This is a genomic window from Campylobacter sp. (assembly GCF_052169515.1).
Taxonomy (GTDB): Bacteria; Campylobacterota; Campylobacteria; order Campylobacterales; family Campylobacteraceae; genus Campylobacter_A.
Window position 1 is genome coordinate 1 of record NZ_JBQNCH010000006.1, and the last position, 57,671, is coordinate 57,671.

The following is a 57,671-nucleotide window of genomic DNA, read 5'->3' on the forward strand; positions in this document are numbered from 1 at the left end:
TTGATGAGAGTGAGCAAAGAGTGGCTATCGTAGTGCCATTTGGCTACCGCCTAAACCCACAACCAGAAAAACTACGCAGGCAAACATCTGAGCTTGTGACTTGGATATATTAAAAATTTATGAGCCAAATTTGAAAGCAATTTTGGCTCAATTTTCAAAAAATCAATAAATTTTAAATAAATACCTACTTTTATAAACCCAAATCAAGTAAAAATGGGATAAAATCAAGGCTAAACCTAAATTAACGAGGTCTTTATCGTGTTTGATAGCCCAAAATCTAGCTTGCAAATAATAAAAAGATTTTACGCAAAGAATGTTTTGCTTTTGTTGTCATTTTTGTTTTTGATGTTATTTGTAATTTGTGCCGGCACAAATGATGTAAAGTACGATCTTCACTCATTAAATTCAAATATAAAATCATCAATCTCAAATAGCTTTTTTTTAGTAAAAAATGATCTATTTTTAAAATCAAAAATGGTTGAAGCCGGTCTTAGCGACCTGTTGTTTGATAAAAACGCTACAAAAAATGATTTTTATACAGCATTTTATATTTTTGATAAAAACACAAAATTACTCTATTCAAAGAAATTTACCGGAGCTCGTGACATAAGAGAGAATGATCTATCGTGGCTAAGGTTAAATGAAGTCAGGCCAGGAGAATTTAGAGTATCAGACCGCGTTTATAAGGATAGCTATTTTAAGGATCTTTATGCATCTTATGGATTAAAAAACGGCGGCACTATTTTGGTTCAGATCGATCTAAAATTTTTGCAAAGCCGTGTTAATGTAGATTATGATGCACAACGTGGAGCTTATGCTTACTTGGTGGATAAATATGGAAATTTATCAAGAGATGAGTTTTATAAGGAATTTGATCAGTCGGTATTTTTACCTTACATAAGTCTTGGCGATGAGTTTAAAGAAGATGAGATAGTTTTTTCTTTAAAGCATATAAATTTTTATCTCGTAAGCTACATGCCAGAGTATAAAATTTTTGTCATTACAGCTTCAATAAAACATTTTCATATTTTTGTGCAGTTTGTTCTAATTTGCCTATCGATCATCTGCTTTATATTGTCTATAATTTTATGGGTTATGGACATAATTTTTGTAAGAAGTAAAATTTTACCAGCCTTAAAAGAGGTAAAAACCGCTTTGGATGGCGGTGAAAATGAGATAAGACGGAGCCTAAACGTCGCTGAGTTTGAAGAGATAAAAAGCGGAATAAATAAGCTGCGACTAGATAGTATCAAGGCGGCTGATAAATTAGAAGAATATCAGAGTAGGTTTGGCTACGTTTTTGAACAAAGCTTTTTAAAGATAGTAGTCTATGATGCTTATAGTGGCGATATTATTGATGTTAGTAATGCCTTTTTGGCTTCCGTTGGTTATACAAAAGAAGAGATCACAAATCTAAATTTAAATGATTTAATAGATGATGATTTTGCGTCATTTATGCAAATGAAACAAGAGACTCAAAATAGCGATACAAGCTTCAAGATCAAACTAAAAACAAAAGAAGGCGATATCAAAGAAGGATTTTTACAAGAGTCACAGGTCAAGCTAAGAGACGCTAGGCTAAATTTTATGCTTATATACGAGCTTGATGAGGGAAGATTTACAAAAAAAGATAATGAAGCGATGAACGATTATACGCTTTTATCACCAAATGTAATAGCTGAGGCATTAAGTGATGATCCATTTACCATCGTAAGAAGCTCACAAAATATCGATAGCGTCTTTAAAGTCGCACAAGATGAAAAACTTATAAATTTAAGGAATTTATTAAGTCCTGAAAATTTATATGAATTTGAAGCAAACATCTTTACTGAATCTAAGAAATTTTTTGAAAATGGTGGTCAAAAAAGTGAAATCGATCTAGTCGCCAATATGCAGACACATGAAAATAAAAGTACACCATTTAGAATAAAAGTAAAATTTATAGATAGAACTGATGATGGAGCGAAAAAGATCATCTATTTCTTTAATAACTTAAGCGATATAGCAAAACTGCAAAAGAAATACGATACTGAGCTAAAACAGTTTCAAAGCATACTTTGGGCGAGTGAAGCACTTGTATTTTCATGGGATAAAAAAAGTGATACGCTCTATATCCCAAGTGATATTGCTAAGTCACTCGGATATGCTTTAAATGGCGATATGAGTATAAATTTTGAACGTGCAAAAACTATATTTGTAGATGAATTTTCAAGTTTTAAAGAATTTTTTGATTTTATAAAAAAAGATGAAGTATATGATGGGGAAGTGCGTTTTTATCGTGCAGATAGAGAGATTATTTATTTAAGGATTAGAGCAAAAGCGATAGCTTTTGATGATGGTGAAGCAAGCATTATAAAAGGCACAATACAAGATCTTAGCGTACAAAATAGCTTTTTCTCTTATCAAGATCTTTTAGCAAAAATATTTTCATATTCAAAAGAGCAAATGGTTATACTTGATGATGAGTTTAGGATTGTAGATGCAAATGATGCCTTTTTTGATACATTTAATGCAACAAAAGAGAATGTCTATTTAGAAGAAATTTGTTCAAAAGATATAATAAATTTTAAGACTGGATTAAAAGATCTTAAGAGTGAAATTTTAAATAAGCTTGAAAAAATTGGTTTCTGGCAAGGCCTTGTTTATGATATCCAAAGTAAAAATAGACTCGAAGCCATAAGCGTAAGCAGGCTTTTAAATTCATTTGGTGATCAAAAGGGATATATCTTGTTGGCCTCAAGTGTAAATGATGATCGTTGCAATAAAGAATATCTCGAATTTATCGCATATCACGATACTTTAACTGGGTTGCCAAATAGATTTTTGCTTTTTAATAAGCTGGAGAACCTCTTAAAACAGGCAAAAGAAAACGTAAAAATAGCTGCTTTTTATATTGATTTTGATGATTTTAAAGCGGTAAATGATGAGTTTGGACATCAAGTAGGCGACAAGGTGCTTATAGAAATTTCAAAAAAAATAGATGAAATTTTTCCAAAACAAGGAATATTTGCGAGGATAGGCGGAGACGAATTTATAGGCGCTATGCCTTATGAAAATCTAGGAGAAATTTACGAAACCGCTGAAAACATTTTAAGAGTAGCACAGAGTAAAATTCCTATTGATGAGGGTGAAATAAAACTTAGCGTGAGCATTGGAATTAGCTTAAGTAGTGATGCGCTTAGTGTTGATGATTTACTAGAAAGAGCTGATTGGGCTATGTATCAAGCAAAACTAAACGGAAAAAATAAATATTATATGTTTAGCTCGAAAAAAGATACATACTTTAAAAATGAGTATAAAGATGGCTCAAATATCATTAAAGCTATTGAGGCTGGTGAAATGTTCTTACTATATCAGCCTGAAGTCGATGTAAAAAGTGGGGAGATTAGCAGTTTTGAAGTATTTATTAGATGGCAAAATGGTGAAAATATATTAAAGCCATCTGATTTCTTGCCACTTGCAAAAGTATCAAAAGCAGCTGTTGCTATCGCGTTATTTACACTAAAAGGCGCTTTAGAGGCTAGAGATACATGGTTAAAAGAGGGAATAAATGCAAAGGTTAGAGTAAATTTAAGCATTAAAAAACTAATGACTCCTGACTTTTTTGAGAAATTTAAAAAGCTTTTAGAAGATGAAAAACTAGATGCTAATGGGCTAATCATAGACATCATTGACTCTGCGAGTGGCGTAAATTTAGATGATGTGATTAGATATATTGATGCTTATAGGGAGCTAGGCGTAAGCTTTTGCCTTGATGATTTTGCAACTTACTCAGGTTCGATAGAAGCACTAGGTATGTTAAAAACAAATAGGTTTAATATAGATAAAAGATTTTGTAATCAAGTATTTGAATCGGTAGAAGCTCTTAAAACCATGCGTATGATAAGGCACATATCAGATACATTTAATTTTAATGTAATGATAAAAAATTTAGAAGATATAAATATGCTTGAAATTTTTCTTGGCTTTGGCTTTAGTAGATTTCAGGGGCGTCTTTTTGCGCCAGAGCTTAGTTTAGAAGATGCGATCAAGTTTAAATTCTCTTTATCATCTCCTCTAAATGTAAGAAATTTTCAAAATGATGAAAACTACAATATGCTTTGCAAAATAGTGACTATAAAAGAGCTTATGAATCGCTTGATAGGACAACTTAAATATGATGAAAAAATAAGCGAAAAATTAAAAGAGGAAATACTAAATCAAGTAGATAGCATAAAAACAATCAACGAAAAATTAGCTGAGGTCTTAAGTATCATCCTTGCAAAAACAGAAAAAGTGGATATTGTGAATTTGGCTAAAGATGCGATTGTATTGTGCGATAATGATCTAAATTTAAGTGGAGCGAACAAAAATAATGAATGAAAATGTTTTAAATGTTTATGAGCATGAAATTCCAAACGGAAGCAAACTCTACTTTGCTAGCAGCGCAAAGCTAAAGAGGCAAATCGAACAAAAAGCTAGTGAAATTTTAGAAAAAGAAGGCTTTAGTGAGATCGTTACACCATTTTTTTCATATCATCAACATTTAAGTGTAGATGCTACAAACCTTTTACGTTTTAGCGACAGTCTAAATCACGAGATAAGTCTAAGGGCTGATAGTACAGTCGATACTGTAAGAATTGTGCTTAGAAGACTAAAGGCAAGCGAGTCAAAAAGGTGGTTTTATGTCCAACCAGTCTTTCGCTATCCAAGCCAAGAAATTTATCAAATTGGAGCTGAGCTAATTGGCGAAAATGATGTTTTAAAAAGTATTAATATCGTTGCAAAGCTTATTGATGAGCTAAAAATGGATACATTTTTACAAGTGAGTAATATGCAAATTCCAAGGGTGATTTGTGAAATTTTGAGTGTACCTATTGAGATTTTTGAAAATGGACAAATGGAGAAAATTTTATCTCAAAATGTTCCATGGCTAAGCGCTCTTGCTCTTTTAAAATCAGTCAGTGAGCTGGATGAGATAATAAAAATATCTCCAAGCAAACTAAAAGAACCGCTTGAAAATTTGAGAAATTTAGCTAGCGCTTTAGAATATAAAAATTTAAGAATAGTTCCGCTATATTACTCAAAAATGAGATATTACGATAGTTTATTTTTTAGATTTTTAAGAAATAACAGCATAATAGCAAGTGGCGGCAGCTACGAAATAGACGGAAAAATAAATAGTGGTTTTGCTGTTTATACAGATGCATTGATAGAAGAAAAAATTAATTTAAGGAAGTAAGAATGAGAAAGGCTGATTTAGTAGTTGGAGTTCAATGGGGTGATGAGGGTAAAGGCAAAATAGTTGATATGCTAGGACTAAACTATGATATGATTTGTCGCTCTCAAGGCGGCCACAATGCTGGTCATACTATCTGGGTCGATGGCGTTAGATATGCCTTACACCTTGTTCCAAGTGGAATTTTGCATAAAAATATTATAAATATTATCGGCAATGGTGTTGTTGTTTGCCCAGAAGTGTTAATTACTGAAATGGCGCAGTTTGAAAATTTAGAAGGTAGGCTTTATATTAGTGATAAGGCTCACTTAAATTTAAGCTATCACAGTCAAATCGATCAAGCAAAAGAGAGACTAAAAGGTGAAAAAGCTATCGGTACGACTGGCAAAGGCATCGGACCAACTTATGCAGATAAAATAAGTAGAAGTGGTCACAGGGTAGGCGAGCTACTTGAGCCAGAGCGTTTGTGCGAGGCTTTAATGCATGACTTTGAAACAAACAAATGTGTATTTGATGCGCTTGGTGTAAAAATTCCACTAGAAAGTGAGCTGCTTGAAGAGCTAAAAAGATATAAAGAGGTGCTAGCTCCGTTTGTCGCAAACACTACAAATATCATTTGGAAAGCTCTCGATGATAACAAAAAGGTACTTCTTGAAGGCGCTCAGGGCACGCTCCTAGATATCGATCATGGTACATATCCTTATGTCACCAGCTCAAATACTATAAGCGCAGGTGCTTGTACAGGACTTGGACTAAATCCAAAAGAAATCGGTGAAGTAATAGGTGTTATAAAAGCTTACACAACTCGTGTAGGTTTTGGCCCTTTCCCGACAGAAGATAAAGGCGTAAATGGTGATAAGATGTGCGATATCGGTAAGGAATTTGGCACAACAACAGGTCGCCGTAGACGTTGTGGTTGGTTTGATGCTGTGAGTGTAAAATACGCATCAAGGCTTGACGGTGTCGATACTTATGCACTTATGAAGCTTGACGTTCTTGATGGATTTGAGGTGGTAAAAATTTGCAAAGCTTATCAGTATAATGGCGAGACGATTGACTATATGCCAACAGATCTTGAAAACGCAACTCCTATTTACGAGGAGCTTGCAGGCTGGGATAGTGTAAAAGGTATAAGCAAATATGAAGATTTGCCAGCAAACGCAAGAGCTTATATTGAGAGAATAGAAGCGCTAACTGGCGTAAAGATCGGCTATATCTCAACAAGCCCTGAAAGAAGCGATACAATCATTAGATGAAAAGCAAATTTACCTCTATCGTTCGAGTAAAAAAGCAAGAAATGGACAAAGTAGAGGCCAAGCTCGCCATTACCAGGCTTAATGTGAGAAATTTTGAAGAAAATTTATCACGTTTAAGAGCTAGACTCGGCGAGTTTGTATTGCCAAAAAGTGGCAATATAGGTGAGCTAAAAGAAAATTTAGAGCTTATAAATATAACAAGGCAAGAGCTAAATGCTTGCAAAGAGAGCCTTGAAATGGCTAACAAAGAAGTTTTACACTACGAGCATAAATATAAAAATGCAAATTTAGAGTACGAAAAGATGAAATATCTAGAAAAAGAAGAGTTCAAAAAAGAGATAAAACGCATACAAAAGGCTGAAGCACTTGCACTTGACGAGTTTGCTGTGATGAAATTTGTTACTAAAAGTGAGCAGTGATGAGAGGGTTTTTATTATTTTTCGCGATCCTAAATTTTGCATTTTGCTACGAAGTGCCTGTTGATTGCACTCAAATTTTTGAAGCTAGAAAAGAAGAAATTTCAAAAGAACTTGAGATTATAGATGAGCAGCGTCAGGCACTCGAGGCTTTTCGTGCAAGCTCGGCAGCAGCTTATGAAGAAAATAATAAAAAGCTTGCCAAAAAAGAGGCCGATCTAAATGCAACAATGAAATTAATCGATCAAAAACGTAAAGAGATCGATGAAGTGGTCGCTAAAAATGAGAAAATTTTAAAAGAGCTTCGCACAATGACGACTGATAAAGTCAATGAGTCATATTCTAAGATGAAGGATGGAGCGGCGGCTGATGTGCTTTCACAAATGGCTAGATCAAACGCAGCTACTATACTTTACGCTCTTGATGCTAAAAAGATATCAACTATTATGGCAAAAATGGACCCAAAAGTAGCTTCTGAGATCACTGCGTTACTACAAAAAGGACCACCATTTGTTGATGAAAAAGGTGAAATGCCAGCCCCAGCTGGAAGCATAAATATGCAGTAGTTTTTAAGTTTAACTTTGTTTTGATAAAAATAAAATACTACCACACATATTTCTCTTGCTCCAAAATTTATGATCAAAAAGTCTATCCTAAAGGAAAATGTCACTATTGCAAGAAAAATTTATAGTTGTTTGAAATTTCAAACAACTAGTTTTTGTTAAAAATTTCCTCTCAACAAGGCATTTTTAAGACTTCAACCACTTCACCTTTTGCGATAAATTCTGTTTCTTTTGGGATGATAAGCAATGCAGCCTCGTTTGTTAGGTTGTTTACGATTGCTGAGCTACCAAGCTTTTTGCCGTCTAAATTTACAAAAATTTTGCCCTCACGATTTTCTAAATTTACAGCTGTAAATTCTAAAAATGGTGAGCGTTTTTTATAGTCTTCGTCCATTATCGCCGTGATCTTTGGCTCTTCTTGACCAAACCACGCATTTATTAGCACCCTCACGTAAAGCACACACATAACCATTGCTGAGTACGGAAATCCAGGTAGCGCAAAGATGTATTTATCGCCTGACTTTGCCACTCTGATGTGACGGCCCGGTTTTATCGCAGCACCCTCGATGATAAGGCTAAAATTTTCATTTAAAGCGCCTTTTACAAAGTCGTAATCACCCATGCTTATGCCACCAGTCGTCACTAATATATCAGCTGATTTTAGTGCGTTTATGATCGCTTTTTCGACAAGCTCAGCCTTATCTCTTACGATCTCGCAAAGGATCGGCTCTGCACCCATTTTGCGTATTTGCATAGCGATGCCTATGTGGTTTGAGCTGTGAATTTGTGCCGGATTTTCTAGAGGTTCGCCAAGGTCTTTTATCTCGCTACCAGTTGCAAGTATCGCCACTCTTGGACGGATAAAGGCGCTTATGTGAAAGTGGCCAAGCTCTGCTAGCAGCGCGATTTCAGCGTAGCTTAGACGAGTGCCTTTTTTGATCAAAATTTCACCTTTTTTATAGCTTTCTCCTACTTCGCGCACGGCAAAGCCCTTTGGCACGCTCTTTTTGATGAGTATTTTCGAGCCGCTAACCTCGACATTTTCTACCGGCACAAGAGTATCAGTGCCTTCGCTCATTAGTGAGCCAGTGAAAGTTTTTACACATTTACTACCCTCTATAACTAGTCCTTTGTCGCTTCCAGCAGGCAGGTCTGTAATGAGCTCAAGCTCGCTTAGGCCATCTTTAAAGGCAAAAGCGTATCCGTCCATCGCTGAAACTGGCTTTGCTGGGTAATTTTCAGCGGCTGTCACGTCGTAGGCGATATTTCTATCAAGTGCATCTGTGATGGCTACTTTTTCGACCTTTTCCCACGCATTTATTGTATCTTTTAAAATTTTTAGGCTATCTGCGTAACTCATAAAATCTTTCATTTTTATCCCTTTTATGAAATTTTTGCATATTTTATCTACTTTGCTCTTAAAAAAATTAATCTTTGTTTTATTTAATGATTATTAAAATGTCGTTTAAGAAATCAGTTTGATTTTACCCTATACACAGGAATATTCATGAATAAAACAGTGCTTTACATCATTGCAGGTGCAAGCTTAGGCATTCTTGGCCCAGTGCTTGTTTATTTTGGCAACCCAGCAAATATGGGCGTTTGTGCGGCTTGCTTTTTAAGAGATAGCGTAGGCGCTTTTGGATTTCATCAAGCCAAAGTGGTACAGTATCTAAGGCCTGAAATTTTAGGGCTTATCATCGGAGGCTTTTTAGCAAGTATGCTTTGGAGTAGAAATTTCACTCCAGTATCTGGCAGTGCAGCATTTTCTAGGTTTTTCTTAGGTGTGTTTGCGATGATTGGCTGCCTTATCTTTTTGGGTTGCCCATGGAGAGCGTTTTTGCGCCTTGGAGGCGGAGATATGACCGCTATTGCTGGGCTTGTTGGCTTATTTGCTGGCGTTTTTGTTGGACGATTTTTCAAGAAAAATGGTTACGTTATACCTGAAAATGATGCCACTACAAAACCAGTTGCCTTTTTACCATTAATTATTGCTGTTTTGCTTTTAGCAGCCCTTGTTTTTGGTTTAAAGCTTGGCGATAATGGTGCATTATTTAGCTCAGAAAAAGGCCCAGGCTCACAGCATGCAAATATCCTTATCTCGCTTATTTGTGCTATTGTTATTGGTATTTTTATACAAAGAAGCAAATTTTGTTCGGTTGGTGCGATCAGTAAAGTTTTTGAGCGTGATTTTTCGATGTTTTACGGCATCGTATCGGTTGTTGTTTTTGCTAGCATTACAAATTTAGTGTTAAATCAATACAAATTTGGCTTTGAAGGTCAGCCTATCGCTCACAATGACATTCTTTGGAATTTTCTTAGTATGACGCTCGCCGGTCTTTGCTTTAGCTTAAGTTATGGCTGCCCAGGCAAACATTTGGTGCAAATGGGAGCCGGAAATTTAAGCTCAGCTGTATTTGTTTTAGGTATGGGAGCAGGTGCTGCGATAAGCCATAACTTCATACTTGCAAGCTCAGGAGCTGGCATCACTCCTTATGCTCCATATGCCGTAGCGATCGGCTTTATCTATGCTGTTTATGTTGGAGTTTTTACTAAAAAAGCATAATATAAATTTGGCTGCTTTTGCAGTCAAATTTACTCACTTCTTATATCTATAATCTTATCAAAAAGTTTAAAAAGCTCGCGTTGATGGGTTATCATTGCAATGCTAGGATCGATCTTTAAAATTTTAGTATCCTATAGCAAATGCTATGAATAATTTGTATCTAATATTTACTATTATTTTAGTAAATACTATGATTTAGTGAAATTTTAAAGCTCACATAAACATTTAATAAAAGAATTACAAAATTTAGTTTTCATTTTAAGTTGAACTAAAATTTTTAACAATAAATGGACAAAATCTAATAAGCATTAACACAACGTAAATTTTTAATCTATTTTGATATAGAATATTAATTTTAATTTTATCTAAAGGAACACTATGAAATTTAGCATACTGGCTTCTTCACTGATCTTTAGCTCGCTGTGGGCTTTAGATACGAACAACAGTGATTATTCGGTCATTCTACCAACTATCGAGGTGGAAGGTATCTCGGAGCAAAATACCCTAAAAGGTTATATCACATATGATAGTGCGGATATCAATAGAAATGGACTCAGCAACAAAGAGACGCCACAAACTATCGAAAATATCGATATACAAAAGAACAGAAACTATGGCACAAACGATCTTTCAAGTATTCTAGAGGGAAATGCTGGTATTGATGCAAGCTATGATATGAGAGGCGAAAGCATCAAGATAAGAGGCTTTAGTGTTGATGGCGGCGATATATATAGAGATGGTGTTAGAGACTCTGGCCAGATAAGACGCAGTACGGCAAATGTCGAGAGAGTTGAAATTTTAAAAGGACCAGCCTCGATCTTGTATGGAAGAAGTGACGGCGGTGCGGTTGTAAATTTGGTTAGTAAAAAGGCAAATTTTATGCCTGTTTATAAGCTCTCAGGAAGAGTTGGTAGCTGGAGTAGATATGGCGGTGGTATAGATGTAAACCATGTAGTAAATAATCAACTAGCCGCAAGACTAACGACTGATATGGAGCGTGGAAAATCATGGAGAGAGGGCGTAAAATATAAAAATTTTATGGTAAGTCCAAGCGTTGTCGTGACAAATGATGGCGGAACGGTTAGTTTTGAGGCGCAATATACATATGATAATGCTTGGCGTGTACCTGATAGAATGCCGACAAAAAGTGTCTATGACAAACTTGGTATCGACTATACAAAGGGATTTTCTCACGATGGAGACTTTGTTGAAGATAAGCTTCATTTCTTCCGTACCGAGCTAAATGCGCAACTAGTCAAGGATATAAATTTAAAATGGGTTTTTGGATACAGAAAAGCTAGTCAAAATTTTGATCATTATTTTAGTGGTACCATCATGCCTGGAAATAGACTAAAGCAAAACTATGCTAAACAACAAACCGATAATGACACGCTCTCAAATGCTATAACACTTACAAAAGAGCTTGAATTTACAAGATTTAAGCATAATCTTACTTTTGGCTACGATAATAGCGTCGAAACTCGTCATCCAAGGCTTTGGTACGATAAAGCCAAAAGTGTGACCATAAACCCATACGCATCAAGATCGAGTTGGGGTAGTGTGGGCTACATGCCGCTTACGACCGACAACAAGCACAAAGCTATAAATAATGGAGTATTTTTAGAAGATCTAATAAGCTTAGATGACAAATATAGGCTACTTCTTGGCAGTAGGTTTGACTTTTATAAGTTTAAAACAAGAAATATTGCAGATATGACAAATAGCTACAAAGGGCACTCTTTTAGTCCAAGAGTAGGCTTACTGTGGGACTTTTTGCCAGAGCATACCGCATACGCTTCATACTCAAAGAGCTTTGCACCATATGGTGGTCGTGGTAATATAGGCATAAGCACAGACGATACGTCAATGCTTGATCTAAAACCACAAAATAACGAGCAATACGAAATCGGCTTAAAAAGCACATGGGCTGATAATAAATTTAGCTCAAACCTAGCTATATTTCAGATCGAGCATAATAATATAAGATATAGACCAGATCCTACAAATAATCCATTCACTTGGGCACAGCGCGGTAAAGAGCGAAGTCGTGGTATAGAGCTAAATATCTTGGGTCAAATTTATGAAAATTTATATCTAAGAAGCTCTCTTGGATACATGAGGGCCATTATCGTAAATGACAAGTCAAATCCATTAAATGAAAAACTTAGTCTAAACAATACAACTAACTGGCAGGGCAATGTTTTTTTAAGATATGCTAAAAACGATAAATGGTATGTCGAAAGTGGCGTAACAGGATACTCTAAAAGATATAGTTATCAAGTAAATAAAACAAGCGTAACCGATCAACACTTGCCCGGCTTTGCAAGGCTTGATGCAAGTGCTGGATATAACTTTAATGAACACGCTCAAATAACACTGGCAATAAATAATATCTTAAATAAAAAATACTGGCGTTCAGACTCAAGACCTGGTGATGAGAGATCGTTCATGATAAATATGCACTATACTTTCTAGCTAAATTTACACCGCCATCTTTGGCGGTGTAATCTTTTATTGTGGGAAATTTAGCCACCAAAAGATGGCCAAAATGGAGTTTATCTTAAAATTTGAATCTTTGCTTTTGCGCGTAGTTTATCGAAATAATCATTCATTAACTTCTCTTGCTCGCCTTGATAAAGCTCGTTTATGACATTAGCTTTAACATCCGCAAAGCTTGGGATATATGAACCGATTTTCTCTTTTACATAAAACATATCAAAATTATCAGGGCCTTGTAAAATTTGAGTGAATGCTCCGTTGTTTGTGTTGGAGATAATGGCTGCTAGCCTTGGGTCTATGCTCTGATAGTCTAGGCTAAGCTCTTGTGTTTGCACGCCACTTAGCAGTGAAGGGCTTGTCCTTTGAGCTTCAAGCTCTTCAGGACTATTTGCTCTATATAGGACCACTTTTGCTGTACTAAAGACCTTAAATTTGTCAGGATTAGCGTCAAAATACATCTTTGCTTTTTGCTCATTTATGTTTTTGCCAGCTTCTGCTGAGATGCTTTTATAAAGCTTTTCTTGAAGCATCTTATGCTCTAAGCTATTTTTAAATTCTAAAAAGTCCATGCCCTGAGCTTGAATAGAATTTCTAAACTGCGAGTTTGTCATGCCATTTTGTTTTGCGATCGCTTCGACTCTGTCATTTAATTCAAATGGTGTTACGCTTAAGTTTAAATTTTTTATCTGAGCATCTTCGAGTCTATCTCTGATAAGCAAATTTAAAGCGTCTTGCTCGCTTGATTTTAGCTGTTCTTTTAAGCTATAAACCTCATAAAGCGTGATGGGCTCGTTCTCTACAATGGCTGCGATACCATTTACCATCTGAGCTGAATATAAATTTAAAGCACTTAGCATACCAGCAGCCAAAAAGAGCATTTTTTTCATAATAAAACCTTTATTTAAGTATTTAGTAAATATAATTTTGGGCAATTATAACATAAAAATAAGGCACAAAATGATAGTTACTAGATTTGCTCCTTCGCCTACTGGATACCTACATATAGGTGGACTTAGGACAGCTCTTTATAATTATTTATACGCAAGAGCTAATAACGGAAAATTTTTACTTCGCATCGAAGATACTGACCTAAAACGAAATTCAGAAGAAGCCACACAGGCCATAAAGGAGGCTTTTGCTTGGTGTAAGCTAGATCATGATGGCGAAGTAACTTATCAGTCAAAGAGATTTGATCTTTACAAGGAGTATGTAAAAAAGCTTCTTGAAGAAGGAAAAGCTTATAAATGCTACATGAGCAAGGACGAGCTTGAAGAGCTTAGAGCTAGCCAAGAAGCTAGAAAAGAGCGTCCAAAATATGATAATAGATATAGAGATTTTACAGGTACACCTCCAGCTGGTATCGAGCCAGTTATCCGTATAAAAGCCCCGCTTAGCGGCGAGATCGTGATAAATGACGGCATAAAAGGCGAGGTTAAATTTAGAGTTGAAGATATATTAGACGACTTCATCATCGCAAGAAGCGACGGCACACCGACTTACAACTTCACAGTCGTTATCGACGATGCCTTAATGGGTGTTACAGATGTAATTAGAGGCGACGATCACCTATCAAACACTCCAAAACAGATCGTTCTTTACGAGGCGCTTGGCTTTAAAACACCAAAATTTTATCACGTAGCGATGATAAACGGCGAGGACGGCAAAAAGCTTAGCAAGAGGCACGGCGCAACCGATGTCATGGAATATAAAAAGATGGGTTATCTGCCTGAAGCGCTTTTAAATTTTCTCGTGCGTCTTGGCTGGAGTCATGGCGATGATGAAATTTTTAGTATTGATGATATGCTTAAATACTTTAATCCAAACGATATCAACAAAAGCTCAAGCACCTATAACGCTCAAAAGCTTGATTGGCTAAATTCTCACTATATCAAGACTTTGCCTTATGAGAGACTAGCTCATGATATGCTTGAGTTTGGCGTGGATTTTAAGGCCTTGACAAAGGGCGAGTTGCTACTAAATTCGCTCCGTGAGAGGTCAAAGACATTAATTGAGATGGCAAACAGCGCAAATGCGATCATTAATGCCCCAAAAAGTTACGATGAAAAGGCATATGATAAATTTATAAATGAAAATAGCAAAGAAATTTTGGCTAAATTTGCTAAGATTTTAGACAGCGACCTCGATGCAAAAGGCTATGAGGAGCTAACTAATAAATTTCTAGAGCAAAACAGCTTAAAACTAAAGGACCTAGCTCAGGCCTTAAGGATAGCACTAACTGGCTCGAGCGTGAGCCCAAGTATCTTCGAGGTTCTTGAGGTGGTAGGTAGCAATGAGATAAAAAATAGAATACAAAATTTATTAAAGGAAGAGAAATGACACACGTTACTAAAGAAGAAGCACTAAATTATCACATAGGCGGTAAGATCGAGATCAAGGTAAAAACACCTTGCGAAACATCAAAAGATCTTTCTATGGCTTACACACCTGGCGTTGCTGAACCTTGCAAAGAGATAAATGCAGACACAGAATTAGCTTATAAGTATACAAATAAAGCAAATCTAGTAGCTGTTATCACCGACGGTACAGCTGTTCTTGGATTAGGTGATATCGGTGCGATCGCTGGTAAGCCAGTTATGGAAGGCAAGGCGGTACTATTTAAGAAATTTGCAAATGTTGATGCGTTTGACATCGAACTAGATGAGCACGATCCTGATAAGATTGTTGAGATTTGCAAGGCTCTTGCTCCAACATTTGGCGGTATAAATTTAGAAGATATCCGTGCTCCAAAGTGCTTTGAGATCGAGAGAAAACTTCAAGAAGCAGTTGATATCCCGGTCATGCATGATGATCAGCACGGCACAGCAATGATAACAAGCGCTGGTATGATAAACGCAATGGAAATTTCGGGCAAAGACATATCTAAAATCAAAATCGTAGTTAGTGGTGCTGGTGCGGCTGGTATCGCTTGTGCGAAGATGTATAAAGCGCTTGGTGCAAAACATATCGTGATGATAGATAGCAAAGGCGTAATTCACTCAAAAAGAACAGATCTTACACCTGAAAAGGTAGAGTTTGCACTAGATACAGAGGACAGAACCCTGGCTGATGCGATGAAAGGTGCTGATATGTTTTTGGGTCTTAGCAAGCCAGGAGTACTTACAAAAGAGATGGTTGCATCTATGAATAAAGAGCCTATAATTTTTGCTCTTGCAAATCCAGTGCCTGAAATTTATCCAGAGGACGTTGAGGCTGTAAGAAGCGACGTGATGATGGGTACAGGTAGAAGCGACTATCCTAACCAAGTAAATAACGTGTTAGGTTTTCCATTCATCTTTAGAGGCGCACTTGACGTTAGAGCTAAAAAGATCACTGAAAATATGAAAATGGCAGCTGCTAGAGCACTTGCTCAGCTTGCAAAAGAGCCAGTGCCAGCTGACGTTTTAAAAGCAAGTGGTGTTAGTGAGCTAAAATTTGGCAAAGAGTATATCATTCCAAAACCATTTGATAAACGTGTGCTTACAGCTGTCGCTCCAGCAGTTGCAAAGGCTGCGGTTGAGGACGGAGTAGCAAGAGTAAAAGACTTTGATGTTGAGGCCTATAGAGCCAAACTTGCAAAAGGATTTTAATAAATTTAGCCCGACTTTGGGCTAAATCTCTTTTAAATTTGGCATTTTCTTTAAGGCCAAAGCCTTGCAAAAATAATAAATTTAAGGATAAAAAATGCAAAATGTTAAGCTCATCTCGCATCCATTAATCGAGCACAAACTAACCATTTTACGCGACAAAAATACTCAGCCTTTTCAGTTTCGCATGCTAGTTGATGAGATTAGTTATCTCATGATATTTGAAGCGACTAGAAATTTAAAGGTAAAAGAGGTAAAAGTACAAACTCCAGTTGCTACCGCAAATGCCAAAAAACTCACAACAAAAGTGATGATATGTCCAATCTTAAGAGCTGCTCTTGGTATGCTTGATAGTGTTTTTACCATCATTCCGGATGCAAGTGTTGGATTTTTAGGATTTCAGAGAAATGAAGAGACAGCGCAGGCCGAGTTTTTCTACGCAAAGCTTCCAAAAGATGCAAAAGAGCGAATGGCAATCATCATCGACCCTATGTTTGCAACTGGTGGTACAGCTATAGACGCGGTTAAATTTTTACGTGAAAAAGGCATTAAAGAGATCAAATTTATATCTATCATCGCTGCACCTGAAGGACTTAAAAGATTTAGTGAAATTTATCCAGATGTTGAGGTCTACACAGCTTCAATCGATGAGAAACTAAACGAGAAAAACTATATCGTTCCGGGTCTTGGTGATGCTGGAGATAGAGTTTTTAACACACTTTAAGGGTTAAATTTGAACAAAAGACTTTTGCCGACCTTGGTTGGTTTTATACTGGCTGTTATAGTCGGTACTTTCTTTTTTTCTAATGAAAATAGCGATGCAAACAAAAACGCCCAAATTTTACTTGAACAGCTTAATAAGGAAGGGCAAAAAAGCCTAAAATTAGAGGCTGGTGGCTCATACACTTCAAAAGAAGAAGTCGCACTTTATATCTATAAATTTAACAAGCTACCAAAGAATTTCATAACAAAAAAAGAAGCACTAGCTCTTGGCTGGGACGCAAAAAGTGGAAATTTATGGCAGATAAGTGACGGCAAAAGTATCGGCGGGGATAGATTTTCAAATAGAGAAAAGAGGCTTCCAGAAGCTGATGGTAGAAAGTGGTTTGAGTGTGATGTGAATTATAATGGCGGCAGACGTGGCGCTGAGCGGATAGTATACTCAAACGACGGTCTTATCTACTACACGCCTGATCATTATGAACATTTTTACCTGCTTTATGAGAAGAGGATGCAATGAAAAGCGTAACTTTAGACGCTAAAAGAATGTGCGAAAAAGATAAGATGCACGACTATCTCGCTAATAAATTTGATCTGCCAGAACACTATGGTAGAAATTTAGACGCACTTTTCGACTGTCTTTGTGAGATAAATGAGCCAACGCTTATAAAGCTAAAAAACGAAGATGCTCTAGAAGCTAGCATAAAAGATGGTTTAATGGAGCTATTTTTAGATGTTTGCGAGGAAAATGAGCTGGTAAAATTTGAGCTTGTAAAAGATAAAAAATGATATTTGGAAAGATTGATTATCTAAATTTACTCCCATTTCATGTATTTTTAAAAGCAGCTCCATTAAAAACTCAGATAAAAAAGGCGATCGAGTTTAAAAAAGGCGTGCCAAGTAAGCTAAATAGAGCCCTAAATGCCAGAAAGATCGACGCTGCAGTGATCTCAAGCATAGCTAGCAAAAAGGCAAATTTAAAGAAGCTAAATTTTGGGATAGTCGCCAAAAAAGATGTAAAAAGCGTACTTGTGCGTAAAGGCTCAGCTATGAAATTTGACCCAGCCTCAGCTAGCTCAAACGCCCTAGCAAATATACTTCATTTAAAAGGTGAGGTGATCATAGGCGATAGAGCACTTAAAGCCTATCTAAGGGAGGGCAAAGAGTGCTTTTATGACCTTGGTCAAATTTGGCATGAAAAGACGAATTTGCCATTTGTTTTTGGTAGATTTTCATACGTAAAAAATGGCTCGTTTTACAAAAGGTTGGTCTCAAAATTTCTACAAAAAAATGTAAAAATTCCAAACTATATCTTGGCTGAGTATGCTAAAAGCCGCGGTATAAGTGAGCAAGATATCAAGTGGTATTTAAAATTTATAAGCTATAAAATAGGACCAAAAGAGCAAAAATCACTTCGCAAATTTTTTAAAGAGTATAGACTTTTAAGACAGCCAAAACTCCCAGTTTAATTAGTATCGAAACTAAAACATATCTACGTTTTATCTTAAAAGCTTTGCCACACAATACAGATTTAATTTACCATTAAACTATATTGATATTACAGTAGATGTAAAATACGGCGAAAACACTACAAAAGCTATCTTATATAAACAAAGTTTAAAGACTAAAATTTAGTCTTTAAACTAATGAGAGATCACTGGAGAGAACTCCTCCCAACGAAGCTTGGTCTTAAATGTTGGCATTTTGCTTTGGAAAGGCTCTTTTTTAAGTGCAGCCATGGCAACACTATCGCCTTGTGGTTTAGCCGGTGCTTCTACACCTAAGATCGATCTTTCAAGTTCGATAAAGTCTTTTAAAATGGTCGCATACGAGCTAAAGAAATTTATATCTTTATGAGCCATGATAAGCGAGATGAACTCATCTATAAATAAATTTAAAGTCTCGCGAAATAGCTTATCGCTGATGTTTTTTGCGCCATTAAATTCGTCATTTAAAAAGGTTGCCATTGCTAAAAATATAAAGCCAACGTAGTCTTCGCTATCTTTGCAAAGCTCCTTATCGCGTCTATATGGGCTAAGTTTTAGGCACTCGATCACCCTAAGTCTAGCCGCTCCGTCATCTCTGCCTTCTTCATAAAATGAGGCATTTAAAGGAATGTTTGAAAAGCCAAAAATGACGTCATTTTGCTCATTTGCAAGCTCTTCAAAGCTAAATTTATCTAAATTTGCAAATGCCACCTCACTTTGCTCGCTCAAAGGGTTTTGTGCTAGGTAGCCAAGCTGCTCTTTCCATCTCGCAAATTTCTCATCATTTGTATGAAAGAAGACAGGATACGCCAAAAATTCGTAAAAATATGCTCTTGCTTTTATTATGTTCTTATCCATTTAATAAATCCTCTTTCATTGCGTTTAGTTGGGCTTGCACCATGATCTTTGCTTTGCAGTCGGCACAGCAGTAAAGTGATTTTATTTTCGCTCTATCATTGCCAAATCTTGGCTGCATGATCGATGCGATCTTCTCGACCGCTTTTTTGGTTGCAAACTCTTTTCCGCACTCTACGCAGGCAAATAGTTCGTCATGCGCTAGCTCACTGTATACGAAAAACTCAGGCTTAAGTGAAATTTTGCCAACCTCAAGCGAGATAGTGTTTTTCTCAGCACAGCTTAGCTCGCAGTAGCCACAGGCGGTGCAAATACTTGGGTTAAATAAAATTGAGTTTGTCTTTTTGTCAGCTACCAAGGCACTTACGTTGCATGATCCTACACAGCTTAAGCAAAGCGTACAGGTATCAGCATTTATTTTAACTTCGCCATATCTGATCATCTCGTCGCCAGTTTTTACCACTCCAAGATCATCGTTGCCTACGATAAATTCAAGTCTTTTGGCAAAAATTTCTCTCTTTGGTAGAGCGTATTCTGTTATAGAGTGCTGAGAGCCATCTATAAATTTAGCCTTTTTCAATGCACTTTCAAGCTCGGCTTTATCTTTTGCATGGTAAATCGCTGGCTCTTTAAATTTAAGCTCATAAATTTGATTTAGGATGCTAATGGCATCTTTTTCGCCTTTGCCAAGGCTTTTGCTATATAAAATCACACTTGCACCACTTTCTTGAAGAAGTGTCAAAAAGTGCGTTTGGCTTAGAAAATGTGCAGCTGAAATGGCAAAAGGTAGAACATTTTCTGGTAGGCTAACGCTAAGATCTTCTAAATTTATCTCTTCTGGCACAATGAGTGCAATCTTGCCTTTATAAAGCTTTGCCACAGCAGCAAATGAGCTTTGTGGCATTAGAGTATAATCAAGTGCGCCGCTAGGGCAGACGCTTATGCAGTTTCCACAGTTTGTGCAGTCTATCTGTGAAAATACAAGATGCTTTGTTTCATCTTCTTTTAATATCGCAACTGTTGGACAAACTTCGGCACAGCGACCACAAATTTCAGTCCTGCGCTCGTGATACTGGCAAATAGATGAGTCGTATTGAGTGAAACTTTTATATCTAAATTTTGGTGATTTTGCATTTAAAATTTCAAGTACTTTTTCATCTTTTAGTCCTGCTATCTCATAGCAGCCACTTTGTTTTAGCATATAGTCCCTTGCGTTTTCAACCAAGAAAAAGTCGCAATCAACTTCAAATTCGTCATTTGCTCTAAGCACCAAAACGCTTAGCTCACCAGCCGCGCCGTATAAAAATTTTACTTCAAAGTGCGTTAGCTCAATGACCTTATAACCATTTTCTTTTAGTAAATTTGCTAGCTCTTCGCGGCCTGAGTTGCTAACTATCACGACATTTTTGCCAACCTCTTTTTCGAAGTCTACGTCTTTTGCCATATCAAAGGCGCTCGCTCTTGCTTCGTATAGTAAAAGCGTGTTTTTGGCTTTTTCTAAGATATTTGCAGTTGTATTTTTTAGGTAAAAATTTATCTCAGGTGCGATGACATTTGCTTTTAGCTTTGGCGAGTTAGAGACGAGATAGTCGCCATTTTCGTTGTTGATCTCTATTTGTTCATTTAGCATCAAAGCATCGTCAAAATCGTTATAAAAGCCAAATTCTTTCATTGTTTCTCCTATTATCAAAAACGGACTTATTCTAATATTAATGGGATTAATAGACTCTGAATTTTATATGTTCTTTTTTGCTCTAAGTTTTAATTTATAATATTTTTTATGTTAGAATCATGTCTTGGTAAAACTAACTTACTAGGAGCAGAAATTGAACGATTTAAGAAATATTCCACAAGTTGATAAGATCATAAAAAACGAAGCATTTTCGGGGCTTAACGTGAGTTTAGTCACAATGCTTGCAAGACAAATTTTAGACGAAGTAAGGGCTAAAATTTTAAATGAAAACGCAAACTTTAGTAGCGAAGAAATAATAAATTTGATCCTAAATGAGTACTATAAATTCAACAAATCAAGTCTTCAAAGAGTTCTAAATTTAACTGGTATCACTATCCACACAAATCTTGCTAGAAGCGTAATCGATAAAGAAATTTTAAACCGTGCAACGCCTGTTATTACAGGATATTCTAACCTTGAATATAACCTAGAAACGGGCAGTCGTGGCAACAGATATGACTATATCGGCTCGCTGATCGCTAGAGCATTTGGCTTTGAAGATGCCATCGTCGTAAATAACAACGCAAGCGCTGTGTTTTTAGTGCTAAATACCTTTGCAAAGGGCAGGGAGGTAGTCGTTAGTAGAGGCGAGCTTGTCGAGATAGGCGGTAGTTTTAGAGTGCCTGAGGTGATGGCAAATGCAGGTTGCTTTTTAAAAGAGGTTGGCACAACAAATAAAACTAGACTTAAAGACTACGAGTCGGCGATTTGTGAAGATACTGCAATGCTTGTAAAAGTGCACCGCTCAAATTTTGACATAGTTGGTTTTAGTGAAGAGGCCACGGCAAATGAACTAAGCAAGCTAGCGCGTGAGCAAAATTTGATAGATTATTTTGATCTTGGCAGCGGTTTTTATGGAAATTTACCGTTTAATCTAGACAAAAATGAGCCAGATTTAAAACACTTAAGAGACGTTTCGCTAGTTAGTTTTAGCGGTGATAAGCTCCTTGGCACGGTGCAGTGTGGCATCATAGTTGGTAAAAAAGAGCTTATAGCAAAACTTAGGAAGAACCAGCTTTTAAGAATGCTTCGTGTTGATAAGGTGATCATCTCGCTTTTAGCTGAGAGCATGAAAGCTTATCTAAACAAAGAATTTGAGCTAATCACAACACAAAAACTGCTTCACAAAAGTGTAAAAGAGCTTGAAAATTTAGCAAATTTTATAAATAAAAATTTAAAAACACCACTAGAAATCATTCGCACACAAACCTTTGTAGGAGGCGGGGCGATGCCAAACAAAAAGATCCCAAGCGTGGCTTTGGCGGTTAGTGGTGACGCAGTTTTAAATGAGCAAAAATTTAGGCAAAAAAAGGTGATCGGCCGAATAGAAAATGATAAATTTATGCTTGATCTAAGATCGCTTTTGGATGATGATGTAGAGATGCTAATAAAAATAATAAATGAAACGGAAGAAAAATGAGTCTAATAATAGGAACAGCAGGACATATCGACCACGGGAAAACCGCACTTATAAAGGAGCTAAACGGCTTTGAGGGAGACAACCTTGAAGAGGAGAAAAAGCGTGGCATAACGATCGATCTAAGTTTTTCAAATTTAAGCAAAAACAGCGAAAATATCGCCTTTATCGACGTGCCTGGGCATGAAAATCTAATAAAAACAATGATAAGCGGTGCGTACGGCTTTGATGCGTGCTTATTCGTAGTGGCTGCAAATGACGGGCTTATGCCTCAAAGCTTGGAGCACCTTGAAATTTTAAATCTCCTTGGCGTGAAGTCCTTGATAGTGGCGCTTACAAAGTGCGACCTCGTAGATGAAGTGACTATAAATTTAAGAAAAAAAGAGATAAGAGAGGAAATTTCTAAATTTAAAAATTTACAAATTTTAGAAATTTTTGCCATTAGCATAAAAGATAAGGTAAGTATAGATGAGCTTAGAAACTATCTCTTTACACTAAGGGCTAAAAAACGCGATGAGGACGGCGTTTTTAGATACTACATCGATAGGGTTTTTAGCCTAAAAGGTATCGGTAGCGTCGTAACTGGCACCGTGATAGAGGGAAGTGTTAATAAAAACGAGAAGCTTTTTAACTACGACTCCGGTAAAGAGGTGCTCGTAAGAAGCGTGCAAAGCCATGATGAATTTGTAGATCGTGCTGGAGTTAGCAGCCGCGTGGCACTAAATTTGACAGGCGTGGAGCTTAACGAGCTAAAAAAGGGGCAGCTACTTAGCAAAAAAGGCTTCTTTAGAGGTTTTAGAGAGGTAGACGCGGTCGTAACTGCTAAAAGCTTGATCCACTCGCAAAGTGTAACATTTTGCGTGGGTGCTAAAAATGTCCCTGCAAAGGTGCTAATACTAAGCCAAAAAGATAATAGCTACTTTGTTACCTTTAAATTTCAAAGCGATATGTTTTTGAAATTTGACGAGACTTTTGTTCTCATTTCAGACGCACGAGTGATCGGTGGTGGTAGAGTACTAAACCCTGTACTTGAGCCACTAAAAAAAGCTGGAAAAATTCTCTTTTTAGCAGCACTTTTAAAGCATGATTTTGTGGAGGCATTTTCTATACTAAAAGATGCTCACAAAAATGGCTTTGGCATTATCTCGTCTTATCAAAGATTTGGTTTAAGTCACGAAGAGGCCGTGAATGTAGCCAAAAAACTATCATCTGTTTTTGTTGATGAAAAGGCGTTAAATATTTACGATCTAAGTGCGGTCGAACGGATAAAATCAGTGGTTAAATTTATGATAGAGAAGAATGAATTTGCTGTTTTTTCAGCTCAGAGTATAAGCTTGAAGCTTACTTGGGCTAGCGTTAGTTTGGCTCAAAAAGCACTTGATGAGCTCGAGAGCATAAATTTAATCGCTAAAAATGATGGTGTCTATACAAAAAAGGGCGTTGATATTAGCAAACTAAAAGTAAGGCTCGAAGAGAAAATTTATGAAATTTTAGAAGATGGTAAACTGGCCCCAACTGCACCATATAATATATATGATGAGTTGGAGATCGATAGGCTAAGTGGCGATAGTGCTCTTAAAAAACTCACCGCAATGGGTAGAGTCATAAGGCTAGAACATAACCTTTTTATAACTAGAAATTCGCTAAAACTTGCTCTTGACAAGCTAAGGGGTATCATTAAAGTGCATGGATTTGTAAACGTCACAAATGCAAAAGATGAGCTTAATCTTAGTAGAAAATACATCATTGCATATCTAGAGCAGCTTGATCTTGAGAGCGATATAATGAAGCAAGGGAACGATAGAGTTTTTCGTGGTTAGTATTCGTTTACAAAAAGCAAATATAATCCGCCAAATTTTTAAAAAGGAAAAAAATGAAAAAAGTGGTTTTAGCCTCTATTATTGCAGCAACTAGTCTAATTGCAGCAAGTGATAAACAAATAGAAGATTTTTATTCGGAAATGGTTAATGGGGGCATAAAAGTCAAGGTAACTGATCGCCATAAAATCGCAGGTGATATTGAAGCGGTTGTTGTAAATTTAAGTAAAGATGACAACTCACAAGATGAAATCGTATTTACAAAAGGTGACTACATCTTTCCTGATGTGATCGATCTAAAAGAGCAAAAGTCGTTTTTGTCTGAAATGAAAAAAGATGTTGCCGCAAAGGGAATTTCTAAAATTTACAAAGAAGAAGATAAATCAAACATCATAACTCTTGGTAGTGACAGCAAGAAGCCAACTATTATTATGTTCTCAGATCCAGAGTGCCCATACTGTAGAGCTGAGCTAGCTAAGATCGAGACAACGCTTAAAGATAACAATGTAGAGCTTATTTTAACTCCAGTGCACGATCTATCGTCATTGCAAAAAAGTGCACTAATCTACAAAGAAGCTAAAAGTGCAAAAAGCGACAGTGATAAGGTTAAAATTTTAAGAAAATATTTCGCTGAAGACTATAATGTAGATGAAAAAAGCGTTAGTAAAGAAGCGAGCGATAAGATCGATGATCTACGCAAAAAATACATCTCAGCTGGTGTTAGATCAGTTCCATTTATAATAAATAAAAGCGATCTAAAATAACATTTTCTAGGGAGCTCTCCCTAGAAATTTACTACTAATAAAAATTCTTAAATTTTAAAATACATTTAACTATATTTTTAATAAATACTTAACAAATATAATTAGTATTATATATTTACTTTTATTATTTTATAAATATGCTAAATTTACATAGTTTAATTCTAGGCTCTAAAAGCCCTGAAATAGGCTTTTGCAATATTTTAGTATCTCTAAATATGCAAATTTTACATATTACGGAACCAAATTTCTCAAATTTTTAAGATTTGAGAGGCAAGGAGAAAAAATGCAAGGATCAAGAAGAGATTTTTTAAAGAAATCTCTAAAAGTTGGTACTGCTGGCGGAATACTCGCAGTTTCTGCAATAGCAAAAACAACTAGTGATGACTTAGCTCCTGATGGCAATGGCGTCGTCGTAGGTAAGTCTAACAAAAAAGAGGTGCTTTATAAAAAAAGCAAAAATTGGGAAACCTACTATAAAATCGCTTATTAAGGGAGAAAACCATGAGTGATGCACGTATAGGGAGACGTTCATTTTTAAAGCTAGCAGCACTTGGTGCTGGCACCACAATGGCTTTTGGAAAAAATGATACGATAAGAGAGGCGAGTGCGGAAGAGATAAAAGATCCTTTTCCTGGCTCAAAAAAGGTTAGGACTATTTGTTCTATTTGTTCAGCAGGCTGTGGTATCGAGGCTGAGGTAAAAGATGGTGTTTGGATCCGCCAAGATATGGCGATGTACCACCCAATATCTCAGGGCTCACACTGTTCGAAGGGTATCGATCAGATCGATCTTACACATAGCAAACAACGCATCAAGTATCCTATGAAAAAAGTTGATGGTAAATGGCAAAGAATTTCATGGGATCAAGCTGTAAATGAGATCGGTGATAAAATGCTTCAGATCCGTAAAGAAGACGGTCCTGATAGCGTTATATTCCTTGGATCTGCTAAATTTAACAACGAGCAAGCATATTACTTTAGAAAATTTGCTGCGTTTTGGGGTACAAACAGCAACGACCACGTAGCAAGAATTTGACATAGCGCAACAGTCGCCGGTGTGGCGAATACTTGGGGTTATGGCGCAATGACAAACCACTTTGGAGATATGGCTGCAAACTCAAAATGTATATTTATAATTGGAGCAAACCCGGCTGTGGCAAACCCAGTTGGCGGAATGAAGCACACTCTTCAAGCAAAAGATAGAAACAACGCAAAAGTGATCGTAGCTGATCCAAACTTTACAAAAACAGCTGCACACGCTGACCTTTATCTAAGACAAAGATCAGGTACTGATATCGCACTAGTATACGGTCTTATTCATATCATTCTTAAAAATGGTTGGGAAGATAAAGAATTTATAAAACATAGAACGTACGGTATTGACGAGATAGTAAAAGAGGCTGAGCATTGGACGCCTGAAGTTACATCTGATGTTACAGGTGTGCCAGTTGATAGACTAGTAGAGGCTGCAAACATCATAGCCCATACAAAACCAGGCACTGTTATTTGGGCTCTTGGTATCACACAACACTCGGTTGGTAGCTCAAATACAAGAATTTTGCCTATCTTGCAACTAATTTTAGGAAATATGGGTAAACCAGGTGGCGGCTGTAATATCATCCGTGGTCATGACAACGTTCAGGGCTCAACTGACATGTGTAACCTTTCAGATAGCTTGCCAATGTACTACGGATTAACTGATGCAGCCTGGAAATATTACTGCCAAGGCTGGGGCGTTGATTATGAAGAATTTGTAAAACGTTTTGCAGTTTCTACAAAAGAGCCAAAGCAAGGCGGAGCACCGGTTAAAAATACTGTTTTTGAAGAGTATTATTATCATGATCCTAAAAATCCAGAGGATAGAAACTGGAGAAATGAAAAGGGCTGGTCGCTTTCAAAATGGTGGCAAGGCGTCTTAAAAGAAGAAAACACATTTAGCAATGGCAGACTAAGAGTTCTTTGGGTACAAGGAACTGGTATTACATCAATGGCACACGTTGCGAAAATTCAAGAAGCAGCTTCAAAACTAGATATGATTGTTGTAGCTGAGCCATTTGTAAACGAGGTCGCGATCCTTTCAGATAGAAAAGATGGCGTTTATATCCTACCAGTGGCAACTGCCTTTGAAAATGAAGGTCACGTAAACGCTACAAACCGCTCAGGCCAGTGGAGAACTAAAGTCGTTGATCCACTTTATGAGAGCAAGGCTGACCAGGAAGTTATGTTTGCATTTGCTAAGAAATTTGGCTTTTACGATGAGTATGTAAAAGGCATGAAGATGGCTGTCGTAAATAGAGAGCTAAAACAAGTTAAAGATGACTTTGTATGGCCAGATGATGCGACAAATGAGATTGCAAGGGTTGGAAATTCTATCGGTTATGGCGGCAGAACTGCTGAGATGTTTAGACGTCACCAAGCAAACTGGGATAAATTTGACCCAGATACGCTAATAGGTCTTGGCGGTGAAGTAAAAGGCGAGTACTATGGCAAACCATGGCCAGCATGGGACACAAAACACCCAGGCACGCCGATACTTTATGATATGAGTAAACCTTATGTAGAGGGCGGTTCGGGCTTTAGAAATCGCTTTGGTCTAGAGCATAATGGTGTTAGCCAGCTAGCTAGTGAAGAGACTACGCTTGTAGGTTCAGCTATAAAAGGCGGCTATCCACAAATCACTAGAGACAACATCGAAAAAGTCTTAGGTATAACCCTAACAGAAGAGGAAAAAGCTAAGATTGGACCAAGCTGGAGCATGGATTACAGCGGTATTATTTTAGAAAAGTGTCGTGAAAAAGGCGTTGTTCCTTATGGTAACGCAAGAGCTAGAGCGATCGTTTGGGAATTCCTCGATCCTATTCCAAAACATAGAGAGCCAATCCACTCACCACGCTGGGATCTTGTTCAAAAGTATCCAACATTTGAAGATCAGGCTAGAAATTTCCGTGTTGCTACTAAATATAAATCAGAGCAACAAGCAAAAGACTGGTCAAAAGAGTTCCCTATCGTGTTTAGTACTCAACGCGTCGTAAACCTAAGTGGTGCTGGTATGATCGAAAGAACGAGTAAATATCTCTCAGCTATTACGCCTGAGATGTTTGCTAACGTTCACCCTGAGCTTGCTCTAAAACACGGAATAAAAGACCGCGACATGATGTGGATCCACAGTCCACAAGGCACGAAGATAAAAGTGAGATGTTATCACAGCTATATGGTAACTCCAGATAGAATTTGTATGCCTTACAACTTTGCTGGTGTTATGCAAGGTGTTGATCTTTCAGATCGCTATCCAGAGGGCACTAAGCCTTATGTTATCGGCGAGAGCTCCAACACGATTACAAACTACGGATTTGACCCTGTTACTCAAATATCAGAGTTTAACGCGGGTCTGTGCCGCATAGAAAGGGCTGAAGAAGATAAATTTGCAAAATCGTTTTTCCATGAGTATGGCGAGAGAGACGCCACTGGTAAAGAGTAAGGAGAGATAAAATGGCAAGAATGAAATTTTTCGTAGATACTAATAGATGTATTAGTTGTTATGGGTGTCAAGTAGCTTGCTCTTCTGCTCACGAGCTCCCGGTTGGAATTTATAGAAGAAAGGTCATCACGCTTCACGATGGTATAGAGGGCAAAGAGGTCTCAACTACCATCGCATGTCAACACTGTACTGATGCACCTTGTGAGCAAGTTTGTCCAGTAGATTGCTTCTATATTAGAGCTGATGGTATCGTGCTTCATGATAAAGATAAATGCATAGGCTGTGGATACTGCCTATATGCTTGTCCATTTGGTGCACCACAGTTCCCTAAAGATGGAGCGTTTGGCGTAAAAGGCGTAATGGATAAATGTACTATGTGTGCAGGTGGTCCAGAGCCAACAAACTCACACGAAGAGAGAGAGCTTTATGGCCAAAATAGAATGGCTGAAGGCAAAGTGCCTATGTGTGCAGCAGTTTGTGCTACAAATGCACTTTTGGTTGGTGATGCAGCTGATGTGTCAAATGTATACCGCAAACGCGTTATGCTAAGAAATACAGGACTAAAAGTCTAATGTTTAAAGGAGGGCACTTTGCTCTCCTTTAAATTTTTTATATTTCATCTAAAACTAAACTATCTTACTTAGCAATTTTAAAATTTAATTTATTACTCTTTTTATAAAGCTATTCTTGCATTTTTAACACAAATTTTTAAATTCACGTTAGATAAATTTAAAAAATTATTTGTTATTTCAATTTGACCTATTTTATGATAATCGTTTTTATTTTAATCAAAGTAAAAGATTGATAATATTCCAGCAAAATATATTTTACAGGTGGTTTAATTAATGAGTAAATTTTTCAAATTTATGCTTATTATGTTGTTGCCAGTTTGGCTAATGGCAAGAAACGAAGACTACGAGCAAGTAGCTGCTCAGATAAAAGAGTCATTACAAAAGGTAATAACAGAGTATAGAGCTGGCAATGTCGAGCAAGCAGTTAGCGATACTCAAAATGCTTATTTTGGTCTGTTTGAAGATGTCGAAGCTGGCATCAGAATAAATTTAGGTCAGAAAAAAGCTTACTCTATGGAGAAACAGTTTGGCGAGATCAGAAAGGCGATAAAAGCTGGCGAAGCACCAGATGATGTGCAAAAAAGAATAGATCAGATAAATAGCGAAATCGCTGAAGTTTTGCCAGTTATTTTAAATGGTCATAAGCTTGTTGGTGAGTACTCAGACAGCCCAGCACAAGCTGCTGCAAGTGGCTATGACACTTCTAAATTTATCCCTGAGTGGAAGGTGGCATTTGAAAATTTATCAGCTGCTCTAGATAAAGCTATAGCAAGCTACGAGGGTGATAAACAAGATGATGCTAAAAATTCTATCCAAGATGCTAAATTTAATGATTATAGAAACACTCAACTTGAAATCGCCGTTCGCCAATATATAGAAAATGGCAAAAGCATAGATGCTGACATCCAAAGAAAGATGGGTGAAGCGATCAGTGGCATCACAAATGGCATAAGCAAAGATGACTTTAAAGTAAAGCTAGAAGAGATCAAAAAGTTAGCTTATGATGCCGTTGCAAAACTTCCAGCTGAAACAGTAAAACTAGCAAAAGTTGATATGAGCAGTGCAGTATCTAGCGATAGCAGCGAAGATAGTGGCACAGACTACACTCAAACTGTTAAAAACATAAATGACAAAATTCAAGCAGCCATCGCGCTTTACAAAGGTGGCAATAGTGCTAAAGCTATGGGCGATATCCAAGACATCTACTTTGATGAGTTTGAAGGTAGCGGCATGGAGAACAAAGTAGGTGCGATAGATGTAAATTTAAAAACAGCTATCGAAGCTACATTTGGTAACCTTGTAGCCCTTATGAAATCAGGTGCAGACGAAAAAACACTTGAAGAGAGTGCAAGCAAGATGTCATCTCAGCTAGCAGCTGCACTTGAGAAAACTAGCGGTTCAAGCTCACCTTGGACGCTATTTATCTGGGCACTAACTATCATCTTAAGAGAGGGTTTTGAGGCTCTTATCATCGTTGCAGCCGTCGTTGCATATCTTGTAAAAACTGGCAATGCAAAAGCTATGGGTAAGGTAGTATATAGCTCAGTTGGCGTGGCTGTCATCTTAAGCTTTGTCATGGCTTGGATAATGAACATCATCTTTGGCGAGGCAGCAGGTCAAAAAAGAGAGCTTATGGAAGGCATCACGATGCTTGTTGCTGTGGGACTTCTATTTTATGTTGGCTTCTGGCTTCTTTCAAATGCTGGCGCTAAAAAATGGAACGACTACATCAAATCTCACGTATCTGAGTCTATCTCAAGTGGCTCAAGCACGGCGCTTTGGTGGACTGTATTTTTAGCGGTATTTAGAGAGGGCGCTGAGACAGTGCTATTTTATCAAGCACTTATCTTTGATGCAAAAGACTCAGCTGGCTACTCAATGATCGCAGCTGGCTTTGTCGTAGGTCTTATCGTTCTTTTAATAGTCTATTTCTTATTTAAAATTTTCGCTGTTAAAATTCCTATTAAGCCATTTTTTATATTTACATCAGCTATAATCTTTTACATGTCGATCGTCTTTGTTGGCAAGGGCGTTGGCGAGCTAGTTGAGGGCAAAATTTTCATCCCAACTATCATAAAAGGACTAAATTTCCCTGACTGGATGAGAGACTGGCTAGGACTTATGCCATATTACGAGAGTTTAGTACCTCAAATCATTATGGTGCTTGCCCTAATTATAGGCATTGTTATCATGAAATCAAAACAAAATAAAAAATAATCTTATTTAAAGGAGAGGATATGAATAAAATTCTTAGTTCAGCTCTAGCACTTAGCCTAGCAGCTGGTTTTGCACTTGCTGGAGAGCACCCAATCGGCGAGCCTGTAGAGGCTAATGGCATGGAGATAGCTGCTGTTTATCTTGAGCCAATCGACATGGAGCCAAAAGGCGTTGATCTAGCTCCAAGCTTAGCTGATCTTCACCTAGAAGCTGACATCCACGCTGTAAAAGGCAACAAAAACGGCTTTGGCGAAGGCGAGTGGATCCCATACCTAAAGATCAACTATGAGCTAAAAAACCTTGATAATGGTAAAACTAAAAAAGGTACATTTATGCCAATGGTTGCAAGCGATGGCCCACACTACGGCGCTAACGTAAAAATGGATACAGGTGTTGGTAACTATGAGCTTAAATTCCACATCGACAATCCAGAAAAACAAGGCTTTGGTCGCCACGCTGACAAAGAGACTGGTGTTGGTAAATGGTTTGAGCCTTTCACAACAACTTATAAATTTCAATGGACAGGTGGTCCTGTTAAATAGTCACTTTGGGGCGTTCTCGCCCCTTTTTAAAAATTCTCATAGGGTTTAGTTATGTCAATTTACTTCTATCAGGTCTTTTTAGCCCTCCTTGGATTTACGCTTTTTGCTGCCTTAAATAACAATGGCAAAAGTTTAAAAACGATCTTTTTACCGTCATTTCTTGGTGTTGTTGCTGGTGTGCTTATCTTTAAAGCTGCTCGTCATGCGCTTGTTGATGACCAGTTTAAAATTTTCATAGATTCTGTGACACTGGTTTTTCTACTCATTAGCATTTTATGGATATTTTTCGAGCTTAAGATAGCAAAAATCGTAACATTTTTTATTTTAGGCATCGGCTTTGGCTTTGGCTATAGCTCAAGTAGCGCTTTGTTCCCGTTATTTGGTGGCGAGCTGCTTGACACGCTTTCAGTCATAAGCTTCTTTTTGATGATCTTTGCGATGATCTTGATACTATTTTTATTTTTCTTCATTTCAAATTTAAAAGCAAGCATCCCATCATCAGTAGCTAAAATTTTAGCTCTTATCACATTAGTATTTTTACTAGTTGATAGAAGCTCACAAACTGCACTTGAGCTTTTGCGTGCAGGCGCTTTAAAGATAAGTAGCGAGCTAAATTCTCAAATTTTATCTATCAGCGCAAAAGGCATCTATGTCACAGAATTTAGTGCCTATTTTTACATAGCAGTGATCCTTCTTTTATGCATCATCGCGCTTTGCTTTGTGCCAAAGAGTATCGATAAGAGCACGTTTGGCTCTATCAAATACCGCTTTACAAAAGCCATTAGAGAAAATGTCTTTGACAATGCAAAATTTGCATTTTGCAGCGTTTTAATAGCGCTTGGATTTTCACTTTATTTTGATCTTTACGCATCTCGCCCACCTCAAATTTCAGAGCCGGTCTTGGTTGAGCCAGTGGGAGATAAATTTATATTTGATGTTGATATGCTAAAAGATAATGAACTTCACAGATTTGCCTACATCACAGATGAGGGCAAGCAGATAAGATTTTTCTTGCTAAACCGTTTTAGCGACCGCCCATCTCCAGTCATCGTCTTTGACTCGTGCATGATCTGCGGCGACATGGGCTATATCAAGAAAGGAAACGACCTTATCTGCATCTCTTGTAACGTCAGAATTTTCTTGCCGTCAGTTGGTAAAGAGGGCGGTTGTAACCCGATCCCTATGCCTTTTACATTTGACGGTAAAAATATTATAGTTGATTACAAAACTATCGTTGATGGATCAAATTTCTTTAGTAAAGTCGTTGAAAAGATGGTCGTTGACCCAGTTAGCCGCAAAAAGGTGAGCAACCTTGAGTCAAGGTCGTATTTGTACTATGGACGCACATATTTCTTTGAAAACAACGAAACTCAGGCGAAATTTGAAGCAAATCCAGAAAAATACGTAGAAACAAATGGAACACTAAAATGAAAAATATGCAACTAAGAATGATAAAAAGCTCGATCACGGGCTCAAAGGTGCAAAAGACGATGGCCTTTATCACGATACTTTTGGCAGCCCTTTTGATAGCTTGCATGCTAAATATCACGCTAAAAATTGGCGACCAAGTGGCAAGCGAGCTTAGAGGATATGGCTCAAATATTGTCGTTTTACCGCGCGGTGAGAGTCTAAGCATTGAGATCGAGGGTAAAAATTTTACTCCGCTAAAGTCGCAAAATTTACTCCCAGAAGCTGAACTTTATAAGATCAAAGAGATCTTTTGGAGAAATAACATCGTTGCTTTTGCACCGTTTTTAGAGACAAAGGTCAAAAATGAAAAAGGCGAAGAATTTGGCTTTGAAGGAACATATTTTGATAAAAATATTGGCCTAAAAGATGAGCCAGAATTTAGCACAGGCGTAAAGACACTTTACGGCTTTTGGGGCGTTGAGGGCACTTGGCCAAAAGATGAAAGCATGGATGAAATTTTAGTTGGTGAAGAGCTTGCTGGCGCTAAAAATTTAAAGGTTGGTGACAAGCTAAATTTAAGTGGCAACGGCGCTACAAAAGAGGTTAAGATAGTTGGTATCTTAAAGGGTGCAAGTGACGAGACGCATAAGCTAATTGGCTCACTTAAACTTGCTGGCGAACTCTCAGGTCACGTGAGCTCATACACAAAGGCTGAAGTCTCAGCTATGACGATTCCAGAAAACGACCTATCGTTAAAAGCAAGACGAAATTTAGACAACCTTGATAGTGCAGAGTACGACAAATGGTACTGCTCGGCCTATGCTGGATCGATCGCATTCCAGATAGAAGAAAATTTACCAAACGTTAGCGCAAAGGCTAGCCTTCAAGTAAGCGATGCTGAGAGTAACATCGTAAAGAAGATTCAAAGCCTAATGGGTATCGTTAGTATCATCGCCCTTGTAGTTTCAGCCATCGGCATAACATCGCTTATGACAAGTGAAATTTACCGCCGCAAAAAAGAGATCGGCCTTTTAAAAGCCATAGGCGCAAGTAACTTTGAAATTTACGCCCTTTTTGCGAGCGAGAGCCTTGTGGTTGCCTTTTTTGCAGGCATCACTGGAGCATTTTTAGGATACGCTCTAAGCTACGTGATGTCTTACATTATCTTCTCTCACGGCATAGGCATAGCTTGGATCGTGCTACCAATCAGCGTGGCATTTGCCCTGCTTATCTCAGTCGTTGGCTCGCTAATGCCAATGAGAAACGTCATAAATTTACTACCTGCGGAGGTGCTATATGACCGCAAATAGCAAATTCTTTTACAACCTGATCTATAAAAGTCTAAAAAACGGCTCATCAAGAGTTATGGTCATCGTGATCTCGATCTTGCTTGGAGCATGCGTGTGTGGCGCCTTTGTAAACGTCTATCTAGACATCGACTCAAAGGTCTCACGCGAACTAAAAACTTATGGTGCGAACATGATCTTTGCTCCAAAAGATATGGCGACAAGCGATGATATGAGTGAAAAAACTTATAATGAAATGATTGCTAAAGTGCCAAAAGATAAGCTTCTTGGCGAGAGCGGGTATCTATTTGCTCAGGCAAACATCGGCCCAACAAATGCCATCGTCATGGGTGCTAAATTTAGCACGTTAAAGCAGGTTAAGCCATTTTTAGAGGTCAGAGACGGGGCGATGATAAATGTTGATTTTGATGATAAAAACGTGCTAATCGGCATCGATCTAGCCCGCCAAGCTGGTTTTAAAGCAGGCGATAACATAGAAATTCGTGCTATTGGCTCAAATGAGAGCATAAGTGTCAAGATAAAAGGCGTAGTTGCAAGCGGCGACAAAGAGGACGCTCTTTTGATCACATCGCTATCTTTAGCTCAGCAAATTTCAAACAAAGCTGGCAAGATAAACTACGCAGAAGCAGTTGTGCTTGGTAAATTTGAAGAGATAACATCACTAGCTAGCTCTCTAAATAACGACGAGATAGCGGCAAAGCCAGTAGCAAAGGTCTCAAAGTCTGAGGGCTATATCTTGGAAAAAATAAAGCTACTAATGGCGCTTGTTAGCCTTGTTATCTTGCTCATCACTTCAATGTGTGTAAATACAACGCTTAGTGCTATTTTGCTATCTCGCTCAAAGGAGATCGCACTTCTTAGAGCCATAGGTGCTAGCAAGAAAGATGTGCTAAGACTATTTGGCTTTGAAACATTTGCAACAGCGCTCATTTCGGCGTTAGTTGGAGCATTTTTAGGTTATCTACTAGCTCAAATTTTAGGATATGCGATATTTGATTCTAGTATTGATTTTAGGATTTTAAGTATCCCAGTGGCTGTAGTCATTTCGCTCATATTTGCAGCGATTGCAGCATTTTATCCGATCAAACGGGCACTTAATAACAAAATGGCAGATACATTAAGAGGAGAATGATATGCAAAATGCATTAGAATTAAAAAATATTTGTAAAATTTTTGGCGATGTTAAAGCACTTGATGATATAAATTTTGAGGTTAAAAAAGGCGAGTGGGTCAGCGTCATGGGACCAAGTGGTAGTGGTAAAAGTACGCTTGTAAATATTCTCTCTCTTATGGATACTCCAAGTAGTGGCATTTATATGCTTGGTGGCGATGATGCGAGCAATCTAAATGCCGATGATACGCTTAAATTTAGACGTGAAAAGATCGGCCTTATCTTCCAGCAGTTTCACCTAGTGCCATATCTTAGTGCGCTTGAAAACGTGATGATCGCTCAGTATTATCACAGTTCGGTTGATGAAGAGGACGCTAAAAGAGCTCTTGAGGCAGTTGGTCTCTCTCACAGGCTCACACACAGACCAAGTCAGCTAAGTGGTGGCGAGCAGCAACGTCTTTGTATCGCGCGCTCACTCATAAACGACCCTGAAATTTTAATAGCAGATGAGCCAACTGGTAACCTTGACGAGGCAAACGAGAGGATCATACTTGATCTATTTTGCAAGCTAAGAAAAGACGGAAAAACGATACTTCTAGTTACTCACAACCCAGATCTTGGCGAGTATGGAGATAAGATCGTATATCTAAGACACGGCAAACTAGAGAAAATTCGCACTATTGAAAATCCAAAGGTGCCAAATGAAATTTAAGTTTCTATTTTTGTGCCTGGTCGCAGCTCTAGTTATGGGCTGCGTCAAACAGTATGAGAAACACCACATCACACTAAATGACTCAAGTGGCATTGACACGCAGTTTTTCCCAACTGAAAAGCGCCTAAAGATAGGCGACAAGCCTTATATGCTATTCTTCTTTGGCACTGACTGCGGAGTGTGTAAGGCTGCGATCCCTGATCTAAATTTACTCCAAAAACAATACGGCAAAGATGTGGAATTTATAGGCGTTTTAGGGCCTAGCAAAGGCTTTGATAAAGATATTGAGCTTTTAAAAGAGCATAACATCACCTTTAAAACCACCAGTGATAAGGTTTCAGTGGATTATTTTAGTAAGGCAGTTGGCGGCGTCATGGGTGTGCCAGTTATCTATTTTTTTGATAAAGATGGTAAGATGCGATCAAAATTTATCGGTCTTACACCAAAAAGTGTACTTGAAGGTGCTATAAGATCGCTCTTGTAGGAGTGAAAGATGAAAAATTTATTTTTACTTGTCTTAGCTATATTTTTTGTCGGATGTGCTACTAGTACGCCAAATATCTCGGTCAAAACGAGCGATCCTATTTTTTTTACGCTTAGTGAGTCAAACAAAAGCGTTTATGTAAATTTTAAAAATAGTGCGACTGGACAAGATGTAAATGCTGAAATTTTGAGCGAATTTACAAAGGCTGGTTTTAGAAACGAGCCAAATATTAATAACGCCGACTTCATTATCCTTGGCGACGTGCAAGGCTTTGAGCGAATAACCAAGAGAGACCCTAAATTTAGCATGGGTATGGGATACGGCTTTGGTAGACCAAGCTTTGGCTTTGGATATTCGATGTTTTTTCCATTCGGATATGACGATGATGACTTTACTACAAGCAGCTATGTCTATCACATGCAAGCAAGTGTGCTAGTGCGTCCAAAAAAAGGTGGAGAAAAAGCGACAAATATCTCTTTAATGCAAGTAGGCAATGTCTATTCACCAAGCTACATCTGGCCATTTTTCAAAGAGCGTTTAGCAAAACAGATCGTCGGCTTTTTTTATAACGTTTCACAAAAGTAATCAATTTTATAAATTTATTTGATAACTAGGCTTTAAAAGCAAGCCTAGTTTTAGATTTATCTCTCGTTATCTATCTCAAAGTCATAGAATTCGTTTTCGTATTCAACGTTTCCTAGTTTATTGTATTGTATAAGAGCGGCTTTTATGTTGTCTATTTGTTGATACATAAAGCCAAGAGCAGCCCTGTTTTCAATAGCACTGGCATCACCTAGCTTTGTAAGCTCTAAAAGTGCGATCGCATTTGCAATTTTATCAGCTCCAGTCGCAGCCACAGATGCCAAAAATAACGTTCCAACATCATTTACTTTAAACTCATCAATTGCTTGATTATAAAGCTTATAGCTCTCCTCAAAGTCGTTTGTAAAGATGTCAACATAGGCTAGAGTTTGGATCAAATTTATATTCTTTGGAGCACTTTTTAGCTCGGCTCTAAGCCTATCGCGCTCTCTAGTTAGCAGGCCAGAGATTTGTAGTAGCTTGATGTATTGCTTTTTGATTATGTCAGCTCCGTGATAGAAAGCGTTTGAGTCAAGTTGCTTGCCGTTAAAGTAAATTTGTATCGCTTTTGCATACTCTTTGATGTTTTGCTCTTTGTTTTTTGATATAAAATTTAAGATATTACAAATGATGTCATTTGGTAAAATTTTAATGAGCTCGTCAGCTTTTTTTGACATCAACTCATCATTATTTGTAATTTTTGAGATTATGATGTCGAAGGCTAAATTTAGCGTAGTTTGCTCTTTAGGTTCTTCAAGCCACCTTATCATGGCACTTTGGTTACCGTTTATGAGACTTAAAAGGGAAGCATATAAATTTATAGGTTTTAGATTTTTATCGTTCTCTAAATTTTCTCCGATTTCTTCAATGAGTTTTGGATTTAAATTTCTATTTATATCCATGCAAATCGCCCCAAAAATACCAGCAAGATGGTTATTTACATCTTGGTGATAGCTTGCTATAAAGTGCTTTGCAGCTAGGCTAAAATTTCCAAGCTGAGCATAGCTTAGGGCTAGGTTGTACTGTAAAATAGAGTGGTTTGGATAGGCCTTGGCAAGCTCTTCAAAATCCTTGTTTGCCTCTTTTAATCGGTAGTCTAGAGCTTTTGCGATAGCTTCGCTAAGTTTTGCATTGACCTTTGAAGCAGCTGCACTTTGGCTAAGGTAGTCGTTTGCAGCAGATGTATCATCTAAAAATACACTAACCCCGCCTTTTCTAATGTAGTCGATACTCTGCTTTGCGTCAAATACCTTGTACGGAGCGAAGTAAAAAAGTGTTTCGTAACGTCTAGTTCTATCAAAAAACATATCGTCACTAAAGTGTATCTGAGCTAGGCTGATATCAAAAAGATCTGGTTTTAGTATCGTTTTTATCTTGTAAATTTTATTTGGTAGTGTGGCATTGTAATCATAAACGTCTTTTATAAATATAGCCGCATCGCCGTAATATCCTGTTTTTAGATCGATTAGTGCTTCAGTCATCTTTATAAGATCAGGATTTGGTGTATTTTTAGAAGCCTTGGCAAGATAGTCTCTTGCTTTATCATATTTCCCAAGTCTAGCGTAGAGCTGAGCTAGTGTAAAATCGGCTTTAAAAGCCTTTTGCCCTTCAAGTTTTGATATGGCCGTCTCATCATCGCCAAGAAGCGACAAAATTTTTGCACTAAGATATGCATATTCGCCTTTGTAGTCATCTGTACTCGGATGAGAGAGTGCCTGAAGTGCTTCGTAATAATTACCCTTATAGTAATTAATAAGTGCATAGTAATAGCTATAAAGTGGCGAGTTGCTTTCATATTGCAAAAATGAGTCAGCTAGCCCTATGTAATAGTTAAAATTTTTTGTGTTATTTAGCTCAAGCGAGCAAACAGCAGCATTGATTGCACTAACTGCTGTATTTTCTCTGTCGGTTATCGCTTTATTAAATGAAACGATCGCCTCGTCGCATTTTTCTTGTTTCATCTGTGAGACACCGAGGTTGTAGTTTGAAAGAGATTGGTTATAAACAGCTACATTTTCATAAATTTTTAGAGCTTCAAATTTATTTCCACGTTCATAAAGCTGATTTGCTTTATTTATCATTTCATCGATCTTTGAGGCACCAAAATTTTGCGTTTGGTAGTTGTTTTCTATATTTTTTACTATGCTGGTTGTATCTACTTGCTCTTTTTTTTCTTTTTTAAGCAAGATAACTAATAAAACAACCAAAATAACAAACAATAAGGTGGCTACACCAATAATTATTAAGAGCTTCTTCTTGCTCTTTTTGACAGGAATAGGCTCTGGTATGCTCTCGTCTTGCAGCACTTCATCATTTGTAATGCTATCAAGCGAAATAATCTCTTCGGCTGTTTCGTTTGTGTTTTCTTCTGGTGCTTCTGCCTGTTCGCCTGGCGGTTTTAAAACTACAACCTCGTCATTAGCCACTACATATACCTTTTAAGAACTTCTGGAATTTCTATGCTGCCATCTACTTTTTGGTAGTTTTCCATGATGGCTATTAGTGTTCTACCCACAGCTAGGCTTGAGCCATTTAGGGTATTTACAAGCATGTTTTTCTTGCCATCTTTAAAGCGAATTTTTGCACGTCTTGCTTGAAAATCACGTGTATTTGAGATAGAGCTTATTTCGCGGTATTTGCCTTGACCTGGTAGCCAAACTTCAAGATCGACAGTCTTTGCTGCACTAAAGCCAAGGTCGCCACTACAAAGTAGCATATGACGGTGAGGTAGTCCAAGACTAGTTAGCAAGTCACTTGCGCAACTTATCATCTCATCAAGCACAGCTTCACTTTGATCTGGCTTAGTGATACTTACAAGCTCGACCTTTTCAAACTGATGCTGGCGTATCATACCCCTCGTATCACGTCCTGCTGAACCTGCCTCTTGACGAAAGCATGCTGAGTAGCAAGTCATTTTTATAGGAAGCTGTTCGTCCTCTATGATAGTGTCGTTGTATAAATTTGTCACAGGCACTTCGCTAGTTGGAATGAGATAAAGATCCTCATTGCGCACTTTGTAAAGATCATCTTCAAATTTTGGAAGCTGGCCTGTGCCAAAAAGTGTGTTCGAGTTTACAAGATACGGCACATTTACAAGCTCAAATCCACGAGCACTGTTGAAGTCGATCATATAATTAACCAAAGCTCTACTTAGCCTTGCTCCCATACCACGAAGCACGGTAAAGCGTGATCCAGAGAGTTTTGCACCTCTTTCAAAGTCAAGCCAGCCAAGGCTCTCGCCAAGCTCCCAGTGTTCTTTTGGACTAAAGTCAAATTTGCGTGGCTCAAGTACTGTTTTGATGCAGACATTGTCATCTTCGTCTTTACCAAATGGCACGTCGTCATCGGTGATATTTGGCACATTAAATGAAATTTGCTCTAATTTTTCTTCGTAGCTTTTTACAATATCTTCAGCGTCAGCAAGGGCGGTTTTGTTTAAATTTAGCTCATTTTTAAGCTCACTTACATCTTCGCCAGCCCTTGCTTTTATGCCAAGTTCTTTACTTTTTGCGTTTTGGATAGCTTGGAAATTTTCAAGTGCTTTTCTCTTTTGTTTTAGCTCGTTAAAAGTTTGCAAAAGCTCATCAATCAGCTGAGCTTTGACATTTTTGCCTTCTAGTTTCTTTACGAATTCATCGTAGTTTGTCTCAAGTAATTTTAAATTTATCATTATCTCTCCTTAAACCATAAACATAACTTTTGCAAGTAAGACGATTATAACGGCAGCAGTTAGTGCAAATGGGTGGATATTGCCAAGTGGACTAGGGCGTTTAAATATAAATTTGCAGCTTAAATTTATAATCACAGCAACTGCGATTATCATCGCTAAGAAAAATTTAACCATAAAAGCGATTTGTAAATTTGTCTCAAAATAACCTCCAGCCTTGCTTCCGACCCAGCTACTCATCATCATGCCACCAGTTAACACTAAAAGCAACAGACAAATAGGCATTATCTTTATAGCAACCGAACCGATAGCTTGTTTTGTTTTTTGAGCAAGCTCAGGCGGTATTTTTTTGCAAGCTGCCTTAAAAATGATTACATCAAAAAAGAGGTAACCAACGAAAATAATCGCACAAACAAGATGAACTATTTGTGCATATGGATATAAATTTTGCATATTTTTCCTTATCTATAAATTCCAACTGCTTCACGCACTTTTTCTATTGTTGCGTGAGCTACATTTTCTGCCTTTTTGGCTCCTATTTCTAAAATCCCAGCCACTTCATCAGGATTTTTCTGATAATACTCAAATTTTTTTCTAGCATCCTTAAAATACTCCCAAACAAGCTCGTTCAGATAAGCCTTGAAGTGTCCGTGACCCTCGCCACCACGCTCATATCTAGCTTGCAGGTCACACTGCCCACTCTCGTCTAAGAAAAGCTTAGCTATGTTGTAAACATTGCAGTTTTGCCACTGTTTTGGCTCTTCAAGCGGTGTGCCGTCTGTCACGATGCTAGAAATTTGCTTTTTAAGCGTTTTAGCATCGGCAAAGATGTCGATTGTATTGCCGTAGCTTTTGCTCATCTTTTCGCCGTTTGTACCAGGCACGGTGGCGACATTTTCATCGATCTTCACCTCAGGCAATGTAAAAATTTCTCCATGTTCGTTATTAAATTTAATAGCTATATCACGTGCGATCTCAACGTGTTGGATCTGATCCTTGCCCACAGGTACGACCTGCGCATTATAAAGCAAAATGTCAGCCGCCATTAAAACCGGATAGCTAAAGAGTCCGTGGTGCGAACTAAGGCCTTTTGCGACTTTGTCTTTATAGCTGTGTGCACGCTCAAGTAGACCCATTGGTGTGTGTTGACTTAGCACCCAATAAAGCTCAAGTACGTCTTTTACGTCACTTTGCACCCAAAATATGCTTTTATTTGGATCAATCCCAAGTGCCAAAAACGCACACGCAGCCTCAAAAGTGTTTTGCTTTAGGGCTTTGGCTTCGCTAAGGCTCGTCATCGCATGGTAGTTTGCTATAAACATAAACATCTCATTTTGCTCTTGCATATCAACCATCTGCTTTATCGAGGCAAAATAGTTACCAAGGTGTAGCTTGCCGGAGGGTTGAAGGCCGGTTAATACTCTCATCTTATCCTTTCAAATTTTTGCTTTAACTTTTTTGCCTATGCTTCGTTGAAATTTTGTTTTCAAGCTCAGCAGACCATGTGTCTAGTCCTCACTTAAAAACAAAATTTTGCCTCGCCTAAACAAAAAACTCTTTGCCAAAAAACATTTAAATTTTAACATCACGTCAGACTTTTACGTATCCAACTTGATCTTAAAATTTATCGTTGCAAATCAGCAAGTTTACGCCACTTTGCAACCAAATTTAAATTTTTAAAAGCATCCTTATCTCTTTTACGATCTGTTTTGGTGTTTTATCCTCGACCTCGATGATATAGTCAGCCTTTTTCTCATAAAGCTTCTCGCGCTCCAGATGAAGTGCTTCGGCTTTTTTTAGATCACTTAAAAGTGGGCGTTTGGCTAGCTTTTTCTCGCTATTTTTACTATTTTTTAGCCTTTGTATTATCGCTTCAAAGCTAGCTTTTAGATAGATCACGGTACCAATTTTCTTTAAATTTTTAACCTTCGCAAAGCCCCCACCTGTTGAGATGATGCTGTTTTTGACATTTGTTGCTAAAAATTTAGCTAGATCCTTTTCAAGCTGCCTAAAATGCTCCTCTCCATACTCTTCAAAGATGGTTTTTATCTTCATGTTTTGTGAGCTCTCAAGAAGATCGTCGCAGTCAAGATTCATCGTCTTTAGCGCCTTGCTTAAAGCCCTTGCAGTCGTCCCCTTACCAACACCCATAAATCCTATCAAAACGATATTATTGTTCTTTGTTTTCATCGCTCTCTCCACGTTTTTTAGGGATTAGCACGATAGGCACGCCAGTTAGGTTAAAACTCTCTCTAAGCTTGTTTGTTAGGTAGCGTTTATAGCTAAAATGCAGACACTTTGGGCGGTTCATTATAAGCGCTATCATGATAGGTGCGGTCTTAAACTGCACTGCGTAATAAATTTTTACGACTCTGCCTTTATCTCGCGGCAATGGATGTGCTTTGGTTGCTTCTGCGATCACATCATTTAGCTTTGAAGTTTGAATTTTTTGGGTGTAATTTTTATAAATTTCAATGATGAGTGGATAAATTTTATGCACTCTTTTGCCGCCAAGTGCTGAAACGCTGATAATAGGTGCGTATGCTAGAAATTTAAACCTATCCTTTATCTCTTTGCAAAGATCGTCAAATTCCTCGTTACTTTTATCCCATTTGTTTAGCACGATGATGACACCAAGCTCAAATTTTGAAGCGATACCAGCGATACGCTCATCAAGCTCGGTTAGCGGTTCGGAGCTATCAAGCACGAGTAGTGCCACGTCCGTCTCTTCTAAAATTTTCTCAGTTCTATTTAGTGCGTATCTCTCGATACCCTCGATCTTGCCACGCTTTCTAATACCAGCAGTATCGACAAACTCAAAAACCCTGCCATCATGCTCATAAATTTCATTTACTGGGTCGATTGTGGTGCCTGCGACGTCGCTTACGACAGCTCGGCTCTCTTTTACAAGGGCGTTTAAAAGTGAGCTTTTGCCGACATTTACGCGGCCGATGATACCAACCCTTATATTTTTGTTCTCGTAGTCTACCTCGTCGCTAAGCTCGCCCTCGTCGTTATAGTTTTCTAAAAAATCATCAAAATCTTCGTTCAAATCGGCCTTTATCTGCACCTTGTCTCCGATGTGTTTTGCCAGCCACATGCTAAGTTCGTCAACGCCAGTGTTGTGGCTTACGGAAATTCCAAAGGTGTTTTTCGCACCAAAGCTTATAAATTCCCACTCTCTTTGCTCATCTTTTTTGCTGTCAATTTTATTGATGACTAGAGCAATTGGTAAATTTAACTTACTAAGCTCATAAAAAATAGCTCTATCTTCGTCATCTGGCATCATTTTGCCATCGACCATGTATAAAATGACGTCTGAATTTCTAGCCTCAGCCAGGGTCTTTGCTTTTACGTTTTTAAAAAGCTCGCTACTATCATCAAGTCCACCGCTGTCGATTAAAATGCACTCTTTACCCTCGACTTCGATCTTGGCCTTGTTTGTATCTCTTGTGGTGCCACTAACGTCGCTTGTGATGGCGATACGTCTTCTTGCTAGGCGGTTAAAAAGTGAGCTTTTACCGACATTTGGCTTGCCTACTAATATTACTTTTTGCAAATTTTGTCCTTTTTATGATGGCTGATTATACAAATTTTTGACTTATATAAAGTATAAAAATTTGCTTAAAAGCACCAAAATGAAAGAAAAAACGACCGAAATTTAAGCCATTTTTTATTAAAATGCTTGCTTTAAAAATAAAGGTTATTTGATGTTAAAAAGGTTTTATATTTCACATCTTGGCATCTTTTATATGCTTTTTGCTTGCTTTATGTTTGCTGCAACTGGTGCATTTGCAAAGCATCTTAGCCAAGATATGCCTTCGATCGAAGTTGTATTTTTTAGAAATTTAATAGGCCTTTTTATTGTTATTTATGCCATTTATAGATTTCCATTTAAGCAAGCCGGTGGGCACTTTTTCTTATTGATGTTTCGCGGTTTTGTCGGCACTGTGGCACTTTTTGCTTTTTTTTATAACGTAGCACACGTAAATTTGGCTACAGCTTTTACATTTCAAAAGACAAATCCGATCTTTACAGCAATCCTTGCAGCTATAATTTTTAAGGAGCGACTAAGCTCACTTGGCTGGTTTGCTGTCTTTTTGGGATTTGGCGGAATTTTGCTTGTCATCCAGCCAAATTTAGGCATCAACAAAACCGATATTATCGGTATTTGGAGTGGTCTTGGTGCGGCAATAGCATACACAAGTGTAAAGGAGCTAAACAAGAGCTATGGCACAAATATCATCGTGCTAAGCTTTATGCTTTGGGGATCATTTTTGCCGCTTATTTGTATGGGTCTGGCAGAAATTTTTACTTACGAGCCACTTGATTTTTTGTTTTCAAAATTTAGTATGCCAAACTGGAATAATATTGTTTTTATCTTGCTAATGGGGCTTAGCGGATACTATTTTCAGGCTTTTATGACAAAGGCCTTTGCAGTTGGTAAAAAAGCTGGCGTCATCGCTTCAGTTAGCTATGCAGACGTTATTTTTACACTTATTATTGGCTATTTTATGGGCGATGCGTTACCAAATCACTTAGCGCTTGTAGGTATCATACTTGTCGTGGTTAGTGGAATTTTAGTTGTTAGAGAAAAATAAAGGAGAAAAAAATGATACTAATAGCAGGGCCTTGCGTCATCGAGAGCGAGCAGCTCGTTTTTGACGTGGCAAGAAGGCTAGTTAAATTTAACGAAGATAAGCGGATAGATTTTTATTTCAAATCAAGCTTTGACAAGGCAAATCGCACGAGTATAAGCTCGTTTCGCGGGCCCGGACTTGAAAAAGGGTGCGAAATTTTAGCCAAAGTAAAAAAGGAGTTCGGCTTTAAAATTTTAACCGATATCCACGAGAGCTATCAGGCCGGTCCTGTAGGCGAGGTCGCGGACGTGCTACAAATACCTGCATTTTTATGCCGCCAGACCGATCTGCTCGTGGCTGCGGCTAAGACAAAAGCGGTCGTAAATATCAAAAAAGGGCAGTTTTTGGCAGCGTCTGCGATGAAGCATTCTGTTAAAAAAGTGCTAGAAACAAGGGGCATTAGCGGCGATGGATACGAGATTGCCAAGCAAAACAGCGTGTGGCTAACCGAGCGAGGTAGTACATTTGGCTACGGAAATTTAGTCGTGGATATGCGAAATTTGGTGCTCATGCGCGAATTTGCGCCCGTGATTTTCGACGCGACTCACAGCGTGCAGATGCCAAGTGCTCTTGGCGAAAAAAGCGGCGGGGACGCGAGATTCGTGCCGTATTTGGCGCGTGCGGCGGCGGCTGCGGGCGTGGACGGATTTTTTTATGAGACGCACGTAAATCCTTGCGAGGCGCTTTGCGACGGGCCGAATATGTTAAATTTGGACGAGCTAGACGCAAATATCGCTCAAATTTTTAAGATAAAAGACGCCCTAGGCGATGCAAACTAAGGGCTTTTTGTGGATATTGCTTGGTGCGCTGGCTGAATGCGGCTGGGCATATGGCCTAAAGCACGCATCAAATTTAGGGGAGTTTTTGCTCACGACCGCTCTTGTGAGCGTGAGCTTTATCTCTTTTATGAAAGCCTTAAAATACATCCCACTAAGCATATCTTACGCTGTATTTGTGGGTTTTGGCACGATATTTATAGTATTTGCCGAGATCATCAGCGGCTACATAGCAAGCGGAGCTTTACCAAATTTTCTTAGGCTATTTTTCATAGCAACGCTCATTTTGGGCGTGCTTGGGCTAAAAAGAGTGAAGCAGTGATCCATTTTTTAGCACTTTTACTAGCTGGGTGCTGCGAGGTCTCTGGCGTCTTTTTTATCAATAAATTTGAAAAGAGCAGTGGCGTGCAAAAGTGGGCAAATTTTATCCTTTTGGTTGGAAATTTTTCATTGTCGCTAACGCTTCTTAGCTATGCCATGCAGGCTATTGCTATGTCGGTGGCGTACGCGATCTGGACAGGCATTGGAGCAGTCGGTGCAGTGCTAGTTGGTCTGGTTTTTAATAACGAAAAGATAAATTTAGAAAAGGCTTTTTATTTATCACTCATCATCTTTAGCGTAGTGATGTTAAAGATTGTTTAAGTGCTAAATTTAGAAGCGTAAATATCAAGTTAATTTGGCAAGATAAAAACAGATTTTAAGATATATAACTTCAAAATTTATTTACTTAATATATTCTAAAAATAATATCAAAACCAATTTTAAAAAGTTTTCATACTAAAATATTGTTTTCAAAATATTGATTTTTAAATTCAAAATAAATTTATGCAAATAGTAATACACTTTCAAATTAGTTTTAAATTCAAGGATATTTTATGAGAATTTGTAGAATTTTGTTTGTATCTAGTATGGCATCAAGCTTTGTCTTTGCATCGCAAGATCTGTTGCTAGAAGGTGTTGTCGTAAGTGCGGCTGGTATATCATCGAAAAAAACAGAGCTTAGTAAAAGCGAGTTAAAAAAGGGCCAAATTTTCTCTGAGCGAGATCTTGTGCGAAACGAAACTGGCGTAACTGTTACAGAAGGTGGTAGAAGTGGTAATAATGGATATGCTATACGAGGTGTAGATAGCGATAGAGTTTCTTTAAAAATAGACGGGATGGAAGCTGTTGAGAGTTTTATGCCCCGCTCTTACAATATTTTAGGGATTTTAAATGGAAACCGAAACAGCACCGAGCTTGAAAACATAAGCAGTGTAGAATTTGTAAAAGGTGCAAATTCATTAAATAAAGGTAGTGGTGCAATCGGTGGTAGCGTTAGTATGCAGACAAAAAATATTGATGACTTTGTAAGGGATGGGCAAAATGTTGGTTTTTATAGCAAAAGCGCATATGCATCAAAAAATAGTGAATTTAGACAAGTTGCAGGTGCAGGCGTAAAAGTAGGCGGTATCGAAGCACTATTTCAGCATACGTATAAGCGTGGCAAACAGACAAAGAATTTTTACAGCGGCAAGTTAGATGATGTGCCATTTTGTGGAATGGGAACCAGTGTGGAGGGTTCATATTTAGCAGAAAAGTACCCAAACCTTTGCTCTTTTGGTAGAATTTTGCCCGATGATGTGAGATTTCGCACGCACTCAAATTTGATGAAATTTGGCTATAGGTTTGACTCGCATTTTATAAATACATCCTATGAAGACTTTAGGCAAAACTATTTTACAGAAGAGAAGAGTAATAGCACCGCAACACTTAATCGAAAGCAGACAAGAGATAGCATCCCTTACAAAAGATATGGAATTTACTATGAGTTTGTACCAGACCATGATGCTTTACTAAGTAATTTAAAGGTAAGCTTTTATAAGCAAAGAGTGCAGCAGAGGTCAAATTTCACAAGATATCATGCAAACTATCCAAACGACATGCAATACAACTCAAGTTTTGATCAAAAAGATAGCTATGAATTTTTTCAAGATAAAAAACAGTTCGATATAAGCGGCATGAGTGGTGACATTAATGCAGGTAAAATTTCTCACATCTTGAGTTTTGGTCTTGGCAGACACATCTCTACCTTTAAAAATAAAAATTTACAACTTAGACAAAGTTTTAATACAAAATGGAGCGGTAGTGGTTTTATCGTAGATCCAGCAAATCCTTTTAAGCCGGTTAAAGCAACGGACGTAACATTTGCTCAGCCAGTAAAAAGCACTCTTGAATATGCTTTTCTAGGTGACGATATGAGCTTAAACGAAGCCTTAAGTCTAAACTATGGAGTTAGACTTGATAGATATGTTTATAAACCAGAGCAAGCAAATATTGCCTCTGGTGCAGGATATAAAATGGTGGCTACGCCATATCTTCAAAATAGTAAATTTAAGGCCATTACCTACAATGCAGGAGCCCAGTATGATATAAATAACAATGTGAGTGTTAGCTACGCATTTAGCACCGGTTTTCGTGCACCAAGAGTGGAGGAGATGTATTTTGATACACCTAGGGATAGTACAAGATATGTTAGAAATTTGGAACTAAAACCAGAAAAAGCCTTTAATCATGAAGTAAGTTTATTGTCATCGGGTCAGAGCTATGCACTTGCTCTTAGTGCTTTTTATTCTAAATATAGAGATTTTATTGATACTGATTATGATGTTGGTATTGATGAGATAGAAGAACTTGATTTTGATACATGGGAGCTTGTAAAAAAATACAGTAAAAAAAGTCTCGATTTTAAACACGTAAATGTTGGTAGAGCCACCGTCAAAGGTTTGGAACTAAATTCGCGTGTAAATGGGAATGCACTAAATTTAAGTGAAAATTTATATGCAAGCTTAAAAGCGACTTATGCACGTGGCAAAAAAAATGATGGAACTTCACTTATGGCTATTCAGCCGTTTACTGCAGTAGCTGGACTTGGGTATAGTGATAATAAATTTGATCTCTTATTAACTAGCAAATTTGTAGCAGCTAAAAAAGCAAAAGATGCGGTTTCAAAAATACCACCAAATTTTTCTCAGATAATCGTCGATAGAAATACAGGCAAAGTGACTGGTACAACTCAGCCAGAAGCACATAAATTCCTAAGCAAAAGCTATTTTGTCTTTGACTTAACTATGGGTTATAAGATCAGTAAAAATTTCAGCATCAATGCAGGTGTGTTTAATATTTTTAACAAAGAGTATTCCACTTGGGAAAATTTAAGACAGCTTAGATATAACGGTAACCAAAGCTATGTTAAATTTGATGGTACCGGACTTGAGCGGTATACTGCTCCTGGTAGAAATTTTAGTGTTTCTTTTGAGATTAGATATTAGCTTTAGTTTAAATAAGATTTTGATAAACTAGGCAAAAATCTAAGGAAAAATTAATAAAAATAATTGAAGAAAATTTAGCTTTAAAAGGCGATGAGAAGATAACGATCATCAACGCAAGATTTAACCACATTATCACAGACCGCTTGGTAGAGGGCGCAGAAGACGCATTCTTACGTCATGGTGACGACGAGAAAATTTAACCTTAGTGCTATCCTAGCACATTTGAGATCCCTATTACGCTTGAAAAAGTGCTTACAAGCGGTAATTTGACGCGGTTTGCTGCATGGGTGCAGTGCTAGTTGGTCTGGTTTTTAATAACGAAAAGATAAATTTAGAAAAGGCTTTTTATTTATCACTCATCATCTTTAGCGTAGTGATGTTAAAGATTGTTTAAGGAGCAAATTTGGAAGTAGTAGAGCAGGTCACGTCGCGAGATAAGACTATCGTAAAAACAGGTGTCGTAGGCATAGTGGCAAATGCCATTTTAGCAGCTATAAAAGCGGCAGTGGGCTTTGCTAGCGGCTCGATCGCTATCATCTTAGACGCGGTAAATAACCTAAGCGACGCACTCTCATCGGTCATTACCATTGTCGGCATAAAAATAGCCGGCAAAAATCCGGACAAAGAGCACCCATTTGGCTACGGTAGAGTGGAGTATCTAACGGCTATCGTTATAGGCGTGATCATACTTTATACAGGCGGCACGTCCGTGGTTGAGTCTGCTAAAAAAATCATCTCGCCAAGCACCCCAAGCTACGACACCATCTCGCTTGTTTTGATCGCCGTTTTAGTTGTGGTCAAATTCGCGCTTGGGCTTTACACGCAAAGGGTCGGACAAAGGGTAAATTCCGACTCGCTCATAGCAAGCGGAGTGGACGCGAAATTTGACGCTCTTATCTCGCTTGGTACGCTTTTGGCAGCTTTAGTCTTTGTATTTTTTGGCATTAGCCTTGAGGCGTATCTTGGCGTGGTTATATCGCTACTTCTTATCAAGGCGGCACTTGAAATTTTACGTGACGCGATAGATAAAATTTTAGGCGCGAGGATGCCTAGTGGCGATAGCTCGGAAATTTATGAGTGTGTACGCTCGTTTGATGGCGTTCTTGGGGCTTATGACCTTATCTTTAACGACTACGGCCCAGACAAGAAACTGGGCAGCGTGCATATAGAGGTGGCGCACGATATGAACGCCGCGCAGATAGACGCGCTTACTAGACGTATACAAAACGAAGTTTTTGCGAAATTTAACATTGTTTTAGATACCATTGGCATCTATGCGTTTGATAAAGAGGACAACGCAACAAGGCTAAACGTCGAAAAGATAGTTTTTGGACATAAATTTATCAAGCAAATGCATGGATTTTACATAAATAAAGAGACAAACACGATCACGTTTGATATCGTCATAGACTTTAACGCGCCAGATAGCTCGGCACTCTACCGCGAAATTTTATCGCAAGTAAGCAGCGCCTATCCTAGCTATAAGGTCATCATCACGCGTGACACGGACTACAATGGATAGAAATTTAAGGAGCAAACATGAAAATAATCGAAGGAAATTTAGCTTTAAAAGGCGATGAGAAGATAGCGATCATCAACGCGAGATTTAACCACATCATCACCGATAGACTGGTCGAGGGTGCTAGGGACGCGTTTTTGCGTCACGGTGGGGATGATAAAAATTTGAGCCTCATTTTGGTGCCTGGCGCGTTTGAGATACCAATGGCACTAGAAAAGGCCCTAGATAGCGGTAAATTTGACGCTATTTGCTGCGTGGGAGCGGTGATAAGAGGCTCAACTCCACACTTTGACTACGTGAGCGCTGAGACCACCAAGGGCATCGCAAACGTCACGCTAAAATACGGCAAACCGGTGACCTTTGGTGTGCTAACGGTAGATAGCATCGAGCAAGCCATCGAGCGAGCGGGCTCAAAGGCTGGAAACAAGGGCTTTGAAGCGATGACTGGCGTGATTGAGATGCTAAATTTGTATAAAAATTTGGAGGCGTAAAATGGCGACTCGTCATCAGGTTAGGCAGGCTGTCGTTTCGCTGCTATACTCAAACGAGATAAATCCAGTAACTCCAGCGTTTGAAGAGGAATTTTTAGAAGAGAAAAAGATAAGAAACGAGCGCAAGCATGAGGCGCAGCAAACCTTTAAAGAGGTACTTGCAAATAAAGAAAAACTAGATGAAATTTTAAAGCCATATTTAAAAGACGGCGATTTTAGCAAAGTTGGTGCAACAGAACTAGCTATCCTTAGGCTCGGACTTTTTGAAATGAAATTTAGCCAAACTGATAAAGCAGTTATCATAAACGAAGCGATTGAGCTTGCAAAAGAGCTTGGAAGTGATCAGGCACCAAAATTTATAAACGGCGTACTTGATAAGCTAAAGGGCGATCTGTGAGGCTTTGTGTCGCACTAGATATGGCTAGTCGTGAAGAGAATTTAACCCTTGTTCGCGAGCTAAAAGGGCTTAATCTTTGGCTAAAAGTTGGGCTTAGAAGCTATCTTAGGGATGGGGCAAAATTTATAGAAGAGCTAAAAGGGATTGAAGGTTTTAAAATTTTTCTTGATCTAAAACTTTATGACATACCGAACACGATGGCAGATGCGGCTGAAGTCGTCTCAAAAATCGGTGTAGATATGATAAATGTGCATGCTAGTGCTGGCGAGCGTGCGATGAAGACAGTTATGGATAGGCTAGCTGGTCTTAATAGCCGTCCTTTAGTGCTCGCAGTATCGGCACTTACTAGTTTTAGCGAGAGTGAATTTGAAATGGTTTATAACGATACGCTTGCTCGCTCAGTTAGAAAATTTAGCCAAATGAGCTTTAAATCAGGGCTTGACGGAATGGTCTGTTCTGTTTTTGAAAGCAAGCTCATCAAAGATGTTACAAACGAGAAATTTATTACGCTTTGTCCTGGAGTTAGGCCATTTGGCGAGAGCGCTGGAGATCAAAAAAGAGTAGCTAACTTAGTGAGTGCAAAGCAAGAGGGTAGTGATTTTATCGTTGTTGGTAGGCCGATTTATGAAAATGCAAATCCAAGAGAAATTTGTGAACGAATTTTGGAGCAAATTTAATATTTGAGTTTTTATTAAGTTGTTTTAATTATAGCTTCTATGTTAAAATTTTTACAAAATGTTGCGTGAAGACGACATCAAAGCGAAGTAGAGAGCTAAATTTGAGTGATTTTAAGAAAATCCCCTATGTCGGCGAAGCGACACAGGCCGATCTGCTGGCACTCGGCTACACAGACATAGCTTCGTTAAAGGGTGCGGATCCGGACGAGATGTTTGAGCGCACAAAGGCGCTCGGACGTGGCAGTGATAGGTGTATCCTCTATGTTTACCGTATGGTTTGCTACTATGCAAATACGCCACACCCAGACAAAGCCAAACTAAAATGGTGGCTTTGGAAGGATTAAATTTACAAATTTGACTTGTGGCGAGTCGTTTAAATTTGAAGTAGTTTATTCGGCTATTCTTCTTCGCGAAAGCGGCAACTGTGAAAATGTAAATTTAAGCAAGATATCAGCAGTATTCAATTATAATGCGATTTCTTTTTTATGGACAGATGGGTGAGCGGCTGAAACCACACCCCTGCTAAGGGTGCAGCTCTTAATCGGGGCTCGAGGGTTCAAATCCCTCTCTGTCCGCCACTACTTATAAAAATCACAGTTTTATTATATAAAGATATTTGAGTAATATTTTAAATCATTTTTGTATAAAAATTTATCCAAGTCTATAAATAAACGCAATAAAAGAAGATAAATATTTATAATGCTTTTAAATTTCTGTGGATATCAAATAAGTAGCTTATTTTGAACTTGATTAAAAATAGTGTTTCTGAATAAAATTTTTAGTTGTATTGAGTCAAGTAAATAGTTTTTTTGTTAAAAATTCCTATACTAAACATAAAAATTTTGGAAATTTTATGGTTTTTTCAGTTATATTGTTGTTTCATGCTAATTAAAAATATCTTAAATTAAGTATTTATGATAAAAAATATTATACTTTGTATGATTAACCATATTACTAATCAAAAAAACTACTTTTTGATAAAAGCTTAAAATTTGCCTTTACAAACTATTGATATTTAGAATTTTGATCCATATTTATTTAATATATTTTTTCTCAAAAGATAAATTTTATTGTATAAAGTTATATTACATATAAATAGTATATAATCACACTTTTAAATTAATACAAAAGTAATAAAAAGGAGTATTTGTAGCTAAAGAAGCAGGCGTAGTAAAATCGCTTAGTGGCAAGGCAGTCGCTATCGATCAAAATGGAAATGAGAGAGAGCTAAAGATCGGCGATATCGTTTATATGAACGAGAGCATTAAGACAAGTAATACAGCCGATAAAATAACCATTGTTTCAAATAATGGAAAAGAGATTACAATAGTAGGTGATGATACGCTCGTCTTAAATCAAAATACTATAGGGGCAGAAGGTCTAGCTAGCATTAGTGACTTGCAAAATGCTATTTTAAATGGAGGAGACCTAACAAAACTTGGAGATACTGCAGCTGGTGGAGATACTGCTGCTGGCGGTGGTGGAGATGGCGTAAGCTTATGCGACGCTAGATTTGCTGAGGGCGGCCATTATTCAAATATTAGTGAGACATATAGAAATTTAAGCGATACAAATAGAGCTTTTGCATCATACGAAAATACAGTAAGCGGATACAATGGCGGAGATATTAATATAATCCCAGGCAATCCTATCGTAACTTTCATAAGCGATACTAACAATGATGGTATTTTAAGTAGGGTTGAGCACGCACAAGATACAAATTTACATACGTCAAAAGTTCTTGTTACGGTTCCAAATGACGGTAGTGTTAGAGCTGGAGATGTGCTAAATATAACTATTACTGAGCCAAATGGCAATCAAATACAAACAAATGTAGTTATTACTCCAAATATTATGAGTAATGGTTATCGGTTTGATGCGCCAATAGAAACTGATAAGGTTTCAAAGGTTGATGCAACTATTACAAATTTTCAAGGAAATGTTAGTGGTAGGAGTGAGGATAGCTTAACTTCTACTGGCTTTAGTGCCCCAGAGGTTAAATTTACAGAAGATAACAGTCCTGATAATAATCTATGAACATATACCGAAAATAATAAAGATGGCAAATTAAATGAAACCCCAGTTCTTATAACTGTAAAGGATGTGATTGTTGGAGATATACTTCATGTGACTTTGACAAAACCTGATGGCACAACCGAGGTTAGAAACGTATCTATAGATCAAAATATAATAGATAATGGATATAAGATAGATAATATGCCAGTTGAACATGGCAAGCCTTCAAAAGTAGAAGCTTTTGTATCAGATGGTACAAACACAATGAGAAGTGCAGCTGCAAGTGACTCTACTATTACTGATGTAAAACCTACTTTGACATTTACAGAAGATCAAGACAACAATGGCTATTTATATGATCCAGAAAATAGTCAAGACAATGATTTTAGAAGCACAACAGTAGAGGTAACTTTACCAAAAGATGTGGTTGTTGGTGATAAGATCGTTATAACTTATACTGATCCATTGCACCCATCTCAAAATTTAGAAAAATCTATCACTCTTACACAAGAGATGATTGATAATCAAAAAGTAAATACATCTCTTCCAATATTTCCAGATGTAAGAACATCTGCTAGTGTTCATGTGGAGGACAAAGATGGTAATGTAAAAAGTGAAAATTCAGACCAAGATACTGTATTGCCTGTAGGTAGAAATTTGTCGATGACACTACCAGAAGAAAAGACTCTTAATGAGCTTTTAAGACAAGAGAGTACTTTAGATAATGAAGTAAATAAAACTACAGCAAAGATTACTCTGCCAAATAAAATTGATGATGGCGATAAGCTTACGCTAACTATTACTGGACCTGATCCTGTTGACCCTGTAAATAATCCTTCTAAAACTTATACAAGAGAATTTACTATACATATGGATAGTAAAGGTGCTGTGACTAGTGTAACAGAAAACGGAACTTCTAATGTTTTAATACCTAAAAAAGGTGGCGACAATCAATACACCATCAATGTTTCTGGTATCCAGCTAAAGCATGGAGAAGATACGACCATTAATGCTAAAATAACACATTCAAATCCAGACAGGCATACATCTATAAGTGAGCCAACAGTATCAGCTAGTCTAGAGCATGTAAAAAAACCTGAAGTTACATTTGACGAAGCTAATGGTGCTAAGAGTATGAGTAGGGAGCAGGCTATTGGTGATCGCGATCTTAATAGCACAACAGTCACTATAAAGCTTCCTAAAAATGCAGTAGATGGAGATAAGCTAACTGTAACTATAAATGAACCAGATGGAAAAAATCCAGATGGAACTACTAAATTTCATGAATATACTAAACATTACACAATTAAAAAAGATGCTAATGGCAATCTAACTGCTATAAAAAATGATGACGATCCAACTGATGTAGTAAATATAGAAAATGGTAACAGTTTTAAAATTTCTGGTATCAAAACTACAACTGGCTCAACAACAAAGGTAACAGCTGAGATAAAAGATAAAGATGGCATCCAACATGCAGATGAAACAAGTACTGTTTCTATTTCTAATATAAACGATACGGCAGTATTTTTCAAAGAAGATGCTGATGGTAATGTATCGCTAACGAGATCTGAGAGTAAAGATGGCGAAGATCACGATCTACATAAAACTACGATAGTGGTAAAAGTACCAAACAATGTTATGGCTGGCGACATAGTAAATGTAACTGTAAATAACGGCAATAAGCAAGAGAATATAGCATATAAAGTTGACGGTAGAGACCCAACTGGCAATGTCATACTAAAAGATGCAAACGGTAATGAAGTGATCACCAATAATAGTAATCAGATAGAAATTCCTGGCATAGATATCGTACCAGGTAAAACCATAACTGTAACAACAAAAACTACGGACGCAGATGGTAACGGTAAAGCTGAGGCTGAAAATCACAACATCCTTGAAACGCTTAATGATGATATGAGAATCACTTTTGAAGAAGATACTGACAATGATGGCATCTTATATAATGCTGAAGCAAATCGCGATCACAGTGAAAACACCACAACAGCAATTATCAAGCTTCCTTCGAATTTTGTTATAGGCGATAAATTAGTAATAGAAATTACCGACAAAAATACTGGTGCCAAAGTAGAAAAAACATATGAAATCACTACTGGTGCTAACAATAATCTAGTAGTTAAAAATGGTAGCGAAGAGCTAAATATCACTAGTGACAATAACGGTAATAAAGTAGTTAACTATACACTTGGTTTGACAGAAGATCATACTACTATTGTTAATGCCAAGGTTGTTGATAGCAAGGGTGCCGATAAGGTAGAGACAACTAGTGATATCACACTTGATGCTCAAGGTAACGGCTCTGGAAGTGGCTTTAGACTATTTATAGATGAAGATATAGATAGAAATGAAGTGTTAAGTAGAGATGAAGCGATAAAAGATCAGCAGTTAAACACTACTTCGGCAACACTTCAGATCCCAGTTAGTGTAAATCCAAACGATACTATAAAAGTCAAGGTAAATGGTGGAGCAGAGAAAACTTATACTGTTGTTTCAAATGATGGTACAAACGTTACCATAAAAGATGCAGATGGTAGCCTTGTTACGCTTGAGCCAGGAAATAAACTAAGAATTCCTAATGTTCATATAGACAAAGATCATCCTGCAGAAGTAGAAGCTACTATAGGTGGAGTAACAAAAACAGCCAAAGCTACGCTTCAGGCGATGGATACAAAAGATCTAAAGGTTGAATTTGTAGAAGATAATGCAAGTAGAGATAATGTAATAGATAGAGATGAAGCTTTATTGGACGATAAAATAAAAGAAACAACTATAAGCGTTCAACTACCATATAATGTTGTAGCTGGTGATAAAGTAGCAGTGACTATCAAAGAGCCTCAAGCTAATGGCTCTA

The 57,671-nt window shown here is 37.7% G+C and carries 49 protein-coding genes, 1 tRNA gene and 2 pseudogenes (1 of these 52 running past the window's edge); 42 read left to right on the top strand and 10 right to left on the bottom strand.

Features of this window, described 5'->3' with window-relative positions; all coding sequences use genetic code 11:
- Window positions 1-258 precede the first annotated feature (258 nt).
- From ACTTKV_RS02835 to ACTTKV_RS02855, 5 genes are read left to right on the top strand one after another with little or no spacing between them, the layout of a single operon-like run.
- The gene (locus ACTTKV_RS02835) at window positions 259-4,362 is read left to right on the top strand and encodes a diguanylate cyclase domain-containing protein (RefSeq protein ID WP_442549146.1); all 4,104 of its coding nucleotides are present in this window, start codon (window positions 259-261) and stop codon (window positions 4,360-4,362) included.
- Entirely contained in the window at window positions 4,355-5,221 is an 867-nt protein-coding gene (locus ACTTKV_RS02840) for an ATP phosphoribosyltransferase regulatory subunit (protein ID WP_442549147.1), read from the top strand. The genes ACTTKV_RS02835 and ACTTKV_RS02840 overlap by 8 nt, the downstream gene beginning before the upstream one ends.
- Before the next feature lie 2 nt (window positions 5,222-5,223).
- Complete coding sequence (locus ACTTKV_RS02845) at window positions 5,224-6,474, top strand: adenylosuccinate synthase (RefSeq protein WP_442549148.1); 1,251 nt, start codon at window positions 5,224-5,226, stop codon at window positions 6,472-6,474.
- A gap of 41 nt (window positions 6,475-6,515) precedes the next feature.
- Window positions 6,516-6,893 (top strand): flagellar export protein FliJ, encoded by a 378-nt coding sequence (locus tag ACTTKV_RS02850; RefSeq protein ID WP_442549149.1) that lies wholly within the window; start codon window positions 6,516-6,518, stop codon window positions 6,891-6,893.
- Window positions 6,893-7,456 carry a MotE family protein gene (locus tag ACTTKV_RS02855; RefSeq protein WP_442549150.1) on the top strand — a complete coding sequence of 188 codons (564 nt, stop codon included), beginning with the start codon at window positions 6,893-6,895 and terminating at the stop codon, window positions 7,454-7,456. The genes ACTTKV_RS02850 and ACTTKV_RS02855 overlap by 1 nt, the downstream gene beginning before the upstream one ends.
- A 169-nt stretch (window positions 7,457-7,625) precedes the next feature.
- Here the strand turns inward: ACTTKV_RS02855 and ACTTKV_RS02860 are convergent, their stop codons facing one another.
- Entirely contained in the window at window positions 7,626-8,825 is a 1,200-nt protein-coding gene (locus ACTTKV_RS02860; protein WP_442549151.1) for a molybdopterin molybdotransferase MoeA, read from the bottom strand.
- Between the two features lie 135 nt (window positions 8,826-8,960).
- On the opposite strand from ACTTKV_RS02860, the gene yedE reads away from it, so the two are divergent.
- Both yedE and ACTTKV_RS02870 read left to right on the top strand, forming a co-directional pair.
- Window positions 8,961-10,019 carry a YedE family putative selenium transporter gene (gene yedE, locus ACTTKV_RS02865; RefSeq protein WP_442549152.1) on the top strand — a complete coding sequence of 353 codons (1,059 nt, stop codon included), beginning with the start codon at window positions 8,961-8,963 and terminating at the stop codon, window positions 10,017-10,019.
- Window positions 10,020-10,397: 378 nt separating this feature from the next.
- Entirely contained in the window at window positions 10,398-12,494 is a 2,097-nt protein-coding gene (locus ACTTKV_RS02870) for a TonB-dependent receptor (RefSeq protein WP_442549153.1), read from the top strand.
- Window positions 12,495-12,574: 80 nt separating this feature from the next.
- On the opposite strand, the gene ACTTKV_RS02875 is transcribed toward ACTTKV_RS02870, so the two are convergent.
- Window positions 12,575-13,405, bottom strand: a complete 831-nt coding sequence (locus ACTTKV_RS02875; RefSeq protein ID WP_442549154.1) for a peptidylprolyl isomerase — start codon at window positions 13,403-13,405, stop codon at window positions 12,575-12,577.
- Between the two features lie 70 nt (window positions 13,406-13,475).
- On the opposite strand from ACTTKV_RS02875, the gene gltX reads away from it, so the two are divergent.
- The 6 genes from gltX to ACTTKV_RS02905 all read left to right on the top strand — a co-directional run bounded on the left by gltX (window position 13,476) and on the right by ACTTKV_RS02905 (window position 18,291).
- Window positions 13,476-14,855, top strand: coding sequence for a glutamate--tRNA ligase (gene gltX / locus ACTTKV_RS02880; protein ID WP_442549155.1), 1,380 nt, complete (start codon window positions 13,476-13,478; stop codon window positions 14,853-14,855).
- A complete protein-coding gene (locus ACTTKV_RS02885; RefSeq protein ID WP_442549156.1) occupies window positions 14,852-16,105 on the top strand; it encodes a malic enzyme-like NAD(P)-binding protein in 1,254 nt (417 codons plus the stop codon). Before gltX ends, ACTTKV_RS02885 begins: the two co-directional genes overlap by 4 nt.
- Before the next feature lie 94 nt (window positions 16,106-16,199).
- Complete coding sequence (upp, locus tag ACTTKV_RS02890; protein WP_442549157.1) at window positions 16,200-16,826, top strand: uracil phosphoribosyltransferase; 627 nt, start codon at window positions 16,200-16,202, stop codon at window positions 16,824-16,826.
- A gap of 9 nt (window positions 16,827-16,835) precedes the next feature.
- Window positions 16,836-17,342 (top strand): ribonuclease domain-containing protein, encoded by a 507-nt coding sequence (locus ACTTKV_RS02895; protein ID WP_442549158.1) that lies wholly within the window; start codon window positions 16,836-16,838, stop codon window positions 17,340-17,342.
- A complete protein-coding gene (locus tag ACTTKV_RS02900; RefSeq protein ID WP_442549159.1) occupies window positions 17,339-17,611 on the top strand; it encodes a barstar family protein in 273 nt (90 codons plus the stop codon). The genes ACTTKV_RS02895 and ACTTKV_RS02900 overlap by 4 nt, the downstream gene beginning before the upstream one ends.
- Window positions 17,608-18,291 (top strand): MqnA/MqnD/SBP family protein, encoded by a 684-nt coding sequence (locus ACTTKV_RS02905; protein WP_442549160.1) that lies wholly within the window; start codon window positions 17,608-17,610, stop codon window positions 18,289-18,291. The genes ACTTKV_RS02900 and ACTTKV_RS02905 overlap by 4 nt, the downstream gene beginning before the upstream one ends.
- Before the next feature lie 174 nt (window positions 18,292-18,465).
- Here ACTTKV_RS02905 and ACTTKV_RS02910 read toward each other — a convergent pair whose 3' ends face one another.
- Entirely contained in the window at window positions 18,466-19,167 is a 702-nt protein-coding gene (locus ACTTKV_RS02910) for a TorD/DmsD family molecular chaperone (RefSeq protein ID WP_442549161.1), read from the bottom strand.
- Window positions 19,160-20,836: a 4Fe-4S dicluster domain-containing protein gene (locus ACTTKV_RS02915; protein WP_442549162.1), complete on the bottom strand. Its 1,677-nt coding sequence runs from the start codon at window positions 20,834-20,836 to the stop codon at window positions 19,160-19,162. Before ACTTKV_RS02915 ends, ACTTKV_RS02910 begins: the two co-directional genes overlap by 8 nt.
- 154 nt (window positions 20,837-20,990) lie before the next feature.
- On the opposite strand from ACTTKV_RS02915, the gene selA reads away from it, so the two are divergent.
- The 15 genes and pseudogenes from selA to ACTTKV_RS02990 all read left to right on the top strand — a co-directional run bounded on the left by selA (window position 20,991) and on the right by ACTTKV_RS02990 (window position 37,311).
- Window positions 20,991-22,316: an L-seryl-tRNA(Sec) selenium transferase gene (gene selA / locus ACTTKV_RS02920; protein WP_442549163.1), complete on the top strand. Its 1,326-nt coding sequence runs from the start codon at window positions 20,991-20,993 to the stop codon at window positions 22,314-22,316.
- Window positions 22,313-24,133, top strand: coding sequence for a selenocysteine-specific translation elongation factor (gene selB / locus ACTTKV_RS02925; protein ID WP_442549164.1), 1,821 nt, complete (start codon window positions 22,313-22,315; stop codon window positions 24,131-24,133). Before selA ends, selB begins: the two co-directional genes overlap by 4 nt.
- Before the next feature lie 53 nt (window positions 24,134-24,186).
- Window positions 24,187-24,894 carry a histidine kinase gene (locus ACTTKV_RS02930; protein ID WP_442549165.1) on the top strand — a complete coding sequence of 236 codons (708 nt, stop codon included), beginning with the start codon at window positions 24,187-24,189 and terminating at the stop codon, window positions 24,892-24,894.
- Window positions 24,895-25,177: 283 nt separating this feature from the next.
- On the top strand, window positions 25,178-25,384 hold the full coding sequence (locus tag ACTTKV_RS02935) for a twin-arginine translocation signal domain-containing protein (protein WP_087579573.1): 207 nt from the start codon (window positions 25,178-25,180) through the stop codon (window positions 25,382-25,384).
- Window positions 25,385-25,461: 77 nt separating this feature from the next.
- A pseudogene (locus ACTTKV_RS02940) lies at window positions 25,462-25,656 on the top strand (hypothetical protein); the annotation flags it as partial.
- 60 nt (window positions 25,657-25,716) lie between these two features.
- Window positions 25,717-28,371 (top strand): formate dehydrogenase subunit alpha, encoded by a 2,655-nt coding sequence (locus ACTTKV_RS02945; RefSeq protein WP_442549220.1) that lies wholly within the window; start codon window positions 25,717-25,719, stop codon window positions 28,369-28,371.
- Window positions 28,372-28,382: 11 nt separating this feature from the next.
- Window positions 28,383-28,943 (top strand): formate dehydrogenase FDH3 subunit beta, encoded by a 561-nt coding sequence (gene fdh3B, locus ACTTKV_RS02950; protein WP_103624579.1) that lies wholly within the window; start codon window positions 28,383-28,385, stop codon window positions 28,941-28,943.
- 273 nt (window positions 28,944-29,216) lie between these two features.
- Window positions 29,217-31,160, top strand: coding sequence for an FTR1 family iron permease (locus ACTTKV_RS02955; RefSeq protein WP_442549166.1), 1,944 nt, complete (start codon window positions 29,217-29,219; stop codon window positions 31,158-31,160).
- A gap of 20 nt (window positions 31,161-31,180) precedes the next feature.
- Complete coding sequence (locus ACTTKV_RS02960; RefSeq protein ID WP_009294901.1) at window positions 31,181-31,702, top strand: iron transporter; 522 nt, start codon at window positions 31,181-31,183, stop codon at window positions 31,700-31,702.
- Between the two features lie 51 nt (window positions 31,703-31,753).
- Window positions 31,754-33,133 (top strand): Fe-S-containing protein, encoded by a 1,380-nt coding sequence (locus tag ACTTKV_RS02965; RefSeq protein ID WP_442549167.1) that lies wholly within the window; start codon window positions 31,754-31,756, stop codon window positions 33,131-33,133.
- Complete coding sequence (locus ACTTKV_RS02970; protein WP_442549168.1) at window positions 33,130-34,422, top strand: ABC transporter permease; 1,293 nt, start codon at window positions 33,130-33,132, stop codon at window positions 34,420-34,422. Before ACTTKV_RS02965 ends, ACTTKV_RS02970 begins: the two co-directional genes overlap by 4 nt.
- A complete protein-coding gene (locus ACTTKV_RS02975) occupies window positions 34,409-35,551 on the top strand; it encodes an ABC transporter permease (protein WP_442549169.1) in 1,143 nt (380 codons plus the stop codon). The genes ACTTKV_RS02970 and ACTTKV_RS02975 overlap by 14 nt, the downstream gene beginning before the upstream one ends.
- Window position 35,552: 1 nt before the next feature.
- A complete protein-coding gene (locus ACTTKV_RS02980) occupies window positions 35,553-36,242 on the top strand; it encodes an ABC transporter ATP-binding protein (RefSeq protein WP_442549170.1) in 690 nt (229 codons plus the stop codon).
- The gene (locus tag ACTTKV_RS02985) at window positions 36,232-36,726 is read left to right on the top strand and encodes a TlpA family protein disulfide reductase (RefSeq protein WP_442549171.1); all 495 of its coding nucleotides are present in this window, start codon (window positions 36,232-36,234) and stop codon (window positions 36,724-36,726) included. Before ACTTKV_RS02980 ends, ACTTKV_RS02985 begins: the two co-directional genes overlap by 11 nt.
- A gap of 9 nt (window positions 36,727-36,735) precedes the next feature.
- Window positions 36,736-37,311 carry a hypothetical protein gene (locus tag ACTTKV_RS02990; protein ID WP_442549172.1) on the top strand — a complete coding sequence of 192 codons (576 nt, stop codon included), beginning with the start codon at window positions 36,736-36,738 and terminating at the stop codon, window positions 37,309-37,311.
- Between the two features lie 56 nt (window positions 37,312-37,367).
- On the opposite strand, the gene ACTTKV_RS02995 is transcribed toward ACTTKV_RS02990, so the two are convergent.
- The 6 genes from ACTTKV_RS02995 to der form a co-directional block, all read right to left on the bottom strand.
- On the bottom strand, window positions 37,368-39,734 hold the full coding sequence (locus tag ACTTKV_RS02995) for a tetratricopeptide repeat protein (RefSeq protein WP_442549173.1): 2,367 nt from the start codon (window positions 39,732-39,734) through the stop codon (window positions 37,368-37,370).
- Window positions 39,734-40,978 (bottom strand): serine--tRNA ligase, encoded by a 1,245-nt coding sequence (gene serS, locus ACTTKV_RS03000; protein ID WP_442549174.1) that lies wholly within the window; start codon window positions 40,976-40,978, stop codon window positions 39,734-39,736. Before serS ends, ACTTKV_RS02995 begins: the two co-directional genes overlap by 1 nt.
- Before the next feature lie 9 nt (window positions 40,979-40,987).
- Window positions 40,988-41,428: a copper resistance protein CopD gene (locus ACTTKV_RS03005; RefSeq protein WP_442549175.1), complete on the bottom strand. Its 441-nt coding sequence runs from the start codon at window positions 41,426-41,428 to the stop codon at window positions 40,988-40,990.
- Window positions 41,429-41,436: 8 nt separating this feature from the next.
- Entirely contained in the window at window positions 41,437-42,402 is a 966-nt protein-coding gene (trpS, locus tag ACTTKV_RS03010) for a tryptophan--tRNA ligase (RefSeq protein ID WP_442549176.1), read from the bottom strand.
- 241 nt (window positions 42,403-42,643) lie between these two features.
- A complete protein-coding gene (locus ACTTKV_RS03015; RefSeq protein WP_442549177.1) occupies window positions 42,644-43,165 on the bottom strand; it encodes a shikimate kinase in 522 nt (173 codons plus the stop codon).
- Entirely contained in the window at window positions 43,146-44,534 is a 1,389-nt protein-coding gene (gene der / locus ACTTKV_RS03020) for a ribosome biogenesis GTPase Der (protein ID WP_442549178.1), read from the bottom strand. Before der ends, ACTTKV_RS03015 begins: the two co-directional genes overlap by 20 nt.
- A 151-nt stretch (window positions 44,535-44,685) precedes the next feature.
- Between der and ACTTKV_RS03025 the strand changes: the two genes are divergently transcribed.
- From ACTTKV_RS03025 to ACTTKV_RS03090, 14 genes and pseudogenes are all read left to right on the top strand, one after another.
- Window positions 44,686-45,576, top strand: a complete 891-nt coding sequence (locus tag ACTTKV_RS03025; protein WP_442549179.1) for a DMT family transporter — start codon at window positions 44,686-44,688, stop codon at window positions 45,574-45,576.
- An 11-nt stretch (window positions 45,577-45,587) separates the two neighbouring features.
- Window positions 45,588-46,394, top strand: coding sequence for a 3-deoxy-8-phosphooctulonate synthase (kdsA, locus tag ACTTKV_RS03030; RefSeq protein WP_442549180.1), 807 nt, complete (start codon window positions 45,588-45,590; stop codon window positions 46,392-46,394).
- Complete coding sequence (locus tag ACTTKV_RS03035; protein WP_442549181.1) at window positions 46,384-46,713, top strand: DMT family transporter; 330 nt, start codon at window positions 46,384-46,386, stop codon at window positions 46,711-46,713. The genes kdsA and ACTTKV_RS03035 overlap by 11 nt, the downstream gene beginning before the upstream one ends.
- The gene (locus ACTTKV_RS03040; RefSeq protein WP_442549182.1) at window positions 46,710-47,033 is read left to right on the top strand and encodes a DMT family transporter; all 324 of its coding nucleotides are present in this window, start codon (window positions 46,710-46,712) and stop codon (window positions 47,031-47,033) included. Before ACTTKV_RS03035 ends, ACTTKV_RS03040 begins: the two co-directional genes overlap by 4 nt.
- 233 nt (window positions 47,034-47,266) lie before the next feature.
- Window positions 47,267-49,699, top strand: coding sequence for a TonB-dependent hemoglobin/transferrin/lactoferrin family receptor (locus ACTTKV_RS03045; protein ID WP_442549183.1), 2,433 nt, complete (start codon window positions 47,267-47,269; stop codon window positions 49,697-49,699).
- Window positions 49,700-49,752: 53 nt separating this feature from the next.
- Window positions 49,753-50,093, top strand: a pseudogene (locus ACTTKV_RS03050) (6,7-dimethyl-8-ribityllumazine synthase).
- A gap of 9 nt (window positions 50,094-50,102) precedes the next feature.
- Window positions 50,103-51,221 carry a cation diffusion facilitator family transporter gene (locus ACTTKV_RS03055; protein ID WP_442549184.1) on the top strand — a complete coding sequence of 373 codons (1,119 nt, stop codon included), beginning with the start codon at window positions 50,103-50,105 and terminating at the stop codon, window positions 51,219-51,221.
- A gap of 17 nt (window positions 51,222-51,238) precedes the next feature.
- Window positions 51,239-51,709 (top strand): 6,7-dimethyl-8-ribityllumazine synthase, encoded by a 471-nt coding sequence (gene ribH, locus ACTTKV_RS03060; RefSeq protein ID WP_442549185.1) that lies wholly within the window; start codon window positions 51,239-51,241, stop codon window positions 51,707-51,709.
- A gap of 1 nt (window position 51,710) precedes the next feature.
- Window positions 51,711-52,106: a transcription antitermination factor NusB gene (gene nusB, locus ACTTKV_RS03065; protein WP_442549186.1), complete on the top strand. Its 396-nt coding sequence runs from the start codon at window positions 51,711-51,713 to the stop codon at window positions 52,104-52,106.
- Window positions 52,103-52,783: an orotidine-5'-phosphate decarboxylase gene (pyrF, locus tag ACTTKV_RS03070; protein WP_442549187.1), complete on the top strand. Its 681-nt coding sequence runs from the start codon at window positions 52,103-52,105 to the stop codon at window positions 52,781-52,783. The genes nusB and pyrF overlap by 4 nt, the downstream gene beginning before the upstream one ends.
- Before the next feature lie 101 nt (window positions 52,784-52,884).
- On the top strand, window positions 52,885-53,127 hold the full coding sequence (locus ACTTKV_RS03075) for a helix-hairpin-helix domain-containing protein (protein WP_149724622.1): 243 nt from the start codon (window positions 52,885-52,887) through the stop codon (window positions 53,125-53,127).
- A gap of 143 nt (window positions 53,128-53,270) precedes the next feature.
- Window positions 53,271-53,361, top strand: a tRNA-Ser gene (locus tag ACTTKV_RS03080).
- 673 nt (window positions 53,362-54,034) lie between these two features.
- Window positions 54,035-54,820: a hypothetical protein gene (locus tag ACTTKV_RS03085; protein WP_442549188.1), complete on the top strand. Its 786-nt coding sequence runs from the start codon at window positions 54,035-54,037 to the stop codon at window positions 54,818-54,820.
- Window positions 54,821-54,886: 66 nt separating this feature from the next.
- Window positions 54,887-57,671 carry the 5' portion of a retention module-containing protein gene (locus ACTTKV_RS03090; RefSeq protein WP_442549189.1) on the top strand. Its footprint extends 1,331 nt past the window's final position, so the window shows 2,785 of its 4,116 coding nt (coding positions 1-2,785); the start codon lies at window positions 54,887-54,889; its stop codon lies off the right edge, out of view.

Coding starts and splice junctions, on each gene's coding strand:
- ACTTKV_RS02840 (WP_442549147.1), top strand. CDS start 4,355: ATGAATGAAAATGTTTTAAATGTTTATGAGCATGAAATTCCAAACGGA.
- ACTTKV_RS02845 (WP_442549148.1), top strand. CDS start 5,224: ATGAGAAAGGCTGATTTAGTAGTTGGAGTTCAATGGGGTGATGAGGGT.
- ACTTKV_RS02850 (WP_442549149.1), top strand. CDS start 6,516: ATGGACAAAGTAGAGGCCAAGCTCGCCATTACCAGGCTTAATGTGAGA.
- ACTTKV_RS02855 (WP_442549150.1), top strand. CDS start 6,893: ATGAGAGGGTTTTTATTATTTTTCGCGATCCTAAATTTTGCATTTTGC.
- ACTTKV_RS02860 (WP_442549151.1), bottom strand. CDS start 8,825: ATGAAAGATTTTATGAGTTACGCAGATAGCCTAAAAATTTTAAAAGAT.
- yedE (WP_442549152.1), top strand. CDS start 8,961: ATGAATAAAACAGTGCTTTACATCATTGCAGGTGCAAGCTTAGGCATT.
- ACTTKV_RS02870 (WP_442549153.1), top strand. CDS start 10,398: ATGAAATTTAGCATACTGGCTTCTTCACTGATCTTTAGCTCGCTGTGG.
- ACTTKV_RS02875 (WP_442549154.1), bottom strand. CDS start 13,405: ATGAAAAAAATGCTCTTTTTGGCTGCTGGTATGCTAAGTGCTTTAAAT.
- gltX (WP_442549155.1), top strand. CDS start 13,476: ATGATAGTTACTAGATTTGCTCCTTCGCCTACTGGATACCTACATATA.
- ACTTKV_RS02885 (WP_442549156.1), top strand. CDS start 14,852: ATGACACACGTTACTAAAGAAGAAGCACTAAATTATCACATAGGCGGT.
- upp (WP_442549157.1), top strand. CDS start 16,200: ATGCAAAATGTTAAGCTCATCTCGCATCCATTAATCGAGCACAAACTA.
- ACTTKV_RS02900 (WP_442549159.1), top strand. CDS start 17,339: ATGAAAAGCGTAACTTTAGACGCTAAAAGAATGTGCGAAAAAGATAAG.
- ACTTKV_RS02905 (WP_442549160.1), top strand. CDS start 17,608: ATGATATTTGGAAAGATTGATTATCTAAATTTACTCCCATTTCATGTA.
- ACTTKV_RS02910 (WP_442549161.1), bottom strand. CDS start 19,167: ATGGATAAGAACATAATAAAAGCAAGAGCATATTTTTACGAATTTTTG.
- ACTTKV_RS02915 (WP_442549162.1), bottom strand. CDS start 20,836: ATGAAAGAATTTGGCTTTTATAACGATTTTGACGATGCTTTGATGCTA.
- selB (WP_442549164.1), top strand. CDS start 22,313: ATGAGTCTAATAATAGGAACAGCAGGACATATCGACCACGGGAAAACC.
- ACTTKV_RS02930 (WP_442549165.1), top strand. CDS start 24,187: ATGAAAAAAGTGGTTTTAGCCTCTATTATTGCAGCAACTAGTCTAATT.
- ACTTKV_RS02935 (WP_087579573.1), top strand. CDS start 25,178: ATGCAAGGATCAAGAAGAGATTTTTTAAAGAAATCTCTAAAAGTTGGT.
- fdh3B (WP_103624579.1), top strand. CDS start 28,383: ATGGCAAGAATGAAATTTTTCGTAGATACTAATAGATGTATTAGTTGT.
- ACTTKV_RS02955 (WP_442549166.1), top strand. CDS start 29,217: ATGAGTAAATTTTTCAAATTTATGCTTATTATGTTGTTGCCAGTTTGG.
- ACTTKV_RS02960 (WP_009294901.1), top strand. CDS start 31,181: ATGAATAAAATTCTTAGTTCAGCTCTAGCACTTAGCCTAGCAGCTGGT.
- ACTTKV_RS02965 (WP_442549167.1), top strand. CDS start 31,754: ATGTCAATTTACTTCTATCAGGTCTTTTTAGCCCTCCTTGGATTTACG.
- ACTTKV_RS02970 (WP_442549168.1), top strand. CDS start 33,130: ATGAAAAATATGCAACTAAGAATGATAAAAAGCTCGATCACGGGCTCA.
- ACTTKV_RS02975 (WP_442549169.1), top strand. CDS start 34,409: ATGACCGCAAATAGCAAATTCTTTTACAACCTGATCTATAAAAGTCTA.
- ACTTKV_RS02980 (WP_442549170.1), top strand. CDS start 35,553: ATGCAAAATGCATTAGAATTAAAAAATATTTGTAAAATTTTTGGCGAT.
- ACTTKV_RS02985 (WP_442549171.1), top strand. CDS start 36,232: ATGAAATTTAAGTTTCTATTTTTGTGCCTGGTCGCAGCTCTAGTTATG.
- ACTTKV_RS02990 (WP_442549172.1), top strand. CDS start 36,736: ATGAAAAATTTATTTTTACTTGTCTTAGCTATATTTTTTGTCGGATGT.
- serS (WP_442549174.1), bottom strand. CDS start 40,978: ATGATAAATTTAAAATTACTTGAGACAAACTACGATGAATTCGTAAAG.
- ACTTKV_RS03005 (WP_442549175.1), bottom strand. CDS start 41,428: ATGCAAAATTTATATCCATATGCACAAATAGTTCATCTTGTTTGTGCG.
- trpS (WP_442549176.1), bottom strand. CDS start 42,402: ATGAGAGTATTAACCGGCCTTCAACCCTCCGGCAAGCTACACCTTGGT.
- ACTTKV_RS03015 (WP_442549177.1), bottom strand. CDS start 43,165: ATGAAAACAAAGAACAATAATATCGTTTTGATAGGATTTATGGGTGTT.
- ACTTKV_RS03025 (WP_442549179.1), top strand. CDS start 44,686: ATGTTAAAAAGGTTTTATATTTCACATCTTGGCATCTTTTATATGCTT.
- kdsA (WP_442549180.1), top strand. CDS start 45,588: ATGATACTAATAGCAGGGCCTTGCGTCATCGAGAGCGAGCAGCTCGTT.
- ACTTKV_RS03035 (WP_442549181.1), top strand. CDS start 46,384: ATGCAAACTAAGGGCTTTTTGTGGATATTGCTTGGTGCGCTGGCTGAA.
- ACTTKV_RS03045 (WP_442549183.1), top strand. CDS start 47,267: ATGAGAATTTGTAGAATTTTGTTTGTATCTAGTATGGCATCAAGCTTT.
- ribH (WP_442549185.1), top strand. CDS start 51,239: ATGAAAATAATCGAAGGAAATTTAGCTTTAAAAGGCGATGAGAAGATA.
- nusB (WP_442549186.1), top strand. CDS start 51,711: ATGGCGACTCGTCATCAGGTTAGGCAGGCTGTCGTTTCGCTGCTATAC.
- ACTTKV_RS03085 (WP_442549188.1), top strand. CDS start 54,035: ATGAACGAGAGCATTAAGACAAGTAATACAGCCGATAAAATAACCATT.